Origin of the sequence: Sphingobium sp. LSP13-1-1.1 (assembly GCF_040676415.1) — a bacterium.
GTDB lineage: Bacteria > Pseudomonadota > Alphaproteobacteria > Sphingomonadales > Sphingomonadaceae > Sphingobium.
The window spans coordinates 1-56,944 of the sequence record NZ_JBEGHU010000067.1 but is presented as its reverse complement, the minus strand read 5'-3'; the positions used below and the strand labels follow the sequence as shown (position 1 = coordinate 56,944).

General features: G+C 58.2%; 54 protein-coding genes (1 of these 54 cut by a window edge). 30 read left to right on the top strand and 24 right to left on the bottom strand.

All coding sequences use genetic code 11. The annotated features are described in order from the left end of the window. On the top strand, window positions 1-515 hold the 3' portion of the coding sequence (locus MRBLSP13_RS20245) for a class 1 fructose-bisphosphatase (protein ID WP_363737085.1). The gene continues 496 nt to the left of window position 1, outside the view; the window shows 515 of its 1,011 coding nt (coding positions 497-1,011); its start codon lies beyond the left edge, outside the window; its stop codon occupies window positions 513-515. Between the two features lie 261 nt (window positions 516-776). Next, a complete protein-coding gene (locus MRBLSP13_RS20240) occupies window positions 777-2,465 on the top strand; it encodes a glycoside hydrolase family 32 protein (protein ID WP_363756330.1) in 1,689 nt (562 codons plus the stop codon). 270 nt (window positions 2,466-2,735) lie between these two features. On the opposite strand, the gene MRBLSP13_RS20235 is transcribed toward MRBLSP13_RS20240, so the two are convergent. Further along, window positions 2,736-3,746, bottom strand: coding sequence for a GlxA family transcriptional regulator (locus MRBLSP13_RS20235; protein ID WP_363756328.1), 1,011 nt, complete (start codon window positions 3,744-3,746; stop codon window positions 2,736-2,738). A gap of 138 nt (window positions 3,747-3,884) precedes the next feature. Here MRBLSP13_RS20235 and MRBLSP13_RS20230 point away from each other — a divergent pair, with 138 nt between their 5' ends. From MRBLSP13_RS20230 to MRBLSP13_RS20215, 4 genes are all read left to right on the top strand, one after another. Beyond that, window positions 3,885-4,712 carry an alpha/beta fold hydrolase gene (locus tag MRBLSP13_RS20230; protein ID WP_363737087.1) on the top strand — a complete coding sequence of 276 codons (828 nt, stop codon included), beginning with the start codon at window positions 3,885-3,887 and terminating at the stop codon, window positions 4,710-4,712. A gap of 55 nt (window positions 4,713-4,767) precedes the next feature. Next, on the top strand, window positions 4,768-5,544 hold the full coding sequence (locus MRBLSP13_RS20225; RefSeq protein ID WP_363737088.1) for an SDR family NAD(P)-dependent oxidoreductase: 777 nt from the start codon (window positions 4,768-4,770) through the stop codon (window positions 5,542-5,544). Window positions 5,545-5,556: 12 nt separating this feature from the next. Further along, window positions 5,557-6,060 (top strand): hypothetical protein, encoded by a 504-nt coding sequence (locus tag MRBLSP13_RS20220; RefSeq protein ID WP_363737089.1) that lies wholly within the window; start codon window positions 5,557-5,559, stop codon window positions 6,058-6,060. 235 nt (window positions 6,061-6,295) lie between these two features. Continuing rightward, complete coding sequence (locus MRBLSP13_RS20215; protein WP_363756326.1) at window positions 6,296-6,622, top strand: transposase; 327 nt, start codon at window positions 6,296-6,298, stop codon at window positions 6,620-6,622. Between the two features lie 94 nt (window positions 6,623-6,716). On the opposite strand, the gene MRBLSP13_RS20210 is transcribed toward MRBLSP13_RS20215, so the two are convergent. The 4 genes from MRBLSP13_RS20210 to MRBLSP13_RS20195 form a co-directional block, all read right to left on the bottom strand. Continuing rightward, the gene (locus tag MRBLSP13_RS20210) at window positions 6,717-8,273 is read right to left on the bottom strand and encodes an alpha/beta hydrolase domain-containing protein (protein WP_363756324.1); all 1,557 of its coding nucleotides are present in this window, start codon (window positions 8,271-8,273) and stop codon (window positions 6,717-6,719) included. Window positions 8,274-8,439: 166 nt separating this feature from the next. Further along, window positions 8,440-10,689, bottom strand: coding sequence for a TonB-dependent receptor (locus MRBLSP13_RS20205; protein WP_363756322.1), 2,250 nt, complete (start codon window positions 10,687-10,689; stop codon window positions 8,440-8,442). Between the two features lie 815 nt (window positions 10,690-11,504). Continuing rightward, window positions 11,505-12,545, bottom strand: a complete 1,041-nt coding sequence (locus MRBLSP13_RS20200; RefSeq protein WP_363737093.1) for a WD40/YVTN/BNR-like repeat-containing protein — start codon at window positions 12,543-12,545, stop codon at window positions 11,505-11,507. A gap of 117 nt (window positions 12,546-12,662) precedes the next feature. Further along, window positions 12,663-13,178 carry a hypothetical protein gene (locus tag MRBLSP13_RS20195; protein ID WP_363756320.1) on the bottom strand — a complete coding sequence of 172 codons (516 nt, stop codon included), beginning with the start codon at window positions 13,176-13,178 and terminating at the stop codon, window positions 12,663-12,665. Window positions 13,179-13,772: 594 nt separating this feature from the next. Between MRBLSP13_RS20195 and MRBLSP13_RS20190 the strand changes: the two genes are divergently transcribed. Together MRBLSP13_RS20190 and MRBLSP13_RS20185 are read left to right on the top strand one after the other, a co-directional pair. After that, a complete protein-coding gene (locus tag MRBLSP13_RS20190; RefSeq protein ID WP_363756318.1) occupies window positions 13,773-14,033 on the top strand; it encodes a hypothetical protein in 261 nt (86 codons plus the stop codon). A gap of 220 nt (window positions 14,034-14,253) precedes the next feature. Continuing rightward, the gene (locus MRBLSP13_RS20185) at window positions 14,254-14,697 is read left to right on the top strand and encodes a hypothetical protein (protein ID WP_363737096.1); all 444 of its coding nucleotides are present in this window, start codon (window positions 14,254-14,256) and stop codon (window positions 14,695-14,697) included. Window positions 14,698-14,747: 50 nt separating this feature from the next. Here the strand turns inward: MRBLSP13_RS20185 and MRBLSP13_RS20180 are convergent, their stop codons facing one another. Continuing rightward, entirely contained in the window at window positions 14,748-17,021 is a 2,274-nt protein-coding gene (locus tag MRBLSP13_RS20180) for a TonB-dependent receptor (RefSeq protein ID WP_363756316.1), read from the bottom strand. Between the two features lie 570 nt (window positions 17,022-17,591). Beyond that, window positions 17,592-18,119, bottom strand: coding sequence for a DUF6152 family protein (locus tag MRBLSP13_RS20175; RefSeq protein ID WP_363756314.1), 528 nt, complete (start codon window positions 18,117-18,119; stop codon window positions 17,592-17,594). Between the two features lie 669 nt (window positions 18,120-18,788). Here MRBLSP13_RS20175 and MRBLSP13_RS20170 point away from each other — a divergent pair. Beyond that, the gene (locus MRBLSP13_RS20170) at window positions 18,789-19,277 is read left to right on the top strand and encodes a DUF6644 family protein (RefSeq protein WP_363737099.1); all 489 of its coding nucleotides are present in this window, start codon (window positions 18,789-18,791) and stop codon (window positions 19,275-19,277) included. Between the two features lie 42 nt (window positions 19,278-19,319). After that, window positions 19,320-19,808 (top strand): DUF6644 family protein, encoded by a 489-nt coding sequence (locus tag MRBLSP13_RS20165; RefSeq protein WP_363737100.1) that lies wholly within the window; start codon window positions 19,320-19,322, stop codon window positions 19,806-19,808. A gap of 110 nt (window positions 19,809-19,918) precedes the next feature. On the opposite strand, the gene MRBLSP13_RS20160 is transcribed toward MRBLSP13_RS20165, so the two are convergent. Then, window positions 19,919-20,194, bottom strand: coding sequence for a hypothetical protein (locus MRBLSP13_RS20160; RefSeq protein WP_363756429.1), 276 nt, complete (start codon window positions 20,192-20,194; stop codon window positions 19,919-19,921). Between MRBLSP13_RS20160 and MRBLSP13_RS20155 the strand changes: the two genes are divergently transcribed. Beyond that, window positions 20,087-21,427 (top strand): aminotransferase, encoded by a 1,341-nt coding sequence (locus MRBLSP13_RS20155; RefSeq protein WP_363756423.1) that lies wholly within the window; start codon window positions 20,087-20,089, stop codon window positions 21,425-21,427. The two genes, MRBLSP13_RS20160 and MRBLSP13_RS20155, sit on opposite strands and share 108 nt — an antisense overlap. Before the next feature lie 129 nt (window positions 21,428-21,556). Continuing rightward, window positions 21,557-22,675, top strand: coding sequence for an MFS transporter (locus MRBLSP13_RS20150; protein ID WP_363756312.1), 1,119 nt, complete (start codon window positions 21,557-21,559; stop codon window positions 22,673-22,675). 211 nt (window positions 22,676-22,886) lie between these two features. Here the strand turns inward: MRBLSP13_RS20150 and MRBLSP13_RS20145 are convergent, their stop codons facing one another. Then, a complete protein-coding gene (locus MRBLSP13_RS20145) occupies window positions 22,887-23,690 on the bottom strand; it encodes an SDR family NAD(P)-dependent oxidoreductase (RefSeq protein ID WP_363756310.1) in 804 nt (267 codons plus the stop codon). After that, window positions 23,687-24,478: a 2-keto-4-pentenoate hydratase gene (locus tag MRBLSP13_RS20140; protein ID WP_363756308.1), complete on the bottom strand. Its 792-nt coding sequence runs from the start codon at window positions 24,476-24,478 to the stop codon at window positions 23,687-23,689. Before MRBLSP13_RS20140 ends, MRBLSP13_RS20145 begins: the two co-directional genes overlap by 4 nt. 168 nt (window positions 24,479-24,646) lie before the next feature. Between MRBLSP13_RS20140 and MRBLSP13_RS20135 the strand changes: the two genes are divergently transcribed. From MRBLSP13_RS20135 to MRBLSP13_RS20105, 7 genes are all read left to right on the top strand, one after another. Continuing rightward, the gene (locus MRBLSP13_RS20135) at window positions 24,647-26,164 is read left to right on the top strand and encodes an aldehyde dehydrogenase family protein (RefSeq protein ID WP_363756306.1); all 1,518 of its coding nucleotides are present in this window, start codon (window positions 24,647-24,649) and stop codon (window positions 26,162-26,164) included. Between the two features lie 34 nt (window positions 26,165-26,198). Further along, window positions 26,199-26,681 (top strand): VOC family protein, encoded by a 483-nt coding sequence (locus tag MRBLSP13_RS20130; protein ID WP_133654979.1) that lies wholly within the window; start codon window positions 26,199-26,201, stop codon window positions 26,679-26,681. 118 nt (window positions 26,682-26,799) lie between these two features. Then, complete coding sequence (locus MRBLSP13_RS20125; protein WP_363737105.1) at window positions 26,800-27,408, top strand: amino acid synthesis family protein; 609 nt, start codon at window positions 26,800-26,802, stop codon at window positions 27,406-27,408. 29 nt (window positions 27,409-27,437) lie between these two features. Continuing rightward, window positions 27,438-28,325, top strand: coding sequence for an alpha/beta fold hydrolase (locus MRBLSP13_RS20120; protein ID WP_363756304.1), 888 nt, complete (start codon window positions 27,438-27,440; stop codon window positions 28,323-28,325). 73 nt (window positions 28,326-28,398) lie between these two features. Next, window positions 28,399-29,955, top strand: coding sequence for an acetolactate synthase large subunit (locus tag MRBLSP13_RS20115; RefSeq protein WP_363756302.1), 1,557 nt, complete (start codon window positions 28,399-28,401; stop codon window positions 29,953-29,955). Next, entirely contained in the window at window positions 29,952-30,752 is an 801-nt protein-coding gene (locus MRBLSP13_RS20110; RefSeq protein WP_363756300.1) for an SDR family NAD(P)-dependent oxidoreductase, read from the top strand. Before MRBLSP13_RS20115 ends, MRBLSP13_RS20110 begins: the two co-directional genes overlap by 4 nt. A 28-nt stretch (window positions 30,753-30,780) precedes the next feature. Further along, window positions 30,781-31,356 (top strand): cytochrome b, encoded by a 576-nt coding sequence (locus tag MRBLSP13_RS20105; protein WP_363756298.1) that lies wholly within the window; start codon window positions 30,781-30,783, stop codon window positions 31,354-31,356. Window positions 31,357-31,460: 104 nt separating this feature from the next. Here MRBLSP13_RS20105 and MRBLSP13_RS20100 read toward each other — a convergent pair whose 3' ends face one another. Further along, a complete protein-coding gene (locus MRBLSP13_RS20100; RefSeq protein WP_363737110.1) occupies window positions 31,461-31,835 on the bottom strand; it encodes a hypothetical protein in 375 nt (124 codons plus the stop codon). 45 nt (window positions 31,836-31,880) lie between these two features. Further along, window positions 31,881-33,206 carry a helix-turn-helix domain-containing protein gene (locus MRBLSP13_RS20095; protein WP_363756296.1) on the bottom strand — a complete coding sequence of 442 codons (1,326 nt, stop codon included), beginning with the start codon at window positions 33,204-33,206 and terminating at the stop codon, window positions 31,881-31,883. Between the two features lie 418 nt (window positions 33,207-33,624). On the opposite strand from MRBLSP13_RS20095, the gene MRBLSP13_RS20090 reads away from it, so the two are divergent. Both MRBLSP13_RS20090 and MRBLSP13_RS20085 read left to right on the top strand, forming a co-directional pair. Further along, window positions 33,625-34,833, top strand: coding sequence for an acyl-CoA dehydrogenase family protein (locus tag MRBLSP13_RS20090; RefSeq protein WP_363756294.1), 1,209 nt, complete (start codon window positions 33,625-33,627; stop codon window positions 34,831-34,833). Between the two features lie 60 nt (window positions 34,834-34,893). Next, window positions 34,894-36,390, top strand: coding sequence for an NAD-dependent succinate-semialdehyde dehydrogenase (locus tag MRBLSP13_RS20085; protein WP_363737113.1), 1,497 nt, complete (start codon window positions 34,894-34,896; stop codon window positions 36,388-36,390). A gap of 237 nt (window positions 36,391-36,627) precedes the next feature. Here the strand turns inward: MRBLSP13_RS20085 and MRBLSP13_RS20080 are convergent, their stop codons facing one another. Then, window positions 36,628-38,595, bottom strand: a complete 1,968-nt coding sequence (locus MRBLSP13_RS20080) for a TonB-dependent receptor (protein WP_363756292.1) — start codon at window positions 38,593-38,595, stop codon at window positions 36,628-36,630. A 101-nt stretch (window positions 38,596-38,696) separates the two neighbouring features. On the opposite strand from MRBLSP13_RS20080, the gene MRBLSP13_RS20075 reads away from it, so the two are divergent. The 3 genes from MRBLSP13_RS20075 (at window position 38,697) to MRBLSP13_RS20065 (ending at window position 41,585) form a co-directional block, all read left to right on the top strand. Next, a complete protein-coding gene (locus MRBLSP13_RS20075) occupies window positions 38,697-38,993 on the top strand; it encodes a hypothetical protein (protein WP_363756290.1) in 297 nt (98 codons plus the stop codon). 150 nt (window positions 38,994-39,143) lie between these two features. Then, window positions 39,144-40,094, top strand: a complete 951-nt coding sequence (locus MRBLSP13_RS20070; RefSeq protein ID WP_363737114.1) for a LysR family transcriptional regulator — start codon at window positions 39,144-39,146, stop codon at window positions 40,092-40,094. Between the two features lie 183 nt (window positions 40,095-40,277). Continuing rightward, window positions 40,278-41,585, top strand: coding sequence for a hypothetical protein (locus MRBLSP13_RS20065; protein WP_363737115.1), 1,308 nt, complete (start codon window positions 40,278-40,280; stop codon window positions 41,583-41,585). Between the two features lie 102 nt (window positions 41,586-41,687). Here the strand turns inward: MRBLSP13_RS20065 and MRBLSP13_RS20060 are convergent, their stop codons facing one another. The 3 genes from MRBLSP13_RS20060 to MRBLSP13_RS20050 all read right to left on the bottom strand — a co-directional run bounded on the left by MRBLSP13_RS20060 (window position 41,688) and on the right by MRBLSP13_RS20050 (window position 44,251). Next, window positions 41,688-42,962 carry a hypothetical protein gene (locus MRBLSP13_RS20060; RefSeq protein WP_363737117.1) on the bottom strand — a complete coding sequence of 425 codons (1,275 nt, stop codon included), beginning with the start codon at window positions 42,960-42,962 and terminating at the stop codon, window positions 41,688-41,690. A gap of 82 nt (window positions 42,963-43,044) precedes the next feature. After that, entirely contained in the window at window positions 43,045-43,896 is an 852-nt protein-coding gene (locus MRBLSP13_RS20055) for a hypothetical protein (protein ID WP_363737118.1), read from the bottom strand. After that, complete coding sequence (locus MRBLSP13_RS20050) at window positions 43,886-44,251, bottom strand: DUF6152 family protein (RefSeq protein ID WP_363737119.1); 366 nt, start codon at window positions 44,249-44,251, stop codon at window positions 43,886-43,888. Before MRBLSP13_RS20050 ends, MRBLSP13_RS20055 begins: the two co-directional genes overlap by 11 nt. A gap of 478 nt (window positions 44,252-44,729) precedes the next feature. Between MRBLSP13_RS20050 and MRBLSP13_RS20045 the strand changes: the two genes are divergently transcribed. The 3 genes from MRBLSP13_RS20045 (at window position 44,730) to MRBLSP13_RS20035 (ending at window position 48,346) form a co-directional block, all read left to right on the top strand. Then, window positions 44,730-47,084, top strand: coding sequence for a TonB-dependent receptor (locus MRBLSP13_RS20045; protein ID WP_363756288.1), 2,355 nt, complete (start codon window positions 44,730-44,732; stop codon window positions 47,082-47,084). A gap of 56 nt (window positions 47,085-47,140) precedes the next feature. Continuing rightward, the gene (locus tag MRBLSP13_RS20040) at window positions 47,141-47,506 is read left to right on the top strand and encodes a DUF6152 family protein (protein WP_363756286.1); all 366 of its coding nucleotides are present in this window, start codon (window positions 47,141-47,143) and stop codon (window positions 47,504-47,506) included. A 72-nt stretch (window positions 47,507-47,578) separates the two neighbouring features. Further along, the gene (locus MRBLSP13_RS20035) at window positions 47,579-48,346 is read left to right on the top strand and encodes a hypothetical protein (protein ID WP_363756284.1); all 768 of its coding nucleotides are present in this window, start codon (window positions 47,579-47,581) and stop codon (window positions 48,344-48,346) included. A gap of 712 nt (window positions 48,347-49,058) precedes the next feature. Here the strand turns inward: MRBLSP13_RS20035 and MRBLSP13_RS20030 are convergent. Together MRBLSP13_RS20030 and MRBLSP13_RS20025 are read right to left on the bottom strand one after the other, a co-directional pair. Further along, on the bottom strand, window positions 49,059-49,262 hold the full coding sequence (locus MRBLSP13_RS20030; RefSeq protein ID WP_363756282.1) for a hypothetical protein: 204 nt from the start codon (window positions 49,260-49,262) through the stop codon (window positions 49,059-49,061). 214 nt (window positions 49,263-49,476) lie between these two features. Beyond that, window positions 49,477-50,037 (bottom strand): hypothetical protein, encoded by a 561-nt coding sequence (locus tag MRBLSP13_RS20025; protein ID WP_363756280.1) that lies wholly within the window; start codon window positions 50,035-50,037, stop codon window positions 49,477-49,479. Between the two features lie 190 nt (window positions 50,038-50,227). Here MRBLSP13_RS20025 and MRBLSP13_RS20020 point away from each other — a divergent pair, with 190 nt between their 5' ends. Continuing rightward, on the top strand, window positions 50,228-50,476 hold the full coding sequence (locus MRBLSP13_RS20020) for a helix-turn-helix domain-containing protein (RefSeq protein WP_363756278.1): 249 nt from the start codon (window positions 50,228-50,230) through the stop codon (window positions 50,474-50,476). Window positions 50,477-50,868: 392 nt separating this feature from the next. On the opposite strand, the gene MRBLSP13_RS20015 is transcribed toward MRBLSP13_RS20020, so the two are convergent. From MRBLSP13_RS20015 to MRBLSP13_RS19995, 5 genes are all read right to left on the bottom strand, one after another. Further along, on the bottom strand, window positions 50,869-51,969 hold the full coding sequence (locus MRBLSP13_RS20015) for a hypothetical protein (RefSeq protein WP_363756276.1): 1,101 nt from the start codon (window positions 51,967-51,969) through the stop codon (window positions 50,869-50,871). After that, window positions 51,966-52,193 (bottom strand): helix-turn-helix transcriptional regulator, encoded by a 228-nt coding sequence (locus tag MRBLSP13_RS20010; RefSeq protein ID WP_363756274.1) that lies wholly within the window; start codon window positions 52,191-52,193, stop codon window positions 51,966-51,968. Before MRBLSP13_RS20010 ends, MRBLSP13_RS20015 begins: the two co-directional genes overlap by 4 nt. A 94-nt stretch (window positions 52,194-52,287) precedes the next feature. Beyond that, complete coding sequence (locus MRBLSP13_RS20005) at window positions 52,288-52,716, bottom strand: hypothetical protein (protein WP_363756272.1); 429 nt, start codon at window positions 52,714-52,716, stop codon at window positions 52,288-52,290. Between the two features lie 767 nt (window positions 52,717-53,483). Further along, window positions 53,484-53,678, bottom strand: a complete 195-nt coding sequence (locus MRBLSP13_RS20000; RefSeq protein ID WP_363756270.1) for a hypothetical protein — start codon at window positions 53,676-53,678, stop codon at window positions 53,484-53,486. Beyond that, complete coding sequence (locus MRBLSP13_RS19995) at window positions 53,675-54,238, bottom strand: recombinase family protein (RefSeq protein WP_363756268.1); 564 nt, start codon at window positions 54,236-54,238, stop codon at window positions 53,675-53,677. The genes MRBLSP13_RS20000 and MRBLSP13_RS19995 overlap by 4 nt, the downstream gene beginning before the upstream one ends. Window positions 54,239-54,467: 229 nt before the next feature. On the opposite strand from MRBLSP13_RS19995, the gene MRBLSP13_RS19990 reads away from it, so the two are divergent. Both MRBLSP13_RS19990 and MRBLSP13_RS19985 read left to right on the top strand, forming a co-directional pair. Beyond that, on the top strand, window positions 54,468-54,887 hold the full coding sequence (locus MRBLSP13_RS19990; protein WP_363756266.1) for a hypothetical protein: 420 nt from the start codon (window positions 54,468-54,470) through the stop codon (window positions 54,885-54,887). Window positions 54,888-54,932: 45 nt separating this feature from the next. Beyond that, complete coding sequence (locus MRBLSP13_RS19985; protein ID WP_363756264.1) at window positions 54,933-55,706, top strand: restriction endonuclease; 774 nt, start codon at window positions 54,933-54,935, stop codon at window positions 55,704-55,706. Window positions 55,707-55,896: 190 nt separating this feature from the next. Here MRBLSP13_RS19985 and MRBLSP13_RS19980 read toward each other — a convergent pair whose 3' ends face one another. Further along, the gene (locus MRBLSP13_RS19980; protein WP_414714733.1) at window positions 55,897-56,805 is read right to left on the bottom strand and encodes a DUF6119 family protein; all 909 of its coding nucleotides are present in this window, start codon (window positions 56,803-56,805) and stop codon (window positions 55,897-55,899) included. Between the last annotated feature and the right edge of the window lie 139 nt (window positions 56,806-56,944).

The following is a 56,944-nucleotide window of genomic DNA, read 5'->3' as shown; positions in this document are numbered from 1 at the left end:
GACCGCAAACGCTGCTGGTTCTGACGATCGGATCCGGCGTCTACGAATTCACTCTTGATCGCGAAATCGGCTCATGGCGGATGACCGATGGCCCCATGCAGATGCCGCAAGGCAATCGGGAGTTCGCCATCAACATGGCGCGCAGACGTCAATGGTCGCCGCAAATCAAGCGCTATGTCGAGGAACGTATTCAGGGTGCGGAAGGGCCGTTGGCCACGGACTATAATATGCGTTGGACCGCCTCCATGGTGGCCGACGTACACCGAATTCTGAAAAGAGGGGGCACCTTCCTTTACCCCAAAGATGCGCGCCCGGAAGGCGAGGCGAGGCTACGCCTCATGTATGAAGCAAATCCGATGGCTTTTCTGGTAGAACAGGCAGGCGGCGCAGCCATAGACGGTGACCAAAGGATCATGGAAATCTTGCCCACCAAATTGCACCAGCGGGTAGGAGTAATTCTGGGCGACAAGGCAGAAGTCGTTTCACTTCAGAGCGACCGAACAGCCGAAAACTAAAGCCGAGCCGACAACGCCGCACCAGAGAAACTACGTAAATTCAATGGACTAGTTCCACAAGAGATGTCCATAAGTCGCCCCTTCCTGACGGCTTGACGCGATTAAATCACATATATAGATTTAATCGCAAGCGATCATGGAAAAGCATGATGCTGCACAGGAGGAAAAGGGTCATGAAGGCGTTTTCCGTCAGCCGCATCCAATTGGCGGGCACGCAGAGATTGCGAGCCCCTCCTTCGACCTGACTGCAATCAGGCATCGATGCGCTCCGCTCCAAGCGAGCGCGCCGACAACAGCCAGAAAATCAAAGAAGTTGGTGAGAGGAGTAGGCCAGTGGCGTTTACCCCCTTCTATTCACGCAGGCAAACGCTGCAAATGCTCGCTGCCTTTCCAATGCTTTCATCCTGCGGCAGCGAAGCAGAACCTGCAATTGGTGCAACGTCCGCGCCGAGTGGAGCTTCGAATTCTCCGGCCTTGCCAACGGAACCCGAAATAAACGGGCGACCAAGATATCACATCGCAGCCCCGCCAGGGGGCTGGATCAACGACCCACAGCGTCCTGTACGAATGGGCAATCGCTGGACTATGTGGGCCCTATTCAATCCGACCTATCCCACCGATGGCACCGAATGGCGCCGCTGGACCTCTCCCGATCTCGTCACTTGGCAGGATCAGGGTATCTCGATCCCACGCCACACAACAGCCTATGGAGACATCTGGACAGGCAGTGCCATTGTGGACGCTGCCAACACTGCCGGATTCGGCCCCGGTGCGCTGATAGCGCTCGTCACCATGCCTGCCGACAATGCAGCCGGGCAAAATCAATCCTGCGCACTCTGGTACTCTCTTGACGAGGGCGCCAGCTTCACCTTTCACGGCATCGTACTGCCCAACTTCCCAGGAAACAGGCAATTTCGCGACCCTACGGTTTTCTGGCACGAGACCAGCGGGCGTTGGGTCATGACGCTCTCGGAAGAAGGCAAGATCGGCATCTACACTTCGCCAGATCTGAAGCAGTGGGCCTATTCAAGCGGATTTCTGTCAACGGTCGCCGGTGCCGTGATGGAATGCTCTCATCTCTTCAAGCTACATCTATACAATCCGGACGGCACGACCTCCTCGGACAAATGGGTTTTGCTGGTAGGTGGAGATGGAACAGCCTCCGGATTCACTGGCGGAACCTGCTATTGGGTCGGCGAATTCGATGGCGCGACCTTCACGACCGGCAATCCCGATGAACAATGGCTGGATGGCGGAGCCGATTTTTACGCGGCCGTTATCTGGACTGACCCGCAAGCTGCCGATCCCCTTACCCATGCATATTCGATCGGATGGATGAACAACTGGGCGTATGCCAACCGACTGCTGCCGACTTACGATTACCGAGGTCAACTCAGTATTGTTCGAGAATTACGCCTACGGCTTCTTGACAACGTGCCACGGCTTTTCAGCACCCCTCTCCCAGCGCAGAATGATGTATTCACAGATGCGGTTCATGGCACTGATCAGACGATTGCCGAAGGCAATAATTATATCTGGCCCGCAGATGCGGGCTCTCTCGCCGGCCGCATTGACCTCACCCTCACGCGCATCGGATCGAACTGGCCGTCAGGAGTGTGGCTATCCGTGCGCGGAGGCGGCGGCTATTTCACTCAAATAGGCCTCGAGCTAAGCGATAATAGAACTTTCATCAAACGCGACACCAGCGGCCCCGGCGCCCCCGACAGCGATGCCTGGCGTAAAAATCGAAGCCTGCCGTGCGACTTCTCTGACGGCATTGCGAAGATCAGCCTCTTCATCGACACGGGCTCTGTGGAACTGTTCCTGAATGAAGGTGCAGCCACGTTGTCAGAACTGATCAATGCCCGAATGGTTGACATAGCGCTGGACCTCAGCGCGTCAGGAGGCAGTGTTCGGGTATCACAAGTTTCATTATCGAATTCTGGTTGAATAACAATTTTTTACCGAAAATAAACACTTCCTGACAAAACTCATTTACATCTTTTCCATTGGCCATTTTAACTTCACCCTGGCGGAATCCTACTGTTTGTATCCCACGGCATGATGTAGCTGGGGGCTGAGGTTGTCCCCGTTATTTTCGGATAGGTGGCCCGCAGCATATGGCCCTGCTCATCGAGGCCGGGCAGATGACAGCATCCGGCTACGTGCCACATATCCCGATTTACTGCTTGCATCCGGCGGGGCGTCCACAGCCGCCATTCAGGCTACTTCCGCCAGCGGGTACGACGACGAAAAGCGCTGGCGATATTCCTGGGGCGACAGGCCGGTGATCCGATGGAAGAGCTTACGGAACGCAGCGGCATCCTCATAGCCAACCTCCCACGCAATCTGATCGACGGTGCGCTTCGTGAACTCAAGCTGTTCGCGCGCTTTGCCGATGCGGATGTGCTGAACATATTCGACGGGCGTCTTGCCCGTAGCCGCCTTGAACCGCCGCTGGAAGGTACGCTCCTCCATCCCTGCTTCGGCTGCCAAATCGGCGACCGAGATCGGACCCGCCCCCCTGCCCTGTAACCAATGCTGCACCTTGAGGATTGGTTCGTCGCCATGCGTGAGCCGGGGCGCGAAGCTCGCATAATTCTTCTGTTCGCGCCCCGACGGATCGATCAGGAAGAAGCGCGCGGTCTCCATCATCACCGACGGACCCAGCAACCGCTCGACAATGCGCAAACCCAGTTCAGTCCAAGCCATCAGCCCGCCGGCCGTAATGATGTCACCCTCGTCGACCACCATCCGGTCGGCTTCAAGCCTGACATCGGGAAAGCGCGCCCTGAATTCCTCGGCAAAATACCAGTGCGTGGTCGCGGGACGCCCCGCGAGCAAACCGGTCGCGGCAAGCGCGAAAGCGCCGCCGCAATTCGACGCGAGGATGCTCCCTTGCGCGTGGCGGTCGAGCAGCCAGCGCGCATAGGGGACCGCTTCCTCGGCCTCGAGCAACTTGTGCAGGCTCCCCGGCGCGATGACGACGCCCGGCGAATTACCGCAAGGCTCTTCCGGATGGCTGTCGAAGCAACGAGCGAAGCCCCCCGCGTCCTGCAATCGCCAATGACTGACGCGGATCGGTGTACGACCGTGATCGACCGCAAAACGCCCTGCGACATGGAATAGGTCGGTAATCCCGTGGACCATACCGATCTGGCAGTCTGGATATAGCATCATCCCGACCTCGACCAGCGTGGGCGGCCCATCGGGCACCTTCAACTTCGGCATGACAGTTCTCCGATCGATCACTTGTCGGAATCGGCCCGCATATTGTCGGGTCCGCCAATCCCGCGCAAGCGAAGCTGCGTCTATCTCTCCTTTCAACGGCGGACGATCCGTCTCTCACGAAGCGAAAGGAACCACGACATGACCACCATCGCCACCACCGACGGCACGCACATCTTCTACAAGGATTGGGGCCCGAAGGACGGGCAGCCGATCCTCTTCTCCCACGGCTGGCCGCTCAGCGCCGACGCCTGGGATGCCCAGATGGTGTTCTTCGCGAACCAAGGCTTCCGCACCATCGCCCACGACCGCCGCAGCCACGGCCGTTCGGACCAGGTCTGGGATAACAACACCATGGATCAATACGCCGACGACCTCGCCGAGCTGATCGAGCAGCTCGACCTGAAGGACGTCATCCTCGTCGGTCACTCAACCGGTGGCGGCGAAGTCACCCGCTATATCGGGCGCCACGGCACGGATCGCGTTGCCAAGGTTGCGCTGATAGGCGCAGTTCCCCCGCTGATGCTCAAGACCGAAGCCAATCCGATCGGCCTGCCGATCGAGATATTCGACGGAATCCGCAAGGGCACCTTTGACAACCGCCCGCAATTCTTCAAGGATCTGACGCTTCCCTTCTTCGGCTATAACCGCGAGGGCGCCAACGTCAGCGAAGCGGTGCGCGACGACTTCGTCCGGCAAGGCATGAACGGTGGCCTCAAGGGTCTGCTCGACAGCATCCGCGCCTTTTCGGAAAGCGACTTCAACGAGGATCTCAAGAAATTCGACAAGCCCACCCTCGTCCTCCACGGCGACGATGACCAGATCGTCCCGATCGACGCCTCGGCTCGCTCAACCGTCAAAATCGTCAAGCAGGCGGTGCTGAAGATCTACGAAGGCGCCGACCATGGCCTGACCGTCACTCACCAGGACCGGTTCAACGCCGACCTTCTCGACTTCATCAACAGCTGATAAGGAATAGGCGCGGTCCAAAGGGGACTGCGCCTCCTTCCGCAGGAGACGTCAGATGACCAAGCAGACTTTTCTCATCACCGGCGCATCGGACGGCATCGGCGCCGTCTATGCCGATCGCCTTGCCCGCCGCGGACACAACCTCATCCTCGTCGCGCGCCGGGCCGACAAGCTTGCCGACCTCGCCGCCCGCCTGACCAGCGAGACCGGCGTGTCGGTCGAAACCCTCTCGGCCGACCTCGCAAATGCCGACGACCTGAGCCGCGTCGAAGCGCGCCTCCACAGCGACGAGGCAATCACAGGCCTGATCAACAATGCCGGCATCGCGGGCGAAACGACCTTCGTTGACGCCGACCCCGCCTATCTCACCGGGATGATCAACCTCAACATCCTCGCGGTGACACGCCTCTCGGCTGCGATCGCGCCACGTCTAGCGGAAACGGGATCGGGTGCGATCGTCAACATCACCTCGATCACTGCGCTGATGCCCGACGGCTTCACAGCCGTCTATCCAGCCAGCAAGGCCTATGTCCTCGCCTTCACCGAAGCGTTGCAGGTCGAACTTGGCGCGAAGGGAGTCCGCATCCAGGCGGTACTTCCGGGCATCACCCGCACCGCGATCTGGGACGAGGCGCAGCTTGCCAGCATACCGGCCGAAATGGTGATGGACGTAAACGACATGGTCGACGCCGCGCTTTCAGGCTTCGACAAGGGCGAGGTGATCACCATTCCCGCGCTTCCCGACATGGCCGATTACGAAGCCTATATCGCCGCCCGCTCGACGCTTCGTCCTTACCTTTCGCTGTCGCGCCCTGCGGCGCGCTACCTCTGAAGGAGACATGCCATGATCCTTGGATTGACCATAGCGCAGTTCACCATGCTCCATGTCGCGATCAGCTTCGTCGGCATCGGATCGGGCCTGATCGCCCTGCCCGCTTTCGCACGTGGCCGCGTGCTTCCGCGGGCAACCGGGATATTCCTCTGGACAACCCTGCTCACCAGCCTGACGGGTTTCCTTTTCCCGATCGTCGCTTTCACCCCCGCGCTCGGGGTCGGCATCTTTTCGACCCTAATCCTCGGGGTCGCCTTCTGGGCTTGGTATGTTCGCAAGCTCACAGGCAGCGCCTCATCGATCTACGCAGTCACCGCAACGATTGGCCTCTGGCTCAACCTGTTTGTGTTGGTGGTTCAATCTTTCCTGAAAATACCCGCGCTCAATGCGCTGGCGCCGCATGGAAACGAGCCGCCGTTCGCAGCCGCGCAAGGCGTGTTGCTGATCGCGATGCTCAGCCTTGGCTATCGGGCCTTTAGGGCGAGCCGGCGTCTTCTGACAGTCAAATCCGTCTGACATCCGGCAAGGGCGGCCCACATGGTCGCCCTCGTCGCATCGATGTCGAGAAAGATCTCAGCCTGCATCGCCCATAAGTGATCATTTTCGACAACTGGTTCCCCGCGCATATTCGCCGACGCGCGTTCTGACCGGGCGAATTCACACTCCGGACACGGTCGGTGGTTGAGGTGGTTTGCGGCCGATCTAAGCTCATCCCGTTGCTCTCATGCCGCGATGTCGGCGGTTTCAACTCATGCTCGGTCATCGTTTCGACACCATCGGCATCGCCCCGCTGATCAAGGGTGTTGAGTTCGGTGCCTTGCTTGCCAACAACACCTTCGACAGCAACGAGATCATCGCCGAACTCAACGAACGCGGCGCAAAGATCGTTATCTCGCAACACCCCCGCTGCGCCATTCTCATCGGGCTCGATACAGAGATGTATAAATGGCGGCATCTGATCGAAAAATTCTTCTGTAAACTCAAAGAGTTCGAACGCATCATCATGCGCGCATGCAAAACCGATCAGAGCTTTGAGGCCATGATCTACCTTGCCGCCGCCGTCATCAACTCGCCATGAAGCCCCACAGGCCTTGATATATGCGGCATAGGCAGAGGAGCGCAGATTTCTGCATTCTTGATAGACTATAGGCATCGATTGCCAACTTCGCCTTCTACTCGGGCTGTCGGGTGGCTGGCTCGAAATCTCCGGGTTGAGCGACGGCTTTCAGTTCGTCACGGTCTTCCGGTAGCAAATAACCCTGTTTGACAGCGGCCTCCTTCGCTCCCTCATATTTTCTGAGATATGTATTGTACGACCCGTAAAGACGACGCAGCTTGGCGTGGTCATACGGCACCTTCGTGTCATAGATGATATCGCAGTGAGACTCCTGCTCGGTCCAATAAGTGGCAGAGGGAATGGCGATCCAAGGCGGTCGAACGCCGCCGATCATGTTCTGCGTCGTGGCATCCCGAAGGACGCCCTTCCCTTTCCTGACGACACGCGGCGCCCTGGGCATCGGTTTCCCTTCCCGCACCCACTTGTCCATGTCGTCCAGCAAGGCGGAGACTACCATCTCGGCCGGCTCGTCGTACAGCATCTGGCAGCGCGGCACATCGCCCTTGCCAACATCGGCAGCGACATCTTCGGTATGTTGGGTGCCATGATCCGCCAGTCGCAGATGCGGCATACCCGTCACTTCATAATAGCGCAGCATCGGTTGGTCCGTATCTGGCGGGAGGATGATGCCTTCGATCGCGTCATGCATCAGCTCCGACTGGCTATAGACAGTGACGAAGGGCACATCACTCGGCATCTTGCGAGGCACACGGATGACGTCGCCGCCAACTTCCCCAAAGGCCATGCGACCGGTCATATAGGCGTCAATGAGCGGGCGTCCATCGGGCATGCGCCATTGCTGATGACGCCCTTGGTCGAGATAATCCATCCACACCTGCGCAGTCACCGCCCAGCTGTCCACATAGACACGCTGCACGCGCAGCCCACTCATCGGACCATCGGCGAGGTTGGATTTGAGCAGCAGCGCCAGCCCAGCACCAATACCCTGAGACTGCGGCACAAACGGATCAGGCGCTCCGCCGCGTTTGAAGCGGGCCGGGTCGTAATAGGAGCCCAGCGGCGCATAACGGGCATAATCGAAACGCCGCATGAATTCGAAGTTCACGATCCCCGTATAGCGGTTGGGACGGCCCGTCGCCTCATACTCACCCGGCGGAAATTTGGGGTCCTCCGCTGGCTTGTTGATATTGAGGGTATAGCCCACATAGGCATAGCCTTTGCGCAGCAAATAGGCGCGAGTGAGTATCCAACCCGCGCCCCGTTCTCCAAACCAGCTGAAAGGCTCAATGACGACAGTGCCGTTGAATTTGGCCGGATCTTTCGGCTTCCGCACCAAGATGCGCGTAATATATGGTGCCTGGAACAGCGCCTCGCCCGCCGCCGTGATCGCCGGCGCGGTTCCGGACAGATAATACTCCTCCTCGATATACCCGGCCTTCTCGAGATCGCTATATTCGGTTCCTCTCCGCGTTGCGGACGACAGGGGCGGTTGGCCGGTGGACGGCACCGGCAACGCCGAAGGCATGGATGGGACTTCGGCCTGAGCGGGCGAAACTGCCGCCATCAGGGAGGCAGCCAGATAAATCGGCAGGGCGGCCGAGCGATTGGCCCCCTTTTTGCGCCATAGGCACCGGACGACGGTTGACGTCATGACACTGCCACCATGCTTATGCCCTCTCTGAATGACCATATCGCCCCACATTCTGCCTCATGGGCTCCATGCGATGCCAATCCCGCATCAAATGAAGGCTGGCAGGGTCTTGCCCTACCAGCCCTCCGTCCAGGTGCTACGGGATCCACCTGGACACCTCCACAGCTCAGAATTTCAGACGATATTGCACGCCCAGCTGCCGGGGCCGGCTTACGGCCGCCCTGGGCAAGCGCTGTGCGCTGCCGTCCGCCAGGATCTCCTGACGCTCGAACCCCGAACTGTAGAGGTCGCCAAGGTTCAGGCGCTTGTCGAGCAGGTTCTTGCCGAAAAGCATGATTTCCGAAGAGCCGAAGCGCAGACCGAGATTGGCGTTCACGAAATTGAACGGGTGGCGGGTGAGGAAACCCCCTGCGCTATTCGCGACCTTGACCGAGCTTGTGTAGCTATAATCGCCGCTGACAAACAGGCTCATATTCGCGCCGATCTCATGCTCATAATTTGCCCCGACAGTCGCGGTCCATTCCGGAACCTGCACCAGACGCGTATCGGGCGCCTGATTGATGAGGCCCGGATCGATCAGCTTGCCGTTGGTATATCCAAGGCCAAGCTGGATGGTGAGCGGCAATTCGGCAACCGGCCGGCCCGAAATCTCAAGTTCGCCGCCACGGATCCGTGCCTTGCCGGCGTTGGCAATGAAGGAGAAGGTGCAGGTCGGCAGCGCAACCTGCTGCTGGATGTTGGACCAGTCGATCTGGAAGGCGGCTGCCGAAACGTTCAATCGCCCGAAACGGTTCTTCGCGCCGACCTCGTAACTCCACAAGGTATCGGACTTGTATTCCTGCACGTCATCCTGGGTGCGTCCGATCGCCGCCAGATCCCCTGAGCAGAAATCGGGAAGCCTGCCCTGCGATCCGCCCACCCGGAAGCCCTTGGCGGCCGAAGCATAGATGGTGCCATCCGTGCCGATCTTGTAGGAAGCAACCGCTTTGGGAACAAAGCCCTGCTGCCGGCTGCGTCGCTCCGGCGCGAAGTCGCCGCCCGGCGCGTTGAAAATGCCCTGGCTCAGCACCGCATCGGCCTTTTGCTTGATCCAGTAATGGCGCAAACCCAGGGTCACGGTGAGCCGTGGGACCACCTCATAATAGAGTTCACCGAAGATGGCGCTATTATCTTCATGCGCGGGGTAGCGCTGGTTCGTCACATAGGGCGGATCGAAGCCGGCTGCGCCGAGTTCCGGCACGATAACCGCCGGCTGGTAAAAGCTGGTATATTTATGCTGGTAGAAGACGCCCACCGTTCCGGACAGATGCGGCAATAGCGCGCCTTCGTCGAAGGACAGACGCGTTTCCTGCGTGAAACGGCGGTCGCGCGAGATATTGTCCGTGAAAAGCGCAGGATTGCCGGCATCGACCCCTAGCGAGTTTTCGATGAAGAAGTTGGTACCTTCGGTATTGTCTTCGCGCTCATAGGTCTTGCGGGCAAAATAGCTTGTGGACGATATGACGGAAAAGCCGTCGCCCGCATATTTGAGCGCGAGCGATCCCAGGCCCCAACGGTCTTTGGAGAATTCCTGAACATCCCGGTCGCGATCGAGGGTATAGGTTTGCGGCTGATAGCCTGGCAACGGCGCATAAGCCGCCGGGAAGCCATGCAGATCGCTGCTCTGCCCGATCCCGCTCAGCGTCGCTTCGATCGAATCAGACAGCTTGAAGCGTGCCGAGATCGATCCGGAATAGGTGTCGTTGCGGCCCTGCCCGCCTTTCGTGGTGAAGCCCCCCGCGCCATCGGGAAAACGGCGACTGACGAAACCTGATTCGCGCAAATAGCCAAAGGCCATGTTGAGCGCCACGCGATCGGGAACGAGCACGACGTCCGCCCGCGCATTGCCATCGAAGTCGAAGCCGCCACCCTTCGTTCCACCCCCTTGCGCCTGGACGACATAGCTATTGTCGTTGAGCGATGGCTCGCGGGTAATGAAGCGCAGATTGCCGCCCATGGAACTGGCACCGAACAAAGTGCCCTGCGGTCCCTTCAGCACTTCGATCCGGTCCAGATTGAGGACCTGCGGACTGATCGATGCCGGCACAGGAGTATCGTTGATATAATAGGCGGTCGTGTTGGAACCGGCAACGCCGCGAATAACGGTTTGACGGCCACCTACGAAGCCAACCGACGAAAAATCGGTACCTTGACCATATTGAAAGGTCAGGTTGGGAATTTTCGTCGCATAGTCGGCAAAAGTCTGGATATTCTGCTTCTGCAGATAATCGGATGAATAGGCGGTGATCGATGCGGGAACGTCCGTGAGCGTTTCTTCCTTGCGCCGGGCCGTCACCACAATCGCCTCGGCGTCCGTTTTCGCCCGCTGCGCTTGCGGCTCCTCCTGGGCGTGGAGAACCGCCGGACATATTACCATGGTAGCGGATGCAGACGCCGTCAAGGCTATTGCCTGGCGCACCGCCCAATGTTTCCCCGATGTGGAATTATATTTCATAACAACCCTCCCTGCATGTTGTCGCGGCAGTAAAGATTTGGATTGCGACGGTTCAGACAATCGGCGAAATCGCCAGCGATTGTTCCTGCTGCTCAACATATAGTGGCAAGATTTAATCCCGCTCTGTTCGATAATATTTGATACGGTTATTTCTAATTTTGAATTTTTCCGTAATCCAAAATCAATAGCTTCAATGAGGCAGGATCATTCAACTGCCCGATCCGACAAAGGTGTACCGAACGCCGCTCCACTGTCCAATATGCGCAGACCTTTCCTGCCTCCTTGGAGCCACGCGTCGGACATTCGACATTGCCCGCCTGCTCGCACGCCCGGCAAAACCAGGATCGAGGTACCGCGCATCTATCGATAGACGGACACTATCGATGCTTTTTACTAAGAGTCAACAGAATGTCAATTTTATCTATCATTGTTGCATAAATGATGCGTCTCGCCTTGTTCCTTGGCTGTGCTGCATTTCCGGCGAGCAAGCGCTGGCTGCACGACAGCTCCCGTCGAAACCGCAAGCCAGCGCACGGCCTGGTTGAAGTCTTCAGCAAGGTGGAGTGCGCGATCAGGGAACCCTGGCATCAATCGATGTCGAGGCCGAGCGAACAGCCCGGCAATCAAGACAGTCGTTCACGCAGCTGCCCGCCCGCCATCGCTGACGGGCAGGGTCCCGGTATGGGGGACAAGGCCCGGCCGTCACCAATGTCGCAGTCGGCGATCCTTGGCTCCTGCTATTTCGCCGTCACCAGCGATTGGTGCGCAGCCTTTATCTGAGCGACGGCGGGGGTCCAGAGAACGTCAGCGATTTCGCTGAAATCGCGCCATTGCTTGAGCCAGCTGAAGCCGCCATTTTCGGACGTGAACAAATGACCATATTTGGTACCCGCGACGATCTGGCGATCGTTCCAGGGATTGACGGAAATGGCCCAGAAGCAGGAATTGGGCTGCTGGGGAAGAGGCAGAACCTCCCAGCTTTCTCCAGCGTCGCGGGAAATCAGCAGCTTGCTTGTCGTGCCAGGCGTACCATCGGAAATGCTGAGATACAGCACATTCTCGCTCGCCGATGGCTTGTTGAGGGCGCGAACATAGTAGAGCCCGAAAGCCTCGCTCGCTAGAATCCCGGACCAGCTTTGGCCATCATCGAAGCTGCGGTAGACGGCATTGACGCTCGCCACGACCACGACCTTCCGGCCGTGGTTCGGCAGAACCGTAATATTGTGGATGTCGGAATTGAAATCCCACAACAGACGGTCATCCAGCCGGGTCCAGGTTTCGCCGCCATTGTTGCTGTGAAACAGCCCTCCCTCCTCGAGCCCGAACCACAATTTGTTGCGATCAGTCGAGTCATAGGCGAATGCCAGCAGCCGCGGCCGATTGACGCCGGCACAGAATTCGGGGATTTCGACTGGCGCCCGCAACCAGGTCTGGCCGCCATCCTCGGTGCGCCACAACGCGGCGCGCGACGGTGCCCCGGTACCAACAAAAATCCGATCGGCGTCATTGGGATCGACCGCAACTTTCCAGACCGTTTCCCCGTCAAAGGGCGATGCGACCCGTTCCCACTTTCCACCCGTGTCGGTGCTGATGCATAGCCCGATGTCCGTTCCGGCGTAGATCGTCTCCGGCGACGTCGGACTGACGCTTAATGAGCGGGTGATCGCATCGAATTCGAGCTGTTGGCCCACGCCGAGGCGATTCCAGCTTTTGCCATCATCCGCGCTGCGAATGATCGCTTGCCCGACCGTCGCCACTAATATCGTTCCGTTGCTCATTTTACTACCTTTCAAATGTCTGCGCCGCGGCGACCACTCGGCTGTCCAAATCCTTGGATCACAGCATCCAGATCTTTCGGCTCACCAAGTTATCGATGACGTCGTTGCGACGTTCGATCACTTCGTGTCCGGCTGAAGCTGGAGGGACGCCTTGCCCTCAGCGTCCACCTTGGTCTGGTTATTCTCGCAGACAAACTCCCCGATCTTGTAATCGGTCTTCTTGTACTGGAACGTGAAACTATAGGGCCGACTGAGATAATCCGGATCCTCGATCATGACCTTGTTCTCGAGCAGGGTCGGCGATGACCGCCTCAGCCTTTCGGTAATCTTCATGTTTATACTGTGAGGTACATTGAAGAAGAGGACGTCGGGTCGCACGCGCGAGGTTTCAATCACTAGCGTGTCGCCGTCCCAGCGCGCGACCGAATAGCCATTGTAGGAGGGCTCCGTATCATCGGCCGGCGGCATCTTCTCGCCGATATGCACCCTGCGGGTCTGGGAGAGAAATTCGGCAAGCACGACCAGTCGCTTTGCATCCTGCATGATCTCGATCGGGTAAATCGCACCCATGATCGAGGGCATGCCCTCCGGCAGGCATTTCGTGCTCGAATTGGCGATCGGTGTGCCCGCCACGTCAGCCGCGTGGAGCCTGTTGAGTAACGTCGCGTATTGACCCGCGAATGGCTCCTTCAGGGGAAACGGTCCGCCAGGTGGCGGAGGATGGTCGGGATCAGTCCCGTACCAGTCGTCAGGATAGCGCTGCCAGGTTCCCGAGAAATCCGGCCGGCCATCAGAAGTCCGGGGGCCGTCGCGGTCAGCTTGATCCTTCGATAGTCCGCCACAGGCCGCGGTCAGCAGGACGAGTGACAAAAAGGAAACTTGCCAGATCTTCACAGCCGATCCTCCACCAGGCCGCCACAGCAAATCGCAGAAAGATCGCAACCCGCGCCGCTTTGTATCCGCAACATCGAAGCTCTCCCCAATCCAGACGCATATCCGCCATTTTCAGGACGCGAAGAGGCTGGATCGCCCGGCGACTCCCCGCATCATTCATATTTACCGTTATGGCAACACATCGGCATTATGCAAGACTATTGTTGCGTAATGTAAACCTCAAGCTTATATGGGCGAAGAGGTTCAATCCCTGATGCGGCCCCGGTTGCAGGTTCCAGACGATTTGCAGCAAAGTGGTGCAACATCTTGGGGTTCGAAGAGAAGGATTGACAAATGCGCAGGTTTGTAACGGCTTCCGTGTTTCCGACATTGATGGTTCTGGCTTTCACCGGCTGCTCCGGAAAGACGAGCGACAATGAGGCGGACGCTACCGCCAGTTCCACGCCTGCTGCCAAGCCAGTCCAGATGTCGAGCGAACTCGACAAGTTCATGAACAGACCAATCAACCCGGCCGAGGACGGCGTCGTCAATTTCGATGAGCGCAGCGGCGATGGCGGCGCGAGCACCAGACAGGACGACCAGAACGCCAAATAAGTAGGCGGTTGGTTTCAAAAGGCGCTTTCACATTGCTGGTGGGGAAACAAACATGCGGCATGCCATCTCTTTCGTTGCCCTCGCTGCCTTGGCAGGCCCCCTGGTGGGGCTGGGTGGGTGCTCGGACAAGGCCCCGGTTGAGGCAAGCTCCAATCAGACGACGGCCTCATCCCAAAACGAGGCCGAACCCTTCGATACGTCCTTTACGATCAAGCAATTGATGAACGCGACGGTCGATCCGGCGGCCGACGGCCTTTGGGAATCCGTCGCGACCGTTTCGGACGAGAAGGGCGTGGTGAAGCGCGAGCCGCGCACAGCCGAGGAATGGGATGCCGTGCGACGCCATGCGGTGACACTGATCGAAGCGATGAATCTCGTGATGATGAAGGGGCGGCACGCAGCCCCGGCTGGCATTGTCCGACCGTCGGGCGAACTCAGCACGGCACAGATCGACGGCCTGCTCGCCAGCGATCATGAAACGCTGGTGTCCTTCGCCCAGAATATGCAGAGGACAACGAGGACCGCGCTGGCAGCCATCGACCGGCGGGATCCGGTCGCCCTTTTTGAGGCTGGCAGCGAGATCGACCGTGCATGCGAAGGGTGCCATATGACCTTTTGGTATCCCGATGGCGGCGATCCGCGGCTGCAGCATCTCAAGAAATGAGACGGCCTGTCAGCCCACTCGTGAAGCCTTCGCTCAGCGTGCCTGCCACCTCATCGTCGTCCGAAGGGTATCCGCAGCGTCACCCCATAGGTTGCTGGCGGCGCATAGATTGACGTCGTGCCCAATATGCCAAGATTCAGCGCGTACGCACGGAACGCCTTGTTGAAAACGTTCTTGCCCCATGCGGTCAACGCAATCCCTGTCGCCCGATCCGTATAGGTGAGCGATGCGTTGGTCACGTTATAGGCTTTCTGGAGAGATGACAGGCCATTGGTGACTTCCAGATATTGGTCGTCATACCAGGCACCGTCGATCTGGCCCGCCACATTGCCGCCGCCCAGATCCACATTGTAGCGCAGCAGATAATTCAGGCTGAAACGCGGCGCATTGGGAAATTGCGCACCCACAATCGTTTTCTGGGGAAAATCACAGAGAAAGAAACCGCCCTGGTTCGCACAATATTGCGAGTCCGGCGCTCCCGGGAAGAACTCAGGACCCACCTGCGTACCGGTCGCCGGAATGCTGTCGACATGCGATGTTTGCCATGTCGCGCCGAGAACCGCGTCAAAGCGCCGCGAAGGAGACCAGAAAGCCTCAAGCTCCGCGCCGGTCGAATGGGCATCGCTGTTATAGACGTGCGGTACGCCACCGGCGAGGGAGAAGGCCTGATAGTCATTGTAAATATAGTGAAACAGCGTGCCGTTGAGACGCAGCCTGCGGTCCAGCAGCGATGCTTTGAAACCCGCTTCCAAACTGTTGAGCGTTTCGGGCCGATGCTTGAAATCGAGTGGCTGGATGTTCGACGAAAGCGACCAGTTCCCGCCCTTGATGCCGCGGTTCCACGAGGCATAGACAAGCAGGTCGGGCGTTGCCTGAAAATTAAGCGAGACGCGCGCCGCCCAGCCGTCGAACCTGTCCCGATTGACCCCAGGCACGATCGCGGCCAGCCCCTCGCCGGTGAACAGCGTAACCGGATTGGGATTGATCAAAGGATCGACGAGAATGGCGCTATAATCGATCGACTTGCGATCAGACGAAAAGCGCCCTCCCAGGGTGAGCGTCAATCGCTCGGCAAGTGTCAGATCGCCCTGCGCGAATACCGACCAGTTGCGGGATCTGATGCTATAGGGCTGTTGGACGGTTGGCGTCGCGAACGCGCCGTTGGCCGCTAGGGCGAGGTCAATGACGGGGGCACCCGTGATATTGTGGTAGCCCTGATATTTCATGTCGAGAAAATAGCCGCCGAGCTGCCATTTGAAACGGTCGGCTTCTCCGCTCAGCCGCAATTCCTGAGAGAATTGGTGAAAATCCATGGCTGTGTCGACATTCACGGTGAGAAGCGGCGTGGCATCTCCATCCTCTGCATAGACCTGCTTGAGTTGAAGATAATTCGTGATGGACGTGAGGGTAAGGCCATCGCTCGCCTTCCAGTTGAAGTCCGCCTGATAGTCATTCACATGTCGATCGAGGTTGCCACGACGCTCTCCGAAATGCTCCCAGGGCGAGGCTGGCTGACCTGTCAGACCGTTGATCACGCCCCCCGTTCCATCGCTCAGCCCGGCGGCGTCGGTATGGCAGTAGCCGTTGGCCTCGGCATCGCAATTTTCGAAAACATAACCACCGGTCGCGACGTGATCGTCCTCCGAATGTTTGTACCAAAGGCCAAGCGTCGCTTCCGGCGAGAGATCATATTGGAGATTGACCCGCGCCGCCCATCCATTGCGACCGCCCAGATCTTGGCCGCTGCCCGACAATATGGTCCCGTCGGCAAGGACGGTGTCACGCGACTTTATGTAGCCATGGGCCTTGTCGATCCGTCCTGCGACACGAACCCTCAGTCCGGTCGCCAATGCCCCGCCGATCGCCCCCTCGATTGCCCGGCTCTCGAAACGACCATAGTCCCCCTGGACATAGCCGTTGAAAGCATCCTCGCTCGCGTCGTTGCTGATATAATGGATGAGACCGCCGGTTGCGTTGCGGCCAAAAAGCGTGCCCTGAGGACCGCGCAGCACTTCAATCCGTTTGACGTCGAAAAGTTGCCCTGAAATGGCGTTCATCGAAGCGACATAGGCGTTGTCCTGGTAGACGGCGACCGGCGCTTCGAGATTGTCCGTGAAATTGTTCTGCGAGATGCCGCGCAAGCTGAAGATGGTGAGCTTGGGCGACCAGGCATTGACGTGGAGAGCCGGGATTTGTTGCGTGATCTGCGTGGTGTCGCGAATGTTCAGGCGCGCAATCTGCTCGCCGGAAAATGCGCTGACGGAGAGCGGCACCTTCTGCAGATTCTCGCCGCGCTTGTTAGCGGTGACGACAATATCGCCCATTGCGGCCCCGTCCCTGGCTGCGCCTTGATTGCTTCCTTTCTCGGCAACCTGAGCTTGGCCCGCAGGAGCGGCGAGAATGGCGCAAAGTCCGAAAAACCATGCCAAGGTGCGGTACGACGTAGTGTTAGAGAAGTGCATAAATTTCCCCCTACTGTTCAAGGCCGATCTTCCGCTTGAAGCTGTCCTCTGCGGTTTGCCTCATGCGGAAGGGCGTCATTTCCGTTCCGTCGAATAGATTGCTATTCGGTCTTCAGGCCCAGTATTCCGTCTCTCTCCATCACAGTTTTTTTGTTCTCGCAGACAAATTCTGTGATTCCATATTCGTGTATCTCACGCCTATATTTGATAATGAATATAAGGCCTTGATAGACACTTGGGATCTTCGATTGTGATATCGTTCTGCAAAATATCCGACCCGATAAGGTAAAGGCGCTCGACGATCTTCATGGTCCCGCCATGCGGGATATCCTCGTAGCGAACCTCCGCGATTTCTTGACCAGCGATCGGTTCCGATCGCGTGGAAATCGCTCTAAAGATTGCGCGGCTATGCTCGCATCTTTGTGGCCTGCTTCACCAGGCGGCGAGCAATCGGCCGTCCGGAACCTTGACCTTCGCCAGCATCCCACCCGTTTGCCCGTTCTTGAGAGGATGCATGGCCACGCGCACGCGCTCGCCCGCCTTGATCGTGTTGAATTTCCAACCTGCATGGCGCATCAATGCTGGACTGCTGCACTCCAGCGTATAGCGAACCGTCTTTCCATTGACCGGCACGTCGAGCATCACGAACGCATGCGGGTTCGTCCATTCGAACTTGCCCACCTCACCTTGCAGGACGACGGTCTTGGTCTGGTCGAACATTGCAAAGGAATGATGGGCGGAAGCGGGCGCACTGATCACCCCCAGAACTGCGAGAGCAAGTACAGATCGCGCGATTTTCACACTCATCTTCATTCTCCTGAAAGAGCTTGTTTGGCCTGCTGGTCTTTTCATGCCATTGATCGCCAACCGCGACATCGACGCAAGAGCGGCGCCAAAGCGCAACGGTATCGTGAAGCTCGAACGATTGTCTCGCAAAACCAACCGGCTTTCCATCTTCATATGTCGTCCGCCCCCTATCGCTGGCTGTGGCCGGCTCTTCGCTTATGCCAATTGCAGAACGCCAGATAACATTCACGAATCGGGTGACGCCGAATCGGATGCTCAATTTAGGTAACTAATATCCGTATTAACGCAATACTGTTGCGTTATATGAACGGTAACGAACATCACGCGCGACGTAACAATCTTGATTATCAATGAAAGAAAATACCTGTTTATCAATGTATTGATTCAATTTCCGTGAGCCAAAGGATGTTCGTTGGCGCACCCGCATCGATCGGCCTGGAAAGCGGGATATTTTCACCAAACAGCCTATCAAGCGCTACAACAATCATCTATTATTCGAGCGATTTGTTGCGCTGCTGGCGCACCGGGACGACGCATTATAACGCGCAATTCCGGACCGCAGGGAAGGCGCGGCCGTTTTCAACGCCACCAATCGGGAGAAGATCATGCCAATTGCTGGAAGTTTTGCGCGGTGAATGTGTCGCAGGCGACATGGCCGCTGCGCCAAGGGCGCCCGGTCAATCCACGCGCCCGGATCCGCGTTGGCGTCGTGTGGAATGCCAGGCGGACGCAGGAGTGTGCCGGCCAGCATTCGCCCCCCCCAATGTGCGCGCGGCAAGATACGCGGACGTCCCAGCCGCGATACCATCAGGAGAATGACAGATGAGCCTTCAGAGCTTTGCAACATGGCTCTACGCCACCCCGCTGGCAACAACGATCCGTGACGAGCCATGGATCATTCCTTCGGTCCAGAGCGTCCATATTCTCGCCATAGCGGTGGTTGTCGGATCGGCCCTGGTATCGGACCTGCGACTTGCAGGCGTGCTGGCGACCGACACGCTCCCCAATGTCGTCGTGCGTCGTTATCTGCGCTGGATGTGGGTGGCCCTTGCCGTCCTGCTCGCGACAGGCTCACTCATGGCAATCGGCGAACCGGACCGCGTGCTGACGAATTTCACCTTCTGGCTCAAAATGGGGCTGGTGGTCGTCGCATGCCTTCTCACCTGGTATTTTCGGCGTCCACTCCTCCATCCCGAGTTTCAACTCGACAGCGCGAGATGGCGCCCTCTTGTGAAGCCCGCCGCCTGGCTGTCGCTGGCCATCTGGATCTGCGTCATCTTTTGTGGGCGCTGGATCGCCTACACGATCTGAACGCCCCCCCTTTTCAACCCCATTCTACCGGAAGGATCTGCCGTGGATCTGATTACCATCTTCCAGAAACTGGAGGAGACACCGCTAGCCCTGGCGATCAAGGAAGGCGACAACAGCTTCCCGTGGATTGAATCGGTCCATGTTCTCGCCATCGTCCTGGTCGTCGGAACCATTGCGATCGTTGATCTTCGCCTGATCGGCTATGCCTCGCATCGCCGCGGAGCACGGCAACTGATCGTCGAACTGCTGCCTTACACCTGGGCGGCTTTCCTGCTCGCGGTCGTGACAGGATCGCTGCTCTTCATTTCCAACGCGGTCAAATATTCAGAGAACCCCATCTTCCTCGTCAAGATGGGGTTGCTAGTCGCGGCCGGCGTCAACATGGCCATATTCCACATGGGCGCCTATCGGAAAATCGCCGACTGGAACGATGCGCTGCCGCCGCCGGCCTCAGCGCGTTTCGCAGGCGCAAGTTCGCTTGCCCTCTGGATTGCCGTCGTCATTTGCGGCCGTTGGATCGGTTTTATCTGAAAATAGCAGGCTTGCGGCCTTATTGTTGATGTTTGGTAACACTAATCCGATTTTTCGATCAACTGTTGCGTATAGATCAGAATAGGCATATGCAGTGGAGGCAGCCCCGTCTACAGGGCGCGGACAAGCCTCGCGGGTGTTCGCTTGCCGCCACCGACAGGGCTTTGGGACGAAAGGATCACGCATGAAATGTCGACCTTGGCCCCTGACCCGACGTCTTCTTCAACAGCATTTTCAGGATGCCGCTCATGACACTTGACATTCAACGCGCTGGCCAGATCGATCAGGCCACCCATTTCCATCCCTTCACCTGGATCGAGGATCTCAAGCGGGACGGGCCCAACGTCATGACCGAGGGCAAGGGCGTTCGGATCAAGGATATTCACGGCAATGAATATCTCGACGGCATGGCGGGCCTGTGGTGCGTCAACCTGGGCTATGGTTGTGAAGAAGTTACGGAAGCGATCGCCGCGCAAAGCAAGCGCCTGTCTTTCTTCCACGCCTTCAACGGCATGTCGACCGATGTCGTCATCGAGGCAGCCGACGAGTTGCTCAAGCGTGCCCCCGTCCCCATGGCACGCGTGTTCTTTGGCGCGTCCGGCAGCGACGCGAACGAGACGCAGATCAAACTTATCTGGTATTATAACAACCTTCTGGGCCGTCCCAACAAGAAGAAGATCATTGCGCGCTGGAACGCCTATCACGGCTCCGGTGTGATGACCTCGAGCCTCACCGGCCTTCCCAGCATGCACAATCTGTTCGATCTGCCCATCGGCCCAATCCTGCATGTCACCGCGCCGCACCATTACCGCAAGGCGGCCGAAGGCCAGTCCGAACGTGATTTCTCGCGCGCGCTCGCGGCAGAACTTGAAGAACTGATCGCCCGAGAAGGCGCGGATACGATCGCCGCCTTCTTCGCCGAACCTGTCATGGGCGCGGGCGGCCTCATCGCGCCGCCCGAAGGTTATTTCGAAGAGATCGTCCCGATCCTCAAGCGCCACGACATCCTTCTGGTCCTTGATGAAGTCGTCTCCGGCTTCGGACGCCTCGGCACTTACTGGGGTAGCCAGACCTTCAATGTCGAGCCGGACCTGATCACTTCGGCCAAGGGCGTGACGAGCGGCTACTTTCCGATGTCTGCCTGCTTCATCTCACCAAAGATATGGGATGTAATTGAATCAAGCTCTCCCAAAGCGGGCCTGTTCGCTCACGGATACACCTATTCCGCCCATCCCGTTGGCGCTGCGGCGGCATTGGCAGCGCTCAAGGCGATCGATGACAGGAAAGTCGTCGAGAACGTCGCTGAAGTCGGCCCCTATCTCCATAGGTCGATGAAAGCCGCCTTCAGAGACGATCCGCTCGTTGGTGAAATCCGCGGCGTGGGCCTCATGATCGGCATCGAACTGGTCAGGGACAAGGCGACCAAGGAGGCCTTCCCGGCTTCCGACCGTGTGGGTCGCCGCGTACTGCAGGCGGCCGCGAAGGAAGGACTCATAACCCGCGCCCTGGGCGACACCCTTGTCTTCGCGCCGCCGCTCGTCATCAACCATGCGGAAATCGACGAGCTGGTGCAGAAGTTCAAGCAGGCTGTCGAAGCGGTCCGCGGCACCGTCGCCTGATTGAAGACCGGAATGCGGTCGAGCGGCACCTCAGCCGCTCACCCTTTCCTGTATTCGGACATCGTTTCTGGAGAGGCTCGAAGACATATGAAAATGAGCTCGGCGGAATCAGCCAGCGTGCGCACTTCAGTGCACTGCCTAAGTGCTGGAGGCCTTGCCGCGAGTGTCCTGATCGGAATCGTTGGTGCCTGGACCATCCTGATCACGCCGGGCCTCCTTGCGGTCGTGGCCGTGCAGGGCGCGCTCAGCGATCAGCAGCTTGGATATGTCGCTGCCTGGGAAATCAATGCGATGGCCGTCACAATCGGCCTCAGCACCTTCCTGCTTCCGCGCTGGGACTGGCGGCTGTGTGTCGCGGTCGGCCTTACCTTCATCATCGCCGGCAATGTCGCGACCGCGTTCAGCGCCGGCTATGCAGCGATTACATTGACACGAACGATCGCGGGCGCTGGAGAAGGCATTGCCGTGGGTTTTGCTTTCGCGGCGTTCGGTCGCGCCGAAAATCCTGATCGTGCCTTTTCCATCTATCTCGTCACCGGCGCGCTCGCCGGAGCAATTGCCCTGCTTTACCTGCCAAGTTGGCAGGAAAGCGTTGGCACCCGAACCTTGTTCCTTGCGAATGGCGCGCTTGGCGTGCTTACCCTAGGCGGCCTGTTCTGGTTTCCGCACGGCCGTGTCGCTGCCGACGACCCCAGAGCCACGGCGCTTTGTAACCGGCGCCTCGCTTTCCTGGCGCTGATCGGCGTGTTCTTCTATTTCGGCGCAATCAGCGCGATGTGGAGCTATGCGGAACGCATCGGTCAGGCCAGCGGCCTTGACGCCCACCAGATCGCGCGCGGTCTCTCTTACGGAACCTTTGCAGGCATGGGTGGGGCAGCTCTGGCGGGTTTGACGCCCCGACGCCTTGGCCGGATAGGACCCCTTCTTGTGAGCGGCGTCGTTTCCATCATCAGCTTCCGGCTGCTGGACGGCAGGCTGACACCGCACATCTTCATCATTGCCATGGTGCTGCTGCTCTTTGCCTGGAACTATGCCCAACCGCTTCTTTCAGGCGTCTGCTCCGATGCCGACCCGCGCGGCCGCATAGTCTGCGCCATGGGATCGATCCAGACGTTCGGGATGGGCTTTGGCCCGGCAGCCGTTGCCGCGACGCTGGGTTCAGGGAACTTTTCCCTCGCCGTGTGGGGAAGCTGCGCCGTGCTCGGGGCCAGCCTTCTTCTGGTGGTCAGCGCTATTCGTACAAGCTGACCTTTAAACAGCTACCCTATTACTGCCGGTTGAACATTCCGATGTGGAACCGCGCGCTACGTCTGCCTGCCAAGACCCCGATCCGCCTGAGCGCCGCAAACCATTAGGGTCAGGCAGAAGGAGCATTGCCAGGGATCAGCATATGACCAAAGGCGCGCCTGCTTTGCGCCAGGGGGATCGGCGGATCGAAGACGATCCGCCGGAGAGCCGCTCAGAGGAAAACAGCGCGAGACAGGCCGCCATCCACCGCAATGGATTCGCCGGTGATGCCACTGGCGAGCTGCGACGCCAGGAACACGATCGGATCGGCAACTTCCTCCACCTCGAGCATGCGGCGCAGTGCGGCAGGCCCGGCTGCCTCCCGCTCGACGATCGCTTCAAAGGTCGTGCCTTCCTCATCGGCCATCTCGCGGAACCAGCTTTCGACGTGCTCGGTGCGCGTGACGCCGGGATGGATGATATTGGCCGTTATACCATCTTGGCCGACTTCGTCCGATAGCGTCTTGGTGAAATGCACGAGCGCGGTGTTACGCATGCCGCTCAGCGCTTCGGTGCAGCGCGCTGTAAGGCCGCCGACATTGACAATGCGTCCCCACTGGGCCTTGCGCATGTGCGGAACGCTCGCCTTGCACATCCGGAAATACCCCATCAGCTTCGTGTTCAGGTCAAGAAGCAGGGCATCTTCATCGGCTTCCTCGATGGCATTGCGCACCAGGCCGCCGGGCGCGGCGGCGCAATTGACAAGGATATGCAAGCCGCCAAAGAGACGCACGGTCTCGTCGACGGCCGCCTGGACCGACCCCTTGTCGGTCGTATCGACCGCGATCGCCGCGATCTCGCCCCCCGTATCAGCCCGAAGTTCTCCGGCCGCCGCGTCCAGCGCGGCCTTTGTGCGGGCGGCAATCACCACCTTGACGCCCGCTCGCGCCAACTTGCGGGCGGTCTCCTTGCCGATGCCGACACTGCCGCCGGTGATGATGGCAACCTTGCCTGACAAACCAAGATCGATGCTCATTCGTCTCTCCCTTTCAATGGCGCGCGCGCGATGGTCACGGATACAGATCCAAGGCCGCCAAAGTCGGCCAGGATTTCTTCTTCGGATTCAAGATCGGTAATGCCGGTGGCACTGCCGCTCGCCACCAATTGCCCACGGGTCAGGCGCTGGCCGCAGCGAGCAAGCCAGTTGGCGAGCCAGGTGACGGAGCGAAGCGGATTGCCCAGCACCGCCGCGGTCGAACCACGAACCGGATCGCGACCCTTGCAATATAGATTCACAGGAATATCGGAAAAGCGCTCGTCCCAGCCCGAGGCAAGACGGGATCCCACGATGAGCAGTTCGGCATTGCTGTTGTCGGCGACGAGCTGCGCGACTGTTACATCGTCATCGTCGTAGCGCGACGCGCAAAGCTCAATACCCGCGAACAGACCGGAAATGCGTCGTGCGATATCGCTCTCGGACAGGGGGGCAGAGCCGACGGGAAAATCCTCGCCGATCTCGACTATGAGCTCGGCTTCGGCGAAGCGCTGATAGGAGACGGAATCGATCCGAACAGGCGATTGCATGAAATCGCGGCTCCGCAGTCCACCGGCGATGGGTTCGCTCGTTCCCATTGCATGCTGCGCCGCAGAGGTCGTCAAACCGACCTTGTAGCCCCCCAGGGACTCGCCCAGCGCCGCAAGGGTTTCAGACTGGATTGCATAAGCTTCGTCCAAAGAGAAGGGGGCGACGGGTCGCGCTGCCAATCCCTCGCCCTGACGGGCCTTGACCAGTCTCTGCACAACATCGCGCGATGCGGTTTCCACAATGCACTCCAGTTCAGTGTTCCCAGGCCGCCTACATGCCTCCATTGTCTATTCAATGCAACATTCATGCTCAAAAACTATCTATTGTTCAGTTAAACAAGATGATGTAGGTATTGCATCAACACGAACAGGAGGGCCCTCCCCACGGGCCCCGGTTGGAGCATCAGGATGACGGCACTTTCCTCCATTCAAACACCCCGCGCGGTTGCAGCGCGACTCAGCGAGTCGCTGAGCAAGGCCCCTCGCCAGCTTTTTATCGGCGGCAAGCATGTGGACGCCCTGTCCGGCCGTACGTTTGCAACGACCAACCCGGCTACCGGCGAGGAACTGTGCCAAGTCGCCCATGCCGGACCGGAAGACGTCGATCTGGCGGTCAAGGCGGCGCGGCGCGCGTTCGAGGATCCGGCATGGCGCCGGATGAGCGCCATGGACCGTTCGATGCTACTTTATCGTCTCGCCGACCTGATCGAGCGGGACGCCCATGAGCTGGCGGTCCTCGAATGCCTGGACAATGGCAAACCCGCGACCCTGACGCGGCTTGTTGAAATCGAAGGCTCGATCAAGACCTTCCGTTACTTCGCGGGCTGGCCCTCGAAGTTCGGCGGAGAGACTCTCCCCGTTTCACCGCGGGGCGGCCTTCAGATCCTTAACTACACGACGCGTGAACCGGTTGGCGTGGCCGCATTGATCGTGCCGTGGAATTATCCCATGTCGATGGCGGCCTGGAAGATTGCACCGGCGGTGGCGGCCGGCTGCGCCGTCGTGCTCAAGCCTGCGGAGCAGACGCCGCTCACGGCGCTGCGTCTTGCCGAACTGGCGCTCGAAGCAGGCTTTCCGGCGGGCATCATCAACGTCGTGACCGGTTTTGGTGACGCGGGCGCGGCGCTGGTCGAACATCCCGGGGTCGACAAGGTCGCTTTCACCGGCTCAACCGAGGTGGGCAAGGCTATAGTGCGGGCCTCCACGGGCAATCTCAAGAAGGTCTCCCTGGAACTGGGCGGCAAATCGCCCCAGATCGTCCTGCCAGATGCCGATCTGAGCGCGGCGGCGGCGTCGATCGCGCAAGGCATTTTCTTCAACCAGGGGCAGACCTGCACGGCCGGTTCGCGCCTCTATGCTCATGAGGCTGTCTATGACGAGCTCGTGGAAGCGATCGCCGGCCATGCCCGCGCACTCAAGATCGGCAATGGCCTGGACGAAGACGTCAATTTCGGTCCGCTGATCTCCGAGGAACAGTGGAACCAGGTCAGCGGCTATGTCGAGATCGGCGTGAACGAAGGCGCGCGCGTGCTGACAGGCGGTGCCCGTCCATCCGGGCTGGATAATGGCTATTTCTTCGAGCCCACCATCCTGGGCGATGCGCAGGCGGGTATGCGCGTGGTGCGTGAAGAGATATTCGGACCGGTTCTGAGCGCCTTGTCGTGGAAGGATGCGGATCAGTTGATCGCTGAAGCCAATAATTCGGACTTCGGCCTTTCTGCCGGTATCTGGACCAACGATATCAAGAGCGCTCACCGCATCGCCGGTGCTGTGAAGGCCGGTTCGGTGTGGATCAACTGCTTCAATCTCGTCGATCCTGCAACGCCGTTCGGCGGCTTCAAGCAGTCAGGCTGGGGCCGCGAACATGGTCGGCAGGCGATGGAACTCTACAGCGAAACCAAGAGCGTCTGGGTCAACCTGACCTGAGACGAAGTCCATGGAGACACAGAAGGAAGCTCTCATGTTCACTCCTAAAATCCGGCGCATCGCGCACCTCGTCCTCTATGTGAAAGATCCGGAAGCCTCCGCTGCCTGGTACAAGGACGTGCTCGGTATGGAGGTTGTCACCCGCATCAACGGCGGTCCCTATGAAGGCGGCATATTCCTCACCTTCGGGGTTCATGATCATGACATCGCACTTTTCCCCGCTCCTCCCGGCGCCACCAAGGGGCTGGAATTCGAGCATGTGGCTCTGGAGCTCGATAGTCAGCATAGCCTGGAGGATCTTCGCCGGGTCTATGCCACCTTCATCGAAAAGAAGGTGCGAATTCATGAAATTCTGAACCATGGAGTATCGGTGGGCATATATTTCCATGATCCCGATGGACATATGCTCGAAGTCGTCGCCCAGGTCGTCGACCCTGCAGGTGGCGCGGCGATCGAGGAACTGGGCCGAAATGAAGGCCAAGCCGATCCGTTCGAGCTTTCTCCGCTCTACGACTAACCCCCGCCGCCCTCCTTCGCCGAGGCCGAGAGGCAAGCCTATCGCAGCGATATAGGCGCCCACGTCCATGTCCGCGCGACAATATCATCGATCACAACAGGAAGGAATCATCGTTACCATGTCCGAGCGCCCGAGCAATTTCAACGGCCTGCACATCCGCAAATGGTTCACCTATGAGGAAGAAACGCTGGCCATCGAAACTGGCCGGCTGGCCGATGGCGAACCGGTGGTCAAGATCGTCGTCGCCGCCGCCATCGCCAATCCCCATGCAGGAAAGTTCACCAATTCCTTCGACGAGGTGATCGCCGCGTCCGAGCATCTGGGCATCGAATTCGGCCGCCGCATCCAGGAGCGCCTCGCCGGCCGAAAGGTCGAAAGCTATGGCAAGGCCGCCATTGTCGGTGCCAATGGCGAATATGAACATGGCAATGCATTCCTGACGACGAACTTCGCCAATCCCGTCCGCGAAGCCGTGGGCGGCGCAGAGGCGTGGGTACCCTCCACCGGAAAGCGCGGCGGTCCGGGTACCGAAATCGACATTCCGCTCGCCCACAAGGATGCGCTGTATGTGCGCTCGCACTATGATACCTTCTCTGTCAGCTTCGGCGATGCGCCGAGCCCCGATGAAGTCGTCATCGCGATGGCAGTCGCCACAAGAGGCCGTCTGCACCCGCGCCTGGGTGGCCTCACTTCGGCTGAGGCCGTCGGCAAGGACGGCCTTCGCTGATTCCCCTCATCAGGTGATGGAATAAAACCATGCGAGAGACCGCGCCAGTCGCACCGCAGCCCCTTCCAGGCGAGCGTGTCGCCTTTCACGAGGGGAACGGCATCAAGCTTCGCGTCCGGGAATGGGGCGCCAAGGATGCCCCTGCCCTCGTGCTCCTGCACGGATTGCGGGGCTTTTCGGGGACCTGGCGCGGTCTCGCCGAACATCTGGCCGAGGATTATCGCCTCATCGCCATCGATCAGCGAGGTCGGGGCGAAAGCGATTGGGACCCGGGCCGAAACTATTATACCGATGCTTATCTGGGCGACCTTGAGGCAGTGGTGGAAACGCTCGGTCTCCAGCGCTTCGCGCTTCTAGGCCATTCGATGGGGGGGACCACGGCATATGTCTATGCGGCCAAGCACCCCGACCGCCTGTTCGCACTCATCATCGAGGACATTGCGCCTGGCGCCTCCATCCAGGGTGAAGGGGCTGAACGGATCAAGGCCGAAATGGCTGCGCTACCGTCTGATTTCGAGAATTGGGACGCCGCTCGGGCTTATTGGCGCTCGGCACGGCCGACCGTCTCCACCGAAGCCCTTGAGCAGCGCCTTGCAGAGAGTCTGCGGGAAGCCCCCGATGGCAGGATTGCCTGGCAATATGATGCAAAAGGGATCAGCGAGACGCGCCTCCATCCCGATCCCCTGCGCGTCGTAGATCTCTGGCCGGTGATCGAGCGTATCGACACGCCGACATTGATCATTCGCGGAGAGCGTTCGGACTTCTGCGCGATGGAGGCTGTAACGGAAATGCAGCGCCGAAACGCGTATATCCAGTCGCTGACGGTCGCAGGCGCAAGCCACTATGTCCATGATGATGCGCCCGCTGCCTTCGTTCGGCACGTAAGGCGCTTTCTGTCCGCAACGCTGCGACCGTGACATTTGGTGCCGCGTGAATCGCCATGCGGTAATCTGAAAATTTTCCAGGCGAAATGAGAAGTTGGAGGAAATTGTGGCCGCAACAAATGGTGCGCATCTGCTGCTTGAAACGGCGCGCGATCTCGGCGTGGAAATCTGCTTCGCCAATCCCGGCACGACCGAGCTGACGCTCGTCGACGCGCTGGACAGTGTTCCCGAAATCCGGCCGGTGCTGGGCCTGTTCGAAGGCGTCTGCACCGGCGCGGCTGACGGCTATTCCCGTGTATCGGGCAAAACCGCCCTCACGCTTCTCCATCTTGGGCCGGGCTTTGCAAACGGGATTGCAAACCTCCACAATGCGCGCCGCGCCCGCTCTTCGATCATCAACCTGATCGGCGACCACGCGACGTGGCATTTGCCGTATGACGCGCCGCTCACCTCGGATATCGAATCCCTTGCCAGGCCGGTGTCCCAGGCGGTCATCCGCCTGGCCGATGCCGCGACCCTCAGCGCCGATGTGACCCATGCCGTCGCGCTGGCGATGAGTGCGCCGGGCAGCATCGTCACGCTCATCGCACCCACGGACATCATGGACGCACCGGCCGCTGCCAACAGATCGCCTGCGCTCGCGGCCAGGGAACAGTATCGCATTCCGTCACCCGACGAGATCGCCGACCGGGCAAAGGCCATCCCGGCTGACGCGGATGTCATTTTCCTTTTGGGCGGTAGCGGCGCTCTGCACGAAGGCGCGATCCGGGCCGCAGGGCGCGTGGCCGACAAGATCGGCGCACGGCTGCTCATGGAATCTTATCCGCGCATCGTTGATCTCGGCGGCGATCTGCCCCGCCTCGAACGTCTCGCCTATTTTCCCCAGGATGTGATCGCCCAGCTCGGCGATGCAACGATCGTCCTGGTCGGCGCGAAGACGCCGGTCAGCTATTTCGGCTATGAGGGACAACCGAGCCAGCTCGTCAGCGATGAGAAGCTGGTGATCCTTGCCGAGGACAATGAGTGCGGCGCCACCGCGCTGGAACTGCTTTACGAGCGTCTGAAGGAGCGCTCGTCTTCCCCTTCCAGCCCTCCGCCTTCCGCTCGAATCCGCAGCAACGACCTCACGCCAGACGAAATTGTCGAAGAACTGATCGTGCAGTTGCCCGAAGGCGCCATCATTTCCCTTGAAGGATCGACGCTGGGCGGCCCGTTCCTGCGCGAATCCTACCGTGCGGCGCGCCATCGCGTGATGACGAACACGGGCGGTGCGATCGGCCAGGGGCTTCCCTGCGCGGTAGGTGCCTCGCTGGGTGCGCCTGGCGCACGAATCGTCTCCCTGCAATCCGACGGAAGCGCCCAATATACGTTGCAGTCTCTCTGGACGATGGCTCGCGAGAACCTCCCCATCATCATCGTCATGGCCGCCAATCACCGCTACGGGATCCTGCAGACCGAACTGAAGCGGGCCGATGCTGACCTTAGCCTGCCCGCGATCGAGACGCTCACGTGCCTCGATAATCCCAAGACAGACTGGACGGCGCTGGCGCAAGGCTATGGCGTGGCAGCGATCCGGGCGACCAACTCGCAGGAATTCGCCGCAGCACTGAAGCGGGGTTTTTCGCATGACGGTCCCCTCCTCATTCAGGCCGAACTGCCATGAGCCACCTGCAACGGGATACCGATGTCCCCGTCGCCCTCATAACAGGGGGCAGCGGCGGCATGGGCTATGCGATTGCCGCGGTTCTAGCGCGCAAGACATTTGCCGTCGTCATCACGGCCCGCGACATGCAAAGGCTGGAAGACGCCGCCAGCCGGCTCAGGAAGAATAGCCAGGGTGTGATCGAGGCCCTGCATTCCGACGCGACCGATCAGAACTCCGTCGACCACCTGATCGCATCCGTCCTCGAGCGTTTCGGTCGTATCGACCTGCTGGTCAACTGCGCCGCCAGTACATCGAGCGTCTCGGGCGATGTCGCACAGATCGAGGTCGATGCCATTCTCGATGACCTCAATACCAAGGTCTGCGGCTATCTGCGCTACACCCGCGCCGTGACGCCCGCCATGACCAGCCAGCAGGCGGGACGGATCGTCAATATCGGCGGTCTGACCGGCCGTAATTCGGATACGTTGAGCGGGATGCGCAACGTCGCGGTTACGCATATGACCAAGGCCCTTTCCGATGCCTTGGGACCCAAGGGCATCACGGTCAACGCGCTTCACCCCGGCATCGTCCGGACCCCCCATCTTGACGAGCTCTTCGAAGAACTGGCCCATGACGGCCAATGCACGGTAGAGGATGTCGCAGAGGACTTCATCTCGCGCATTCCGCTGCGGCGCGTCATCGATGCCGAGGAGATCGGCGATGTCGTAGCCTTCCTGGCCTCCCCCGCCGGCGCTTCCATTACGGGCGAATCGATCGCCATCGACGGGGGTTTTTCGCGCGGCATTTATCTTTAACGGGGTCCACAAAACAGGAAGACAAGAGATGGAAGAGACGGAGCAGCCCAGGACTGGCGAAAGCGTGGTCGATCGTTACCCCCCCTCCCTCCGGCTCCTTCATTGGACGCGCGCCGTGCTGATCCTGGGCCTTATCATCGTGGGGTGGACCATGACGTCCCTTGCGGATGAAGTCCCCGCCAAATATGGCATCTTCTATCCTTGGCATAAATCCTTCGGACTGCTTGCCTTTCTCGTCGTTGTCGTCCAGCTCATCATACGCGCCCGGACAGATTTGCCCGAACCGCCAGAGGCACTCACGCGCGGTGAGCGGTTTCTCGCCAAGTTCGTGCATCGTGCCATATATGTGCTTCTCGTGCTCGTGCCCGTGATGGGCTATTTCATGTCGAGCACCTATACGATGAGCGATGGCGTCTTTTTCTTCGGTACCAACCTGCCCGAATTGCTCCCGAAGAATGACAATTGGTTCGCCGTCTTCCAATGGCTTCACAAGGTGTTGGCCTATAGCTTGCTGGGATTGATTGCGCTCCATGTCGCCGGCGCCATAAAACACCGCTTCTTCGATCACACGCGTGCGGGCGATGTGCTGCACCGCATGCTTTGAACCGGAGAAACGATGGCCCAGCCTTCTGAACCTAGGCATGATCGCGGCCCTAAACCGGCCGCAATGTCACACGGCAATGAAGCATGGGCTACTGAGGGGCACCGTCATTGCGGCTCGACCTCCCTCAACCAGCTATCCGCTTCGTGGAATGCCGAGAAAATGACGCAATTTTCCATTTGCTTCAGAGTACGGTGCACTTGCATGCGCAAAAGCGCCTGAGGGATGACCATCGCATTGCGGCTGATCGGCCTGCCGATACACAGATCGACGAAACGCTTGTTCAGTTCGACGACTTCCTGGGATTGCGCACCCCATTCCGAAAGATCGTCCAGCAGCGTAAAGGAGCTCCCGGCAGCCATCGCACGGTCAAGCGCCTCTTCGAAAATTGCTTGCGCTTGCAGAGCCTCCGCTACGGACCAGAAACCTTTGTAGCGCAAGTGAAGCCGCCGCGTAGCCGGGTCGAGTGTATAATGGAGCATCGGTCGGCCTTCCCTGAGAAATGCCTCGTCGGGCGTTGCAAGAGATCAGTCTGTCCCTCTGCGGCGCTCCGCGAGCGAAGCGGTCTGGGGGTCTGAATCGGGGAACTGCTGGTCTGGAAATTGACGGGTCCAAACATTTGTAGCAGTCAGGCGACGGGCGAGCAGCAATGCGCTGTCGACGTTCATGTTGCCGATCGAACGCACCCGGAACAGCGCTTCGAAGGGCCCCTGCCCTCCCAAGCGCTTTTGCAGTACCTCCAGCTGTCCCGGATCCGCACTGACCTCAGCCATCTGCATGACCGCCGCATCGCGGGTCCCCGCGATGACGAGGATGGGATTGCCCGAGGGCCCAGGCAGGCTGGCCAGATACCCGATATCGATCTGTGGCTTGGTCTCTCCATCGAACGGACCCCAATTGGCAATATAGTGCTTGCCTGTGGCCCGATCGATCAGCTCATCATAGGTCGCCCCAACTTCGAAGCCGGACGCCTCGAACAGCGGATCGCGCAATATCCCCAGACCGCTGAGAAGCCCGACATAGATGACGTTCGATTTTCGCATGAGATCGGGATTCAAATGGGACATGGCAATGACGCTCGACCGAGGCTTGGCCCGATCGGCATTCTTCACCGCCGGAATGATGTCGTTCAAAGCGGAAGCAACGCTGATCGGCATGTAATTGAGATTGACGTCAGTGTAGCGCCCGAAGTCCTCGGGATGACTCATGAGATATATTTCAAGATCTTCCTTCGAATTGATAGAGAAGTCGCGCACAAGATGCGTTACTCGCCCGCGCGCCTGTTCGCCGATCAGGTAATGGTCGCCCGCCACCACCAGATTAGTGGCGTCATTTTCTGCGAACGGACGCCAGAGAAAACTGTCCGCCAATGGGGCAGATTGTCGATCGCGATGGTCCTTCCAGACCCAGAGCGCAATATTGAGCAGGGACACGAGAGCAATGATACAGAGCAGGCGTCGATGTTCCCGGACGGCGTGAACAGCCCGCCATGCCATCGCTGGCGGACGGGGTGGGTTTAACTCCGCGGGATCGCTCAGCAGGATGCGATATTCACCCTTTGGGATGATGAGGCGCGCGCCCGGACGGTCAGCGTAAACATCGTCCAGCTTGCCGCGCAGCCTGTGCATGTAGACCCGGACGGTCGAATCCTGCCCGCCGTCCTCGGGCGTGCGCTTCGCGAAAACGGCATGGAAGATCTCCATCTCTTTTGGCGCTTGTCCCGCCATCGTGCGTTCAAGCAGATAGTCGAACAGCTTGACCATCGTATCTGATCGAGCCGAGGTGATTTTGGGCCTGACAAGCGCCGCCTCGTTGCAAAGCGCTTCGAATTCCTTGCCGGTTTCAGACGCCACGCATGCTACCCAGGTTTCTGAGCCGCTTGGTACCCTTTTCCGACACACCAATCTCCAGAAAGCTTTGGCTCGGCTTGGAATTTGAACCCTCCAGGTCGAAATCCATGGTGATCACGCTCTCCCCGGTTTCATCCGCGCACCAACCCCAGCACGCCTTTGCGGTAACAATATGAGAGAAATGTCCAAGATTGTAAACTTTCCTGCTGCGGAGTGAGGGGAATGCAATTGCAGATGGGCATTTCGGCGGGTGCCAGCCCTGAGATGGTCGCGATGTTGGGGACGTTTACCGCAAACTCCCTTTACCGCCCAGGCAGCGACGCGCAACAGTATTGCATTTCGTAAACAGTATGGCATAATATCGGCATAGCGTTGCTATTTTTCAATTACGATCGAAACATATCAGCTAAAGAGGATTGCCATGGGCCACGCTGCATTGCAGCCGTCGCGGAACGAAGCGAGCGACGATCTTGCCAATCTACTGCGCGAACGCGCCCGGAACCTCGTTCCGGTCCTTCGCGAACGCGAAGCCGCCGCAAATGCCGGCGGCCAAGTTCCTCCTGAAACCATCGAGGATTTCGAGCAGGCCGGCTTTTTCAAGATTCTCCAGCCCGCCCGCTATGGCGGTTATGAATTGTCGCCCAAAATCTATTGCGATGTGACGCGCATCCTCGCAGAGGGCTGCATGAGCAGCGCCTGGGTCTATGGCGTTGTCGCCGTCCATAATTGGCAACTGGCCTTGTTCGACGAGCGGGCCGCGGAGGATGTCTGGGGGGAAGATAAATCGGTCCGCCTCAGTTCGTCGCAGATGCCGGCGGGTAAGGTGATGCGCGTCGAGGGCGGCTTTCGCCTCAGTGGCCATTGGGCCTTCTCCAGTGGATCAGCCCATTGCAAGTGGGTGATACTGGGCGGCATGGCGCCGGCAGGCGAAGGCGAAAAGCCCGAAGCGCTTCATTTCCTCGTTCCACGTCCCGATTACCGCATCGTCGAAAACTGGGACGTGATGGGCCTTCGCGCAACCGGCAGCAACGACATCGTCGTCGAGGACGTCTTTGTGCCCGAGTATCGCGCGATCAGCGAACATTCCATGTTCATGCTCGATTGTCCCGGCCATGTCGCACATCCCGCGCCCCTGTACAAAATCCCGTTCGCGCAGCTGTTCAACCGGACCGTCGCGATCACCTCATTGGGCGCTCTCAAGCGTGCAGTGGAAGTATTCATCGACAATACCCGCGCAAAACGTGCGACCTATACTGGCTTGCGACTGGCGAACGACCCCTCGATCCAGCAAGCCGTGGTGGAGGCCCAGCGTACGCTCGACGAGCTCGAACTCGTCCTCGATCGGGATCTGAACGAGTTGACACGCCGCGCTGAAAATAATGACTGGCCGATCGAACGGCGCGCCGAACTGGCCGTATCGACGACGATGACCGTGAGCCGTTGCGTCACGGAAGTCGACAAGCTGATGCAGTTTAGCGGAGGCAAGGCAATCTACAGGGGCAATGCCATGCAGCGTGCCTTCCTTGATATTCACTGCGCGCGTGCGCATGCGATGAATAATCCGCTCCCCTATGCCCGCAATCTCGCAGCCGTCTATTTCGGCTTTCCCAATGATTGCGAGGATGTCTGACGATCGCCGCCTGCCTTCGGCATGAGAAAGGCGCGCAATCCCAAGATTCGAGGTAATATCATGACCGTTACTGACGCGCTCCGGGCTGAATCAGGTCCCGCGCTCATCCCGTCGCTGCAGGGCATCGATCTTTTTCGTTCGGCCTCCTACATCGGTGGGAATTGGCTGACCGGGTCCAAATCCATAGCGGTCGACAACCCGGCCACTGGGGAGATCATCGGCCATGTGCCCGATCTTGGCGAGGCTGAAGCCACCGAAGCTGTCGATGCCGCCGAGAAAGCCTTTGCGGGATGGAAGACGCGCACGGGCAAGGAGCGCGGCAAGATCTTGCGGCGCTGGGGCGAGCTCATCACGGAAAACAAGGACGGCCTTGCCCGCATCCTGACAGCCGAACAAGGCAAACCGCTCTCCGAGGCGCGGGACGAAGTGGACTATGCCGCATCCTATCTCGAATGGTTTGCCGAGGAAGCCCGTCGCATCGACGGCGATGTGCTGACACCCCACCGGTCCGATCGACGGATCATGGTGGTTCGCCAGCCCATCGGTGTCGTAGCTGCCATCACGCCTTGGAATTTTCCGCTCGCCATGATCACGCGCAAGGCGGGCCCAGCTTTGGCGGTCGGCTGCACCATGGTTCTGAAGCCCGCCGGCTTCACGCCCTTCTCCGCTCTGGCTTTGGCAAAGCTTGGCGAGGATGCCGGCATTCCCGCCGGCGTCTTTAACGTCATCACCGGGAACGCGCAGGCGATCGGCAACGTCCTCACCAGCGATCAGCGGGTGCGCAAGCTCACTTTCACGGGCTCCACCGCGGTGGGCAAGAGGCTGGCCGCGCAGTGCATGCAGACGGTCAAGCGCCTGTCCTTGGAACTGGGCGGCAACGCACCCTTCATCGTTTTCGATGATGCTGATCTCGATGCCGCGGTCGAAGGCGCCCTCGTCTCCAAGTTCCGCAATACTGGCCAGACCTGTGTCTGCGCCAACCGCTTCCTCGTTCAGGACGGCATCTATGATGAATTTGCGCGAAAACTGGCAGCGCGTGTTGGCCAGTTTGTCGTGGGTGATGGCCTTGCCGGACCCAGCGACCAGGGGCCGCTTATCAACGATCAGGCGGTCGCCGATGTCGCGGCCCATGTGGCGGATGCAGTGAAGCGCGGCGCCAGGATCCTGACGGGCGGTGACAGGATCAAGGGCGGAGGCTCGTTCTTTGCGCCTACCGTCCTGATCGATGTATCCCATGATGCTCTCATGTGCAGCGAAGAGACATTTGGTCCTCTCGCTGGCCTGGTACGCTTCAGGGACGAGGCTGAAGCGATCAAGCTTGCCAATGACACCACGGCAGGCCTCGCATCCTATCTGTTCACGCGCGATCTGGAGCGTATCTGGCGTGTTTCGGAAGGACTGGAATATGGCATGGTCGGGGTCAACACGGGCCTGATCTCCACCGAGATTGCGCCTTTCGGCGGCGTCAAGGAGTCGGGCTTTGGCCGCGAAGGCTCGAAATATGGGGTCGACGACTATCTGGAGATGAAGACGATCTGCCTTTCCGTCGGCAACTGATCGCCCGGCCCTTAAGTCAGCCCTGCCTTGCCGCGCGCAAGGCGGGGCTTCCTCCTTCCCACGATCCGCTGAATTCGCACCGTCGAAGGATTCTTGACCTGCACCCTCTCATCAGCAAGTTCATTCTCATTCCTCCCCGTTCCGATGTGATCCTTCTCCCGCATGGCTTTGTTCGGCGCGCCGAGGAGCAAGAGATCGGTCCTCCGAAGAACAGGAAGACATCCTCCTGTAAAATTTTCAGAAACTGTACTTTACGCCCAGACGTAACGTTCGCGGCTCTACGACACGGCTCAGCCGTCCTTCGACAGGCCCGGCATCGTAGCCAGGAATATAGGACTCATAATAATAGGCGATGTCTTTGTCTCGACTGTTCAAAACGTTGAGAAGTTCGCCGTAAATTTCGAGATTGCGGGGTTTCCATGCCACCCTGGCGTTAACCACCGTGCTCCCTTTATCGCGAACGCTGTTGTCCTCGATCAGCGCATAGGGGCCGAGATGGCGAAGACGCGCGCTTGCAACCCACCCCTTGAATACCGCTGACACGCCCGCCGACGCGGCGTTTTCGAAAGCGTTGGGAATATGGTCGCCATTGTCGTAGCGCGAATGGCTTGCCGTGTAATTGCCGTCGATAGCGAGCCATGGGGTCGGCCGCCAAAAGGCCACCAGTTCGTAGCCGCGACGCCGACTGGCGCCTGTTGGCTCCACCGCATTGGAATCGCCGACAAACCGCAACTCGCTGCCGACATCGAGCCAGAAATAGGTTGCCGTCAGGCTGAACGGCCCATGCTGGAGCCGAGCACCGATCTCCTTGCCGGTGCCTCGCACTAAGACAGGAACAGGCGACGCGCTATTGACTGCGCCGCGGACGTCATTCGAATGAAAACCGCGCCCCAGATTGACGTAGAATTCGAGGATTGGCGCGGGGGAATAGGCAAGCGCGATTTTCGGAGAAACAAGGGTTGCGTGCCCGCTGCCTTCTCCCAGAGCCAGGGCTTCGGCATCCTTCGCACGAACCGAGTAACCATAATGATCGCCACGTAGCCCGGCGATCACGCGAAGGCCGGGCAACGGCCGGAGTGTCGCTTCACCGAACAGCGCGAGCGATCCCTCCTTCACGCGGTAGACGCCGAGGGATTTGACGAAGCGCCGCTGATCAGTGTGGTGCACACCAACAGTACCAATGTCGTCGAAACGATTCTCCGTTCCCACCGTCAGGTCGAGCCAGGGCAGCAGCGTCAAATCCTTGCGCGCATCCAGACCGACAATGAAACGCTTGTCGAACTGATCGATCTGGGCGCTGCTGCCATCTGCGTTGGCATAGGTGGGATTGGAGGTCATCTCCCAATCATAGAATTGCCCATGGAGATTGGCCGACCACCCGTTGCCGCTTGCGCGGACAGCAGCCACCAACCGCGTCGTTCGCCCCCTCGCCGAGGGGTCCGGAGAACAAAAGACATCCGGGCATGACGCCGATCCGACGATCCGTTCCGGAATCTGTTCCGTCGGCCGCCAAGTGGCGTGATAGGCGTGCAGCGTAAAATCCAGCCTGCCAAAGCCCGTAGTGACGAGATATTTGCCGAAGCCCGAAAGATGTCGGAGCTTCTCCGCTTCCTGCCATGGCCCATCATACATCTTGTACTGGCCAACGAGCGTTAAGCTGTTCCCGCCAACATCGATCGAGCCGCCTCCGGCAAGACGCCGCCAGCCATAAGACCCCCCCTCTATCGATGCCCATGGCGCGGCATAGCGATCGATCGTCGTCAGATAGGCCGCGCCCGCAAGGGCAAAATCACCTCCGTCGGCTCGATAGGGACCTTTCCGATAATCTTCGCGGTCGACGATTTCGGGAATCAGCCCGTTAAGATCGAGATAGCCCTGCCCATGACCATGCGAACGCAGGTTCATCTGAACGCCATCGATATAGGTCGTGAAATCCGACCCATGGTCGAGGTTGAAGCCACGCAGGAAATATTGATTGGCCTTGCCGCTTCCGGAATGCTGGGCCGCGATCATGCCTGGAACCGATTCGAGCAGTTCGGCAACCCTGACCAGCGGACGGATGAGAAGGTCGGAGCCAGAGACGCTGCCTTCACTCGCCGCTCCAGCGGAGCCGATCTTGTTCTCGCCGCGACCGAAGACCACGATCGCGCTTCCGTCTCGATCCCCGGACTTGTCCTGCTCGCTCGGGGCCCCTTCATCCCTCAAGGGCGAGAGAGCCGCTTGGGTATCCTCTTCATGGGCAAAAGCAGGCAGGGCAGCCACCGCCAATGCAGCGGAGGCGAAAATGGGAAGTTGCGAATGTTTCAATGATCACCTGTCAGCGCGTGGTCGAAGCCTTTCCTCCTTTGCTGCAGCAACCGCACGCGTCTCGTTGTTTACGGTTTGTAACGGTGTCGATCGCGTTTCCCTCTTGCACAAGTTCGGAGGAAATCGTCGCACCGACCCGCGATCTGAAGGCGATTTTTGCCCGTTATCCGCAACAGATGCTTGCTGCTGAGGGAACTGTTACCTACAGTAAACTCTCAAAAAACGAGAGGCACCAGCCCGGCGGCCCCGGTTTGCAAGAGAGGAGATTGCACGGCGTGACTCTGAGTAACAACTGAAACAATCTCTCGGATGCCACGATCGCAATGTCGCCGAGAGAGTCTGCAAGGAATCGGCAAACCGCATGCATTGAGCGCTATTCGCTCACGAGGACACCCGGCGCAACTCAATGAAATATTCAGCATTGCAAGAGGACAGAAGGTTTTAAGATGGACGACAAGCTGGATATCGGCAACGCGATCGCAATGATGTCGTTTGCGGCGGTAGTGAGCTCCGGCAGCTTTTCTGCCGCTGCCAAGACATTGGGCTATTCCAAGGCCGCGGTCAGCCGGCAGATCTCGCGGCTCGAGGCGACGATCGGACTGAAGTTGCTCGATCGCACTACTCGTACCGTGACGCTGACGCCGTCGGGCAAGGAGATGTACGCCCGCTGCGCGCGGATCGTCGACGAGGTGAGCGAGGCCAATCAGGTCATCTCCGGAATGCTGTCAAAGCCTCGTGGCGATCTGAAGGTGAATGCGCCCGTTGTCGCTTCCCTTTTCAACGTCACCCAAATCATTCCGCGATTCTTGCAGGAATATCCGGACGTCCGGCTGATCATGAACCTGTCGGACACGAGGGCCGATCTGCTCAAGGGCAAGTTCGACGTCGCCTTCTGGGTGGGGGACACCTATGATCCAGATCTGGATTCGGTAAAGCTGCGCGATTATGAAATGGCCCTTGTAGCTTCGGCCGATTATCTGGACGCAAACGGCAGGCCGGCTTCCGCCGCAGATCTCAAGGAGCATCCGTGCATCCTGGAAACTCACTTGTCCAAGCTTGGCGAGTGGCGGTTATCGTCCGACGAGATCGTTTCCGTCAGCCGCGGCTCGCTCGCATCCAACAGCGTCAGGATGACGCGGGAAGCAACCTTGGCGGGAATGGGTATTTCCTATCTTCCGCGGTTCCTTATCGAGGATGACATCAGTTCCGGCGCTCTGGAGGTCATTCTTTCCGACATTGTTTCCGAACGGCTGCCGCTCTACCTCATCTTTCCCAAGGGCAGTTATCAGCTCGCAAAAGTCAAAGCTTTTGTCGATTTTTTCTCGCAGGAGATCATGACCACTGCCAAAGCCAGGAGGAAACGGAAAAGCGGCATACCCCTGGCACGGGCCATATAGCTGATTTTGATGTCGATAGTCCTTGCACCTGCAGTGTTACACGATCCCATGAACTCTCCCTCTCCCAAGGTGAGGAGAAGAGTGCTCTTTTCAGGCGTGTCGCCGCATCCCCCGGCGTGGAATTCGGCGCTGATGGCTGCGCAACTATGAAACGCGGCGCGATCGAGGGTAGCGGACAAGCATTTGAAAAGCTCCATCCCCTTCGGCCCGGCTGACGTGGAATTGAAACGGCTCTTAGCCGAACGGGCCGCGCAATTTCGAGCGACCCTGATAGGGGAGAGCCGTTCCGCAACTCTCGTCCACTTGTTTGACTATCTGCTCGAAAGGTCTGGCGATCCACGCCCACCCAAGGAGATCGAAGTCGCGATGGCGGTGTTCGGCAAAAGCGCCGAGTTCGACACCTCCCAGGACTCGACCGTGCGGGTCCATGTCCACCGCCTTCGCCAGCGGCTCGAAAGTTGCAATGCCGGAAAGAGCGGCCCATTGCTGCAAATCCCCAAGGGGGAATATCGTCTGCTGTTGGCCGATGGGCCCGAAAGCCTGGATGACGCCGCCACGTTTCCCGACCTGCGGAGACCTCACTCCAGGCAAAAGCGGTTATGGGCGGCAATCGCAATCTGTTCTTTGGTTACCCTGGCGCTGTGGACGACATTGTTCCTGGCCAGTGGCCGTGGAAGTCCAGTCAACCTGCCCCTCAGCCAAACCTCTTTCTGGAAACCCGTCGCGACACACAAGCGATTGCCGCTAATCGCGGCGGGTGATTTCTATATGGTCGTCGAGAGCGGACAGGATGGCAAAATCGAACGCCTTTCCATGCGCCCGACAATCCGCTCCGGGCGCGACCTTGACAATTATCTGACAATGCATCCCGATCAATACAGCAAGTTGCGGGACCGTGATATCCGCCGTGTCCCGGCGAAAGTTGCGACAGGCGCTGCGGCGCTTCTGCCGCTGATCGCATCAGTGCGAGCCGACGGAGGCATGCCCGATATTGTTCCAGTCTCTCAGATTTCCCAAGAAACCATCGATTCAGACGATATCATCTACATTGAGCACTTCTCAGAGCTGGGCATGCTGAGATCTGCTGTGCTCGGCCAGTCCCGCTTTGCGCCTGGTCCTGATCCTGACGAGGTAACGGACCTGCCCTCCGGCAGAATTTTCAGGGTGCGCCCAGCTATCGAGAAATCCTTCGATGAAAATATGCCGTCCAGCGACCCCTATGGCTATGATTATGGCTATATCGCCAGCTATCCTGGGCCCTCCGGCAACCAGATACTTGTGATTTCAGGTATTGATGATACGGCGCTGTCTCAAATGGTCAAGCTTGTATCAGACAAACGACAACTCGATCTGCTGTCACGCAAGACTGGCGGCGCGAAAGCGTTTGAAGCGCTCTATCAGATTCGCACGGCAGGTGGACTGATATTCGACACCAGCATCGTGATCGCACGGGCCTTGGATGCCGGCACACGCAAAGCGCCCTCTTCCTAGAGCATGTTCAAGTTGACCGTTACGGTCGACGGCTCGGAAAATGCGGTATCAAAAGACCAGAGCGTTTCCGCTCATAGTGACAACGCTCGAGGGCGCGCCCGATTATTCATCACGCTTCGTTTTGTCCCACATCCGTTGTGAATCGATTGGCCTCGCAATCAGCAACCTGCTGCCATAGCTTCGATTGAACATCGTGCGGACTTGGTAGAGAGCTTCGAAGGACCGCAAGTTTCCGCCAAGGCGCTGGCGCAACTCCTCCACCATTTTTGCGTCCATGACGACATTGGCCATCTGCGCGGCACCGGCATCTCCCGTTCCTGACAGGATCAGTATCTGGTTACCGGAAGGGCCAGGATAGCTGGCGACATAACCATAATCTCGCCGGGGGACAATCCTGTCGTCCAGCAAATAGGGACTGTCGGACAGGAATCGCCGCCCGGACAATGTGTCGATCAGCTCATAACAGGTCGTACCACAACGGAACTTCGAAGCCTGAAACAACGGATTGCTCAGCAAAGGAGAAATTGCATCAAGCGCCCCGAGATAGATGATTCCGGACGACCTCAGCATATCGGGATTGAGTTCGGATGTTGTAACCGGCCGCGACGACACATTTGCAAGAAAAGATGAAATATGGCTAACCGGGCTCAAAACATCTGAACTTACCGAATAGAGATCTTCATTATTAAAGATGTTCCGCATCTCCACATTTTTTGCGATATACGCATAAAATGTATCGGATGATTCTATCGAAAGATCCTGCACAACCTCATCGGAGTTATCCGATTTCTGCTTTCTCACAAACATGAAATAGTCGCCCATGACGATTAATGGAGGATTTTTCTCTCCACTAAAAGAGCGCCAAAGTTCTGAACGGCCAAGGGAATCACCCGAGCCCAGGACATGGCTGAAATACAGCAGGGCCAGCAGGGCATTTATGAGCAATAATAGCGATAGGGCTGCCGCTATCAGACCGAGACCTTGGCGGGGCACTCCCGATGACTCGGCAACCGGTGTGGCTTCCTCGCCCCCAATGCTGGGCGTTTCGAGGACAAGACCATATTCACCCTGCCGAATGGTCAGGCGTGCACCGGGTTTGTCGACATAGAAGAGGTCCAGTTTCTTGCGCAGTCGATAGACGCCGACCCGGACCCTGGAACCCTGATGCCCCGGTTCACTCGAACCCTCCTGAAACACCTCTTCGGCAATTTCCGCTTCTCTGGGCCGGCGCCCTCCGATGGACTGCTGCAACAGAAAATCGAAAAGCCGAAGCAAGGTATCCGATCGGTTCGAGGCGATAAAGCTCCGCACCCGGCGACCTTCTTCCGCCAAAGCGCGGGCCATTACCTCGGAAACTGAGCTATCTTCGATCGTCATTCACCATTTCGTCTGGCGCTCGCCTGTTCCTCGGTAGGCTACCCGGATTTCGACCGAAATCAAACGCCATGCCCTCGGCTGCTCATTTGAGACCCATGGATACGGTGCCGTCCGAGTTGATCACGTCGAGCCGGTGATCGCACACATATTCAGGAATTCGATAGGCGCGGTTGCGCTTATACTCCCAGCTGAAACTATATGGTGTCTTGAGATATTCCGGATCCTCGACGGAGACATCCAGCCGCAGCATATCGGGTGCGATCAGGCGATATCGCTCGGTAATCGTCATCGCATCGCTGTGAGGAATATCGTAGAACTGGAGGTCCTTCTGCACGCCGCGCGTTTCGACGACCAGCATGTCCCCTTCCCAGTGGCCAGACGAGAAACCGAAATAGGACGGTGCTAGATCGTCGGGGGCGGGGAAAGGCGCATCGAGATAGATGCGGCGCGTCTGCATGAAAAGCTCCGCCAGCACGGTGATCTGCCCCGGATTTTGCAGGATCTGGATAGGATAAATCCCCTCCATGATGCCAGGCGTGCCCTCGGGAAGGCAACGCGTGCTGGCGTCGACCAGAGGTGTGCCCGCTGTCAGCCCGGCTTGACGCTTGTTGCGAATGGCTCTCCACTCGCTTGCATAGGGCTCTTTCAACTCTGGGCCCTTGCCAGGCGGCGGCGTCAGCTTTGTTTCGTCATCGTCCAGAAACGGGCCGGGATACCGTTCCCAGACACCTGAGATGTCCGGCTCTGCCTTCACGCTCGCGACTGCCGCCGGCCTGGCGGGCATGGGCGCAGCAAGTGCGACGCCGCCGCATACCCATGTCAGCGTGGCGGTCAATGCGAAAGTCAGCCCACCTGGATGGCCTAAACGCATCAGCTGTTCCGTTCTTCCTCGCTTGGCTTGCCCCTTGGGAGGCATCTGGTGTTCACCACGCATCCAGTTTGCTCCCATTGGGCAGGGTGGCGACCTTCAGTGCGCCGCCGGGCTTGCCATTGCGCAGCGGGTAGAAGCTGACGTTGATCCTGTCCCCCGGTTTCAGCGAATTGAACTTCCAGCCCGTCTTTGACATGTTGGACGGACTGCCGCATTCCAGCGTGTAAGTGGTCTCATCCTTTTTAATGACCACGAATACATGCGGGTTTGCCCATTGAAATTGCGCGACGGACACCCCCTTGAGTTCGGAAGTCCTGGTCTGATCAAACATCGAAAAGGAATGATGCGCCGCCAAAGGTTGACCGAGTGCAAGAAGGCTGGCGCCAAGAACACCGGCACGGATTCTGATTTTAGACATTCACGGATATCTCCTTGATCGACGAGCGGCCGCGCCAAATTGCTCTGCATGGTTCGATCGCCGCTTGATCGATTGCCTTCCGGGGCTATCGGCCGATCGGGTTTGGTTCAATTTACCCAGCCGCCCAAACAGCCGGTGAGCCTCGCAACGTAACGGAACATTGCACCGGCGGAAGTACAAAGGGGTCGCGAAACCGTTAAACGGGCACTGCGCAGGGTAACAACCTCCAATCACGCCAACCCTCCTTGCCCTCCACCGGAAATCTGCGGGCAACCTTCAAGCCAACGGCAGTCCGACGCGGGTTTCCGGTAACGTTACAGCCAGGATCTGAACGTTTCGGAACAGTGTTACACTGGTCTGTTTTGTTTACTTTTCGATAACAAACTACACAAATTGCAGAATGTGTTGCTGATAGGAAACGCTGCGCACTGCAACGAGCGGGCGCGAATAGCATCATGCAAACGGGGAAAGAGGGACCATGAAATATTCCAAAGTTCGGACGATGCCATCAGGATATGGCATCGTCACAGGCAGGGCCGCAGGGTCGCTACCTTTTGGAGTCCTTCTTCTTGCCGGCTCGGCGCTGGCATTGCCCGTTGAGTCTGCGCATGCACAGGAGAACAGTGAAAGGAAGGGCGAATATCAGGAGGCAGTGAGCGTCCCGGAAATCATCGTCTCGGCCCGCCGCAGGGACGAAGCGCTGACCAACGTCCCTGCCTCCATCACCGCTTATTCTTCCGACTTCCTCGAAAAGCAGAATATTCAGACGTTCACCGACTATGCGACCAAAGTGCCCAATTTAAGCTTCCAATATGGGCAAGGCGGCAACCTGCTCTGGAGCGGCGATCGTCAAACCACGATCAGGGGCGTGGTCGGCAATGACACCACTGCTTATTACATCAACGATACGCCGGTCCCGGCATCTGTCAGTCCCCAAACGTTGAATCTGGAACGCATCGAAGTCTTGAAGGGGCCACAGGGAACGCTGTTCGGCGCCAGCTCCATGGGTGGCACGCTTCGATTCATCACGAAAAGGGCCTCGCTTAACGAAACAAGCGGCGCTGTGCAGGTGCAGGGCGGCGCTACCCGCAATGGCGGATTCGATTTCGACGGTAGCGCCATGGTGAACGCCGCCCTCGTTCCGGACCGGATCGCCCTGGACGTGGCGCTAGGCTATACACGGGAATCGGGCTTCATCACGCGGCGGTTTCCGGACGCGGCCTCCGGCGAACTCGTTTCAAAAAAAGGTCAGGGACGTAACGACACCTATACGGGTTCCGTTACGTTGCGCGTAAAGCTGACGGAGGACTTGGAAGCGACAATCAACGGCATCGGGCAGACCAGCAAGCTGCACGGCTTTCCCGCCAGCTACGTACCGCTTCCCGCTTACAGACCGCTGTCCTACACGGTGGAACGCGACCGCGATGTGCAGGAATATTCAAAGGATCGCTGGGGTATCGCGTCGCTGGTGTTGAATTATGCAGGTGACGGCTTCTCGGTGATATCGTCGAGCAGCTATTTCAAGCGCAAGATCCGGGAACTGGAAGACAATACGGAAGGTACGAACCAATATTTCGAACAGGATGAAGGCATCGATCTGGGGCGACCGGCCTTCCATGTCACCAGCCTTTCCAAAGAGCGGCGCCTGACGCAGGAAGTGCGGCTTTCGTTCGACCAGGGCACGATATTGCCGGATCTTTCCGGCATCGTCGGCTTCTTCCACCAGAATCAACGCTCCTATTCGATTGCGCCGGGCATTTTCGTTCAGGAAATGGAAGACGCGGGTTTGATTCCTCCCTATTTGAGCTCAGCCAGCGCAGATACACGCAAGATCGACACCGCCTTCTTTGGCGAAGTCTATTACGAGTTGGCGCCCAGGCTCACCATGACGCTGGGGCTACGAAAATATTGGGTAACCCAGAACACCGCCGCCAGCACCGACACCGGATTTATCTATGGTGAAACGGGCATGTCGGAAAATCCTGCGGTGCACAACACGGAGACGGGCCTGGTGCCGAAGGCCGTGCTTTCCTACGAGATCGGCGACCGCGGCAACATTTATGCCTCGGTGTCCAAGGGATTTCGTTCTGGGGGCCGACAGGCGCGTCTGCCCGATTTCTGCGGGGATGATCTTGCCAGGCTGGGACTCACGGTAGACGATATTGGACAGTATAAGTCCGACACACTGTGGAGCTATGAAGTCGGTGCCAAAAGCCGCTTGGCTGGCGGCAGGCTGAACGCGTCAGCCGCCGCATTTCGAATGGACTGGTCTGACATACAACAGGCCACCCTGCTCCCGATCTGCGGAATATCGTTTACCACGAACGCCGGCAAAGCTCGGATAAACGGCGCGGAGATCGAAATTTCCGGCAAGCCCTTTGCCGGGGTGCCTCTGTCAATCCAGCTTGGTCTCGGTCACACCGACGCAATCCTCAAGGACCCGGGCGTTCTGCCGCAGGCGCCGAATAGCCGCCTGGGCCTGGTCCCGAAATGGACCGGCACCATTTCCGGATATTATGAAGCGCCGGTCAATGACGATGTCAGCCTGTTCGTCGCCGCAGACTATAGCTACACCAGCTCGACCAAGGTTCCCGATGGCGAGGGCGGCTTTCTCTCGCGGCAACCGATCGACATGGTCAATGGCAATCTTGGTCTGAATATCGGCCATTCGCAGATTCTGATCTACGTCAAGAATCTGTTGGATAAGCGATTGAATTATGGGGACCAGCCATCTTCGTCATTCGATCGGCGGGATGAAAATGATCAGCGCCTGCCTCGTGGCGTGGTCAGCCGCCCACGCCAGATCGGCGTGCAGTATCAGCTGAATTTTTGATTTCCACTGGGTCACGGGATGGTGCCGCCGTCCCTGCTCTCGACCAAGGAACGGATATGAAATCGCTTGTAAAATGGATGGCGCCTGCGTCTCTGGCAGCGGCCATCATCCCACTCCCTGCCCTGGGCCATCATTCTTTCGCCATGTTTGACCAAAGGACGGAGACCAGACTTAAGGGCTTGGTCGTGACACGTTTCGAATGGACCAATCCGCATGTCTTCGTCATCGGGACTGCCGGTTCCACCACCTATACGCTCGAATGCAGCAGCCCCAATCTCATGGGGCATCAGGGCTGGAAGCACAACACGCTGACGCCCGGAACCAGGATTGACGTCGCCTTCTATCCTCTACGCAACGGCAAGCCTGGCGGGATGTTGAAGACCGTCACGCTGCCGGGCGGCAAATCGATGAGCGCATGGTGAACGCGCCACCTATGGATCGAGCGCCAGCGCGTCGACGCTTCCCCCAAATTCGTCCATGAAGGGAGCAATCCGATGAAATGCTCTTCCCCTCGCCTTGGCATCCTGCGATCCGCGATCGTGCTCGTCGCCTGTGCCCTGACAATGCCTGCCATTGCGGGCATTCCAAACATCAGCGGGGTATGGAATCACTATCCTCCATTGCCCGGAACCTTTTCAGGTCAACCGAACCCTCCGGAATGGGATCCGGGCGAACCGCCGCTCAGAGAGCCATATAAGACGCAATGGCACCAGCTACAGGAAAAGCGGGCCGCCGCGGAAGCCGCGGGCCATCCGCTGCCCGACGATAGCGCCCTTTGCCGGCCCGACGGAACCCCCATGATCATGTGGGCGCACTACGCACTGCAAATTCTGCAAAATCCTGATCTCAAGCAGATCACGGTGCTCTCCGAATTCATGGCGCAAACCCGGCGCATTTATCTCGATGAAGACCTGCCGCCGATCGACAGCATAGATCCGGGTTATCTCGGCTACTCGGTGGCGCGATGGAACGGCGATGTTCTCGAGGTCACCACGGCGGGAATCCGCGAAGACGTAAAGTTCATGGACATTCCCCATTCCAAGAACATGATAGTCAGGGAAAGGATATTCATGGACGCCGAAAAATTTCTGATAGATGAAGTGTCGATTGAGGATCCCCAATATCTCTCAGAATATTATAATTTCAAGTTCATGTACAAAAAGGAGCCCCTTTCGTACAAGATCTCTGAATATGTCTGCGATAACCAACGTTCGATCATATTGCCTGACGGCAGCCTGGGCATGGCGGTGGAAACACCATAGAGTCGTGATGATAGTTGCATGAATCGCTTGGCCACGCCAAAAGCACATCGTGCTATGATTTAGAGCCTGCCTTGAATCTCATGCGAGGCGAAAACTTCGGGTCAGCCCAGATAGATTCGCACTGCTCTTGACCGGCTTGCACGTATCGAGCGGGATCCTAACTCGATAACCATGGTGGTCGCCCCCTATCTTTCGGAGCAGTCCCGCGTGCGGCTGACATTTCCGGCGCGAGTCGTCCACAGCGCATTGCCGAGGACGCCGCCGCGCTGAACAAACCATCCCGACCGGGAATTGCGCTAGGTGGTCTCGTCAAACTAGCGGCGCCGCGATCAAACGCCATCTTACGGGTTAAATGCCGTCTGGGTTTCTCGATCCGAGGGAAACGGCAGCAAGAAAGTGGCCGATGCCGTTCGCCGGACAGGATCGTTCCCAATTTTAAGGCGGAATACCCAAATCCCAGAAAAATCGAGTGATTTCAAAGAGAAATGGTGGAGCCGAGGGGGGAAGGCATTTTAGACCCTAAACCCACAGAAATCCGCCATTTTTCAGCTTCGCTACATCTCCTCGTGTAACAGCCTTGTGTTACATAGCAAGGGCGCAGATTTTTGATTTGAAGTGAGTAGAGCTGGGGAAGAAGCATGGCCACGATTTCAACGAAATCAATCGGTTAATACTCCAACCCCCTCGTTTATATCTACGATCTACACTCTCTTCACGGGGCTTCGGACATCCCGAAATCGGCCAGTTCGGCTCCGTTGAAAGCGCAGTGAACCTTAAACTTCAATTCCAAATTGAAAGCGTTTTTCGCGGTCACAGACATTGACACCTGCGTCTGCCCTTCGCCTCCCGTGCGGAAGTCATGATCGCCCGTTGGGAACTCCACCGTGGAAGGGCAATAGTTCCTTACGATCTTCACGATATACACTGATGGGTGGACCGAAGGGCGGCCATGAAGTTACGCTCAAACAATCTCCGTTGAGCGAGGTAGATGCGGGGCAAGAATTACCTCACAACTCTCAACAAAATCAACCAGTTGCTTCTCATCCTCCCTCGCTTATCTCTACTCATATCTAGTATCTACACTGGACGTAGATCGTCCGAAATCGCCCAGCGCAGACCATTTGAAGCTGCTAGTTTTCGCTTACTTTGGCGTTCACCAGCTTGCCTCCCTCAAACCGGCACAAAGCACGCAGCTTTGTTTCCAGATTGAAGCTGTTCTTCGCGGTCAGCCCGATGGTGAAGGTCGCCCCGTATTCGTCCTCAGTGAAGGACGTATCCCCGATGTCAAAATCTGCCGTGCTGGGGTGAGATAGCTGAGGCGTGATCGCCTCCTCGCATGGCTCCAATGCTGAGGAGCTTGAGAGAGGCGCTTCTTTGGTAGCTACAGCGGCCTTGTCATGCGCGGTTTTCTCGCCCGGCTTTGGGAGCATCACGACGGCCAAGACAACCATAAGGCCGCCGAGTAGGAACCGCGCCTTGTTGCCCACAGTGGGCTTTCCCTGCGCTCTACGTTCCTGAAATGATCGAGACCAAGCCATTCCTCCGGCGACGAAGAAACAGATCGCCGACACGAAACCGCCAAGCACGACCAGCGACAAGATCGAGGCGGCCCCTCCCACAACGGTGCACCATTCCACCCCTCGCGGAGCTTCTGCCTGCCGCTTCTTCTGATTACCCTCCACGCCGCTCATGCCTGCCGCTCCGAAATGCGGTTTAGGTTTTCGACTGCGCTCTTTCGCTTTCCCATTCTGATTGTCCCCTTTTCGACCCACGTGTCGGGTCCGGTAGGTCAATGCCTATCCAGTTGAGAAAGGCAGAGAAAGCATTTTTGTCACTTATATCGGGTGGTGCTTGAACACTGCTATTTGCTGATAGTGGCCGATGGAGCTACCGCAGACATTTGGCCGCAACGTGAAGCTGGCGCGGAAGGCAACGGGTCTATCGCAGGAGGCGTTCGCTGACGTCTCCGGCATAGCGCGCTCCTACATGTCTGATGTTGAAAGGGGTGCTCGCAATCCAACTCTGGAGGTCGTGCAACGTATCGCACAGGCGTTGAAAACCCCCGCCCATCATTTACTCGATCCAGATTTCCGGCCAGAGCAGGCCGGACTAACGGCGAACCCTAAATAGCTGCGAAGTTCACAGCCGCCTGCGGCTCGCGTCAGCTAGGCAGCGCCCGGCAACGCACCTCAACTCGCCGACAGAAAGTGACGGGGACGCCTTGATCGCCCTCTCCGCCGATAAGGAACTCACGGGGACAGGGAACTGCGTCAGCCGTCCATATCACCTCTTCAACTACCCCAAGCCGGGGGCACGACACTCTCGACCCTCGAAGCCGGATTTTGTCGCCTGTCCTTGGGATATGACCGGGATCGTGCAAGGTGACGGTAGAGGATGGCATACCAAAATCCGCAGGCTTCTCGCCATTGGCTGTGCCGAAATATACGACGATCTCAACCATTGTCGAAGCCCTCCTCCGGCGCGGCATCCAATTCCGCGCCGAAGAACAGCCCGACATCAGACTATGCCGCTAGATTTTGTCGGATGGCTTCCAGCGGCACCCCTGCAAGAAGGGAGAACGACGTCGCAAGCCAAGTTTCTATGGCCTCCCGGCTAGTCGCCCCCTCCACCTTGCGCGTCAACTCGATCCAGTTCTGCAAGGACAGCCCGACTTCAACCTTGGTTTTCAAACGCAGGCTATATCCGAGATGCTCAAAGCCCTCGGTCACTAAAACGGGAGCGTTGGCTGTGATTGTAAATGGTCCCGCTCGATGACCGGATAGATACACGGCCAAGGATGTTTTTGCCCGCCGGGCCTGCGATTTATCCGGTGCGAGCAGAATGATGTTATCACAATAGACAAAAGCCTGTATGGTTTCATCCAAGTGATCCGGCAGATCATCCATAAGCACTGAAAATATCGCGTTCGACGCAGGCGACCCTTCCATCAGACCGGACGGGACCATTCCAATCGTATCCACATCGTCAGGTAGAGCAATATCCCCCTGCCGGTGGCTTCGCTCCCTGCACACGAACCTATGGGTCCGATGGTCGATGGCCCTACGGATCAAGGGTTCGGGCAGGTAGGGAAGATCATAAATCGCATCGACATTCACATGCTCAAAAGCGCGGCGAATGTCTGCGACCACCACGGCTTGCCATGGTGACTTAATGGCGGCGATCAGCTTCTTCATCTGGTCGTCGCGGCCCCGGCCGCGCCAATCGCCTATATGTTCTCTCGGCTGATGCTGGGCACGGATGAGGTCACGGGCTAGCCGATGCCACATCTTCTCTTCGCTGCCGAACATGCATATCTTGCGGAAGCCGGAGGTGCCGCGCCGCTTCGGATACCACTCCACCGGGCGCGCTCGCAGGCGGCGGTAGTCATAATTGTAGATCAGGCCGCGCTGTCGAGCTGACCGCCACTCCTCTGCCTGCACCGCACCATATTCGTCCGCCCAAATATCATACAGAGCCGCAGATTGAACCGGGTGCGCCGCCAAGAACCGTTCAATTTCCCGCGCTCGCAGCTCAGCCGTTATCGCGTTGCCACGCACTTGGCTGCGATGGCCAATTTTGTTTAGCAGCCGCCGCGCAAATCTGCGTTGTTGCTGGAGCGTCATGACTGCTTCCTTGCAACAGTTGCAAGGGAACCAGCGCCTTCCAAGCTCAGCAGCCATGCGTTCAGCGCCTCACGCCGGTAAAATGCGGCTCTTCCAACCTTTATGCTGGGCGGCCCGGTGCGGGACAACTCCCACCGATATAAGGTGCGCGGTGTGACGTTGAGAAGTTCGGCGACCTCGACCCTAGTCAGCAGGTTTCCGGTGAGTTGAGTTTGGCCTGTCATGTCCTTCGATGCCTCCGTTTGAAGGTGAGAGGCATTTCCCGGATTTCCGGGCGCAAACCCATGAGCCATTGGGGGGTATAAAAATCATGGACTGCTAATCGCACAGTTGATCAGCGATCCAGAGCGCCCTTCCTATATCGGCAGGTGCTCCTCCTGCCGCTTCTTGCAATTCCTCCAGCACGCGAGCAATCCTGCGCGTAACCTTCCACCCGATCAGTTCATGATAGGTTTCCGTCGCGCTGAAATCTCCGGAACCCGCATGACGGGGCACCAATGCATCATGCTGCTGTTCCCAACCCCAAGCCTCCCGAATGTCTCTGAACCAATCTTCCCCGCTGCCTATTTGCCGTTCGCGCGTCCCCAAGCTGCGACATGCCGCGATGATGGCTTGGCGAAGCGGAGGCGCTTTATAGCGCAAGTCCGCCTCCACATCGTCTCTCCATGCTGAGACGCCGGTAATCTTCTCGTGGTTCAGCTCAGCAGCAAAATAAAATCTGACGATTTCGTCCAATATATTTCGCATCGCGTGTTTGGAGGCTGGCCTATCGTGCCCCCTCATTGCCGCCCTGCTGGTATCCCCTCGCAGCTCTATACATTCAAGGATGGCCCAAGCTGGCGGATCGAAGGGACGGTCACCGATAGCCAGCGCGACATATCCGTAATCGGGCTTGCCCTCCGCTACCGATTGGCGGAACAACTCCTCCGCATTTGCTATCTTTGTGGCACCGCTTACCTTTCGAGGACGACCCATCAAACCTCCGAGTGAACACTGTCAGCCCCAGACGCGGCGAAATGAGCATCGCCTAGGTTAAAGCACGTTTTGGCGGCCCATAGCGTTCCTCTGCCCCGTTGTCTTGATGCGCGTTAACAGGGCGATCAGCAATCCCAACGCACGACGAAACCGAAATCACGCCATCGGTAGACCGTCCGGATACGTAAAAGCGAACGGCTGCCATTGCGATTGCGGGGACAGGGTTAGCCATGTCGCCCATCCTTGATGCCCTAGACGATCCAACAGCCGCAACCAACGCTCAGGGCGGACGAACCGGGCGTGGATTGCACCATGACATCGGCGGCAGCATCCATAGCCTTCGAGCGCAACTGCGTAGTTTTCGAGGTGCAATGTAATCGCGCCGGGCGATGGCGGCCGGTCAAATCCGCATATCGAGCAGTACGTCGGGCGCGCGATCAAGCCTTGCCGAAATGCGGCCCGTTGGATTGGGATGGTCGCTTGTCGTTCCTCCGGGGACCACCCGTTATACCAAGAGCGGCACCACCCGCGATGCACGGTCATGTGGTCCTCCACGGCAATCGCTGGATGGAGGCGATTTGACGCTTCCCTCGTGTCAGTCCTGTCGCAAGGTGAGCGCACAGCGCCTTGGAAATATCTTCGCTAAGATCGGGCTGCCGCCCTTCCACCGCCAGCCCGTGAAGGTCTTCTAATAAAGCAGTCAGGTCTGCAAAGCGTTCCTGAGCCGACTTCATGCCGCCGCCTCGGCAAGCACCCGATAGACGGAGGCGCGGCCAATGCCGAGCGCGGCAGCGATTTCAGACGCGCCTGCTCCGGCGTCTTTCATGGCACGCACCTGCTGCGCTTTGGCGCGGGCGGTCGGCGCTCTGCCACGATATTTCCCAGCCGCCTTCGCCTTTGCGATGCCGTCCTTCTGCCGGGATAGCATGACCAGCCTCTCGAACTCCGCGACGGCAGCGAACATAGTCAGGAGCAGCCTACCACTGGGAGACTTTGTATCCATGACACTGCCTCCGAAGTCCAAAATTCTTAAACCAACCCCCTTAGCCTCCAGTTTGCCGACGATGCTCAAAAGATCAGTAGTGGACCGGGCCAGCCGGTCGAGCCGCGTCACCACGAACACGTCGCCCTCGCGGACAAAATCTAGTGCCACATCCAGTTGCGGCCGGACGGCGACCGACGACGCGGCCTCCGTTATGACCTTGGTGCAACCCGTTGCAAGAAGCTGCCGCTCTTGCGCCTCTAGTCCCGCAATCTGCTCACATGTGCTTGATCGCGCGTAGCCAACGAACATGTCTGTCTCCCGTCATTCCGTTCAATGAAGGTCTACCCGCTGGTGCAGTGCAGGCCAGCCCGAAGTGTATTATGGCGATAATACTCTGATGAACGCCTCATCCCGTCGGATGCTGATTGATTACCCTGACGGCCTAAATTCAGGATGCCTCGATGAGCTTGATCGGGCTGAATTATCTTCGCGTTTAAGGACTTGGCGGCTCAAGCTAACTTGTGCCATTTTACCCAGCATGAACCGCTACAAATCGCAGGTCCGAGAGGTCATCAATCGAAATTCACTGGTGAGCCTCGCCTTGTCCATGGGTTTCAATGCCTTTCTTCCCGTCTATGACGGCGGGGTCGACTTCATCCTCTACAACGAACGCACCGGCGACGTTCGAAAGGTGCAGTTGAAAGGCCGGTGGACCATCGAGAAAAAATATCTCAATCGTGACATCTGGATCGCTTTTCACAACAACGGCCGTTGGTATCTTGCTCCGCATGATGAGATGGCCAGCATGGCCGTCGACTACGGCTTCACGGCTACTTCGTCGTGGATTAGCGGCGGAGCTTACAGTTGCCCCCGCCTTAGCAAGCAAATGTTAAACGACATGATCAAATTTCGATTTGAAGCTCTGGAATTAGTAAGCGAAGAAGCCGCAGAAAGATAATAGATCAAGGCAACGGGATTTGCAGTGAATTGTGCGGGGGGATTGATGCAGTTCATAGTTGGATTTTTAGTGCTCGTGGTATTGTTAGGTTCATCCGCTGGAATGGGCTTCTTCAATGCACTAACATTCGGCATTTTCCTGATCATCGCAATATCGGTGATCGCAATCGTAATGATACACAATAATAACAAGCAGATGATAGCCGTCATCGAAACAGAAGGAGGAAGGTTAGTTGAAGAACATCTTTCCGCACTCGTTCGTCGGTATCGTCAGCTTGTTCGAACAGATGATTATGGTCTTGTTGAAACAAAAGCATGGGATAAGGAGCGTGCGCACTTTTTCAACAATGTGATCATTCCTTCGCTTCCCGCCAAAAGCGGCTGGGAAAATCTCCAGTCACACTTCAACGAAAAGGTTCTCGATCCGAAGGTTTATTCGGCGTTCGAACGCCAACGCCAAAGTTTTGCCAGCAACTTCGACCCCGACATCGCCCCGATAGATTATGAGCATTTTTGCGCCGAACGCCTCCGCCAGTTGGGATGGAAAGCAGAAGTCACAAAATCGGCGGGCGATCAGGGCGCGGACATCATTGCGACCAAAGAAGATGACGTGATGGTCGTTCAGTGCAAGCGATATGCTAAGGCAGTAGGTAACAAAGCCATACAGGAAATCGTAGGGGCTTTGCGGTTTTATGACGCGGCTTATGCTCTGGTCATTGCCACAAATGGCTACACTAAGGCCGCGAGGGCCCTCGCGGATGTGAACGATGTGATCCTGATCCATCACGACGATCTGGTAGACACGTGGAAGCCATATTAATCCGGCTGAGGCTGTTCGTTATCCACACCCGGCAGCAACGGCTTCGGTATCAATGACTTGTTAGACTATGCGGGACAATGCTTCACTGGAATGATCCGGGATCGTATGAGACAGCTTGAGATCGTCGAGAGATCGTCGAGAGATCGCCTCAGTGGGGCAAGGCCGTGCGGGAACTCTTGGTCCGGCATCTTCATTGCTTCTGGATCAGATGAAGCTCCACTGGGAAGCCCATCCGACTGATCCGCTCTGCGGCAGCACGAAGGGCGACCTTGCTGAAGAACGGCAGCCCAACGCGCCCGCTCGCCGCATAGGGGCGTCGCATCACGCCAAAGACAACTGTGTAGTCACCGGGAACTGGCTTGGTCCGACCATCGGGTAGCAGCGCGGCAAACCCCTGCTTGCTAAACTTCCTTTCGCGCTTCTGTGTCGCTGTTCTGAACCCCTTACGATACACCTCGTCAGACACAAATGCCTCCGCCGACACCAGCCCTTGGTTCCAAAGATGGCTCAAAGGAGCCGAAGAATGTCCATCCTTGAGGTGAATGAGTTGTTTAGTTTTCGATAAGAAATCACAAGGTTCAAGAGAAGCATTGGTCGCACCCTTTGGCGAAACCTTGGTCTGGTCCATAGAGATTAGTTCCGGCACCTGTTCAAGTTCTGCGATCAAGGCACGCTCATTTGGGGCGGCCGTCATTACACGAAATGCGGGCTTCAACAGAGCAGCGTAGGCATCTTCAATCTCTTTGTGGTAATCTGGGCTGACCCGGAACCACTGCCCGTCGAACAGAACATATATTTCATTGCGCAATTCAACCTCATGCACGAAACATGTGTATAGCTTGCGCTTGTGGCTGCGGTCACCCTCGCCATCCAACATGATCCTTATCTCATGACTGCTTTTCAGCGTTGTCATGTCAGTGATCTGATCAAAATCACCTTTCTGGAGTTCAGTAACATAATCCTCGATGGCGAGTTCGCCGTAGGTGGTCTTTTGACCCGGCGACAAACCGGTTCCGAAGTATCCAATTTCTAAGCTGGCATCCGGCGCTAGAATGTCGGGAACAGCAAGATGCAAATCGGATGAATTGTCGTCGACCATCGCCTTAAGGTCTGAGGTGGTGTCGGCAATTCGGACAGGGTGATAAGCTCATCCCGACCTGAAGGAATGGACGGGAATGAAGACGACGAGAAAGCGCTACAGCGCCGAGTTCAAGGCGAAGGTGGCGATGGAAGCGATC

Excerpts from the sequence above, each read along its gene's own strand:
- MRBLSP13_RS20100 (WP_363737110.1), bottom strand. The coding sequence starts at position 31,835 with ATGCTCCATTATACACTCGACCCGGCTACGCGGCGGCTTCACTTGCGC.
- MRBLSP13_RS20005 (WP_363756272.1), bottom strand. The coding sequence starts at position 52,716 with ATGCGAAATATATTGGACGAAATCGTCAGATTTTATTTTGCTGCTGAG.
- MRBLSP13_RS20240 (WP_363756330.1), top strand. The coding sequence starts at position 777 with ATGCGCTCCGCTCCAAGCGAGCGCGCCGACAACAGCCAGAAAATCAAA.
- MRBLSP13_RS20045 (WP_363756288.1), top strand. The coding sequence starts at position 44,730 with ATGAAATATTCCAAAGTTCGGACGATGCCATCAGGATATGGCATCGTC.
- MRBLSP13_RS20215 (WP_363756326.1), top strand. The coding sequence starts at position 6,296 with ATGCTCGGTCATCGTTTCGACACCATCGGCATCGCCCCGCTGATCAAG.
- MRBLSP13_RS20040 (WP_363756286.1), top strand. The coding sequence starts at position 47,141 with ATGAAATCGCTTGTAAAATGGATGGCGCCTGCGTCTCTGGCAGCGGCC.
- MRBLSP13_RS20180 (WP_363756316.1), bottom strand. The coding sequence starts at position 17,021 with ATGGGCGATATTGTCGTCACCGCTAACAAGCGCGGCGAGAATCTGCAG.
- MRBLSP13_RS19990 (WP_363756266.1), top strand. The coding sequence starts at position 54,468 with ATGAACCGCTACAAATCGCAGGTCCGAGAGGTCATCAATCGAAATTCA.
- MRBLSP13_RS20070 (WP_363737114.1), top strand. The coding sequence starts at position 39,144 with ATGGACGACAAGCTGGATATCGGCAACGCGATCGCAATGATGTCGTTT.
- MRBLSP13_RS20130 (WP_133654979.1), top strand. The coding sequence starts at position 26,199 with ATGTTCACTCCTAAAATCCGGCGCATCGCGCACCTCGTCCTCTATGTG.
- MRBLSP13_RS20075 (WP_363756290.1), top strand. The coding sequence starts at position 38,697 with ATGATCACCTGTCAGCGCGTGGTCGAAGCCTTTCCTCCTTTGCTGCAG.
- MRBLSP13_RS20190 (WP_363756318.1), top strand. The coding sequence starts at position 13,773 with ATGCGCAGGTTTGTAACGGCTTCCGTGTTTCCGACATTGATGGTTCTG.
- MRBLSP13_RS20085 (WP_363737113.1), top strand. The coding sequence starts at position 34,894 with ATGACCGTTACTGACGCGCTCCGGGCTGAATCAGGTCCCGCGCTCATC.
- MRBLSP13_RS20035 (WP_363756284.1), top strand. The coding sequence starts at position 47,579 with ATGAAATGCTCTTCCCCTCGCCTTGGCATCCTGCGATCCGCGATCGTG.
- MRBLSP13_RS20175 (WP_363756314.1), bottom strand. The coding sequence starts at position 18,119 with ATGAAGATGGAAAGCCGGTTGGTTTTGCGAGACAATCGTTCGAGCTTC.
- MRBLSP13_RS20120 (WP_363756304.1), top strand. The coding sequence starts at position 27,438 with ATGCGAGAGACCGCGCCAGTCGCACCGCAGCCCCTTCCAGGCGAGCGT.
- MRBLSP13_RS20050 (WP_363737119.1), bottom strand. The coding sequence starts at position 44,251 with ATGTCTAAAATCAGAATCCGTGCCGGTGTTCTTGGCGCCAGCCTTCTT.
- MRBLSP13_RS20230 (WP_363737087.1), top strand. The coding sequence starts at position 3,885 with ATGACCACCATCGCCACCACCGACGGCACGCACATCTTCTACAAGGAT.
- MRBLSP13_RS20200 (WP_363737093.1), bottom strand. The coding sequence starts at position 12,545 with ATGAGCAACGGAACGATATTAGTGGCGACGGTCGGGCAAGCGATCATT.
- MRBLSP13_RS20220 (WP_363737089.1), top strand. The coding sequence starts at position 5,557 with ATGATCCTTGGATTGACCATAGCGCAGTTCACCATGCTCCATGTCGCG.
- MRBLSP13_RS20185 (WP_363737096.1), top strand. The coding sequence starts at position 14,254 with ATGAACGCGACGGTCGATCCGGCGGCCGACGGCCTTTGGGAATCCGTC.
- MRBLSP13_RS20060 (WP_363737117.1), bottom strand. The coding sequence starts at position 42,962 with ATGACGATCGAAGATAGCTCAGTTTCCGAGGTAATGGCCCGCGCTTTG.
- MRBLSP13_RS20235 (WP_363756328.1), bottom strand. The coding sequence starts at position 3,746 with ATGCCGAAGTTGAAGGTGCCCGATGGGCCGCCCACGCTGGTCGAGGTC.
- MRBLSP13_RS20010 (WP_363756274.1), bottom strand. The coding sequence starts at position 52,193 with ATGACAGGCCAAACTCAACTCACCGGAAACCTGCTGACTAGGGTCGAG.
- MRBLSP13_RS20170 (WP_363737099.1), top strand. The coding sequence starts at position 18,789 with ATGAGCCTTCAGAGCTTTGCAACATGGCTCTACGCCACCCCGCTGGCA.
- MRBLSP13_RS20135 (WP_363756306.1), top strand. The coding sequence starts at position 24,647 with ATGACGGCACTTTCCTCCATTCAAACACCCCGCGCGGTTGCAGCGCGA.
- MRBLSP13_RS20145 (WP_363756310.1), bottom strand. The coding sequence starts at position 23,690 with ATGAGCATCGATCTTGGTTTGTCAGGCAAGGTTGCCATCATCACCGGC.
- MRBLSP13_RS19980 (WP_414714733.1), bottom strand. The coding sequence starts at position 56,805 with ATGGTCGACGACAATTCATCCGATTTGCATCTTGCTGTTCCCGACATT.
- MRBLSP13_RS20055 (WP_363737118.1), bottom strand. The coding sequence starts at position 43,896 with ATGCGTGGTGAACACCAGATGCCTCCCAAGGGGCAAGCCAAGCGAGGA.
- MRBLSP13_RS20205 (WP_363756322.1), bottom strand. The coding sequence starts at position 10,689 with ATGGTAATATGTCCGGCGGTTCTCCACGCCCAGGAGGAGCCGCAAGCG.
- MRBLSP13_RS20025 (WP_363756280.1), bottom strand. The coding sequence starts at position 50,037 with ATGAGCGGCGTGGAGGGTAATCAGAAGAAGCGGCAGGCAGAAGCTCCG.
- MRBLSP13_RS20000 (WP_363756270.1), bottom strand. The coding sequence starts at position 53,678 with ATGAAGTCGGCTCAGGAACGCTTTGCAGACCTGACTGCTTTATTAGAA.
- MRBLSP13_RS20110 (WP_363756300.1), top strand. The coding sequence starts at position 29,952 with ATGAGCCACCTGCAACGGGATACCGATGTCCCCGTCGCCCTCATAACA.
- MRBLSP13_RS20020 (WP_363756278.1), top strand. The coding sequence starts at position 50,228 with ATGGAGCTACCGCAGACATTTGGCCGCAACGTGAAGCTGGCGCGGAAG.
- MRBLSP13_RS19985 (WP_363756264.1), top strand. The coding sequence starts at position 54,933 with ATGCAGTTCATAGTTGGATTTTTAGTGCTCGTGGTATTGTTAGGTTCA.
- MRBLSP13_RS19995 (WP_363756268.1), bottom strand. The coding sequence starts at position 54,238 with ATGTTCGTTGGCTACGCGCGATCAAGCACATGTGAGCAGATTGCGGGA.
- MRBLSP13_RS20125 (WP_363737105.1), top strand. The coding sequence starts at position 26,800 with ATGTCCGAGCGCCCGAGCAATTTCAACGGCCTGCACATCCGCAAATGG.
- MRBLSP13_RS20210 (WP_363756324.1), bottom strand. The coding sequence starts at position 8,273 with ATGACGTCAACCGTCGTCCGGTGCCTATGGCGCAAAAAGGGGGCCAAT.
- MRBLSP13_RS20090 (WP_363756294.1), top strand. The coding sequence starts at position 33,625 with ATGGGCCACGCTGCATTGCAGCCGTCGCGGAACGAAGCGAGCGACGAT.
- MRBLSP13_RS20015 (WP_363756276.1), bottom strand. The coding sequence starts at position 51,969 with ATGACGCTCCAGCAACAACGCAGATTTGCGCGGCGGCTGCTAAACAAA.
- MRBLSP13_RS20225 (WP_363737088.1), top strand. The coding sequence starts at position 4,768 with ATGACCAAGCAGACTTTTCTCATCACCGGCGCATCGGACGGCATCGGC.
- MRBLSP13_RS20105 (WP_363756298.1), top strand. The coding sequence starts at position 30,781 with ATGGAAGAGACGGAGCAGCCCAGGACTGGCGAAAGCGTGGTCGATCGT.